The organism is Convivina praedatoris, from assembly GCF_933208495.1.
Classification (GTDB): Bacteria; Bacillota; Bacilli; order Lactobacillales; family Lactobacillaceae; genus Convivina; species Convivina praedatoris.
Window position 1 is genome coordinate 57,672 of the sequence record NZ_CAKOET010000003.1, and the last position, 57,671, is coordinate 115,342.

Below are 57,671 nucleotides of genomic sequence, written 5' to 3' on the forward strand. Positions count from 1 at the left end.
AGTTGCTAAGCAATTGGGTAAGTAATTCCTTTCTAAGTGCACCGTTACTGGTGCGCTTTTTTAATGCAATTCAACGCGGTTCTTTGTTATAATATTAGCAGCAATGAAAGAGGTTATGATGACTGACAGAAAGTATAAGCGTGTGTTAATGAAGCTGTCTGGCGAAGCCTTGGCCGGTGATCAGGGTCAAGGAATTGATCTGAAGACAGTTAATGAAATTGCCGCTGAATTAAAAGAAGTCCACGATTTAGGTACACAAATTGCCATCGTTGTTGGTGGTGGAAACCTGTGGCGCGGGGAACCGGCTGCTAAGGTTGGAATGGAACGTTCACGAGCTGATTACACAGGAATGTTGGGCACAACTATGAACGCTCTTGTACTTCAAGATGCTTTGGAGCGGATGGGGGTTGATACTCGGGTTCAAACAGCAATCACCATGCAACAGGTTGCCGAACCTTATATTCGTGGTCGAGCTATCCGTCATTTGGAAAAGGGTCGCATTGTGATTTTTGCGGCCGGCGTTGGTTCACCCTACTTCTCTACGGATACGGCAGCTGCCTTGCGGGCTAACGAAATTAATGCGGATGCGATTTTGATGGCTAAAAATGGTGTTGACGGGGTTTATGATGATGATCCGCGTACCAATCCGGATGCCCACAAGTTTAATACTTTGACTCATTTGGACATTTTGAAGAAGGGTCTTAAGGTCATGGATTCAACGGCAAGTTCACTTTCAATGGAGAACAACATGCCCTTAGTGGTCTTTAATCTTAATCAATCAGGTAATATTAAACGCGTTATCATGGGAGAACCCATTGGTACAACAGTTGTAGGAGGAAAGTAATGGCTTTTGATTTTTCTAAGGCAAAGGAACGTATGCACGGTGCCCAAGAAGCACTTCGTCGTGAATTGGCTGATATTCGTACTGGACGTGCTAATCCTAACATTTTAAACCGAGTTCAAGTTGAATATTATGGTTCAATGGTACCCTTGAACCAAGTGGCTTCAATTTCTGTTCCAGAAGCTCGTTTGTTATTGATCACTCCTTTTGATAAGAGTGCATTGGAAGCAATTGTTACTGCGATTAACATGTCTGACTTGGGCTTAAATCCAGCCAGCGATGGGACGATTGTTCGTTTAGCGATTCCACAAATGACTGAAGAACGTCGTAAGGAATTAGTTAAAGAAGTTAAGGCCGAAGCTGAAAAGGCTAAGGTTGCCATTCGTAATGTGCGTCGTGACGTAATGGATGACATCAAAAAAGATAAAGAACTTACTGAAGACCAAGTTCACGATGCTGAAGATCAGGCTCAAAAGTTGACTGATGACAACACGAAAGCCGTTGACACTATCGCTAGTGATAAGGAAAAAGAATTGATGACTATTTAATCTTTTCTTGATTTTTAGCAAGAAACTATTCATAATATAAGTAATTTAGTTCTTAGCATTGATTGGGCTTGGCAACCTAGGAGTTGAGAATAATTCGAGTGCTGAATCTTTGATTCAGAAATCAGGTGGAACCGCGCGTAAGCGTCCTGATGTCAGTTTTGACATTGGGATGGCTTAGGCGCTTTTTTGATGAATTGAAAGGAAAACCATGGCTAAGATAAAGTATCATTTACGTTCGGCAACCGAATTAGTTTTGGATGAAGCGGCTCAGGCTGGCGATTTAATTGATCTAAAAGATGAACAGAAAATTGACACGGCTGGTTTGTCCGATGAATTGAATCGTGATTTTGAACAACGCTTAGCCCAGCAAAAAAAGATTTGGCAGGAAGAACAAGCACCAATTATTGAAGCCCAAAAAGGTCAGGCTCAAAAAGATGAGCATCTAAAAGCGTTAGAAAAGCAAAGTAAGCAACAAGAAAAAATTGCCCTCTTAGAAGCTCAAATTAAAACGCTGCAAGAAAATACCGAGACCAAGGTTAAAGAAGCAATATCTCAAAATGAATTGACCCATAATCAGCTGTTAGTGAAAAAGGATCAAGCGCAAAAGGATGAACATCTAAAAGCATTAGAAAAGCAAAGTCAACAACAAGAAAAGATTGCGCTTTTAGAAGCCCAGATTAAAAATATCCAAGAAAATACTGAGACGAAGATTAAAGAAGCAATATCTCAAAATGAATTAGCCCATAACCAAGCGTTAACGACAAAAGATCAACAAATTACGGCTCTTGAGAAAGATATGATTCAAATCAAGAGTGAGCTGGCTAATCAAGCTAAAACTCAGGAGCTAGAAGTTGTTACAGTCAAAAGCGATTATGAGGCTAAGTTAAAAGCAGCCAATGAACAGGTTGAATTTTATAAGGATTTCAAAGCACGCCAGTCTACCAAGGAAATTGGGGAGAGTTTGGAAGAATACGCTCATCAGGAATTTAATAAAATTCGTCCATATGCTTTTCCTAGTGCTTATTTTGAAAAAGATAATGAAGTATCCAGTCAAAGTGGCTCTAAAGGGGACTTTATTTTCCGTGATTATCAAAATGGCTTGGAATTTATTTCAATCATGTTTGATATGAAAAATGAAGCTGATACTACCGCTGCCAAGCATAAAAATGCTGATTTTTTCAAAGAACTAGATAAAGACCGCCGTGAAAAAAAGACTGAATATGCTGTATTGGTTTCTATGCTAGAAGCTGATAATGACTACTATAATACGGGGATTGTGCAGGTGAGTGATTACGAAAAAATGTATGTTATTCGGCCCCAGTTCTTTATTCAATTTATTGGGATTTTGCGTAATGCAGCCTTAAATTCGGTTTCTTATCAGCAGGAACTAGCGGCGATGCGCGAGCAAAATTTAGACATCACTCATTTTGAAGACAATATTGAAAAATTTAAGCTTGGTTTTTCTAAAAATTACATTTCGTATTCCAAAAATGTACAAGAGGCTTTGAAGAGTATTGATAAGTCCATTGCTCGAATGGAAGATGTTAAAAAACAATTGACGACTTCCGAAAATCAATTACGCTTAGCTAATAATAAGTTAGATGACGTCAGTGTTAAAAAATTAACCCGAGGTAATCCAACCATGCAGGCCAAGTTTGCCAATCTTAAGTCGCAAGACGAACGTCGATGACTTATTAGGAAAAGTTAAAGGAAAAATTATGACTGAAAAAAAGCATTCATTACAAGATATTATTTTGATTTTGCAGGAGTTTTGGGCTAGCCGAGGAGCTAATCTAATGCAAGCCTATGATAATGAAGTCGGGGCTGGTACTCAAAGCCCGTATACTTTCTTACGGGCCAATGGACCGGAACCATGGCATGCCGCCTATGTACAGCCATCACGTCGACCAGCCGATGGTCGCTATGGCGATAATCCAAACCGTTTGTTCCAGCATCACCAATTTCAAGTTGTCATGAAGCCTTCGCCTGATGATATTCAAGAACTTTACCTGGCTTCTTTAGAAGCGTTGGGAATTAATCCGTTAGAACATGATATCCGTTTTGTTGAGGATAACTGGGAAAACCCTTCAATGGGGGCGGCTGGGATTGGATGGGAAGTATGGTTGGATGGTATGGAAGTCACCCAATTTACCTACTTCCAACAGGTCGGTGGAATCGAAGTGGATTCTGTTACCGCTGAAATCACCTATGGATTAGAACGTTTGGCCTCTTACATCCAAGATGTACCCACGGTTTACGACTTAGAGTGGGGTCATGGGGTCTTGTACGGTGATATTTTCAAAGAGCCAGAATATGAGCATTCTAAGTATGCTTTTGAAGAATCTAATCAAGATATGCTTTTACGTCATTTTGATGATTATGAAGGCGAAGCAACTCGTTTGTTAAATCTAGGGCTAGTGCACCCAGCTTATGACTATATTTTGAAGTCATCGCATACTTTTAACTTATTGGATGCCCGCGGAACGGTTTCAGTTACTGAGCGCGCTGGTTACTTACATCGAATTCGGACTATGGCTCGTAAGGTTTCTAAAGTTTTTATTGAAGAACGAGCAAAATTGGGCTTTCCATTGTTAAAGGACCAAGATTTACGTGAAAAGTACTTGGGCAGTCATGGAAAGTACACCCGTCAGGAGAATAACTAATGGCAACATTTATATTAGAAATTGGCTTAGAAGAAGTACCGGCACATTTGGTAACTAGTTCAGAAGAACAATTATTGCAACGAGTTCGTGACTTTATGGCTGACCATCGTTTGTCATACGGTCAATTAAAGGGCTTGTCCACACCGCGACGTTTGGCGGTGCAAATTACTGACCTAGCTGCTGAATCAGAAAGTATCAGTGAAGAAAAACGTGGGCCAGCAATTGAACGGGCCAAAGATGCTGATGGTAACTGGTCTAAAGCGGCACAAGGTTTTGCTCGTGGGCAGGGCACAACTCCAGAAAACTTAATGCAACGTGATGGCTATGTTTGGTTTAATAAAGTTTTAACCGGTGAACCAGCAGCTGATATTTTGGCTAAGTTGGGTGATGAAGTGGTCATGCAAATGAAATTTACTACCTACATGAAGTGGGGGAACCATGATTTCTTGTATGTTCGACCAATTCGCTGGTTAGTAGCAATGTTGGACCAACAAGTGATTGATTTTTCTGTTTTGGACGTTAAGACAGGTAATACTACCCGTGGACATCGGTTCTTGTCCAGTGGTGACGTAGTCATTCCAACTGCTAGCGACTATGAACAAAGTTTGGAACAAGTCTTTGTTTTGGCGGATGCCCAGACGCGTAAGCAAAAGATTATGGCTCAATTAATGGCCATTGCTCAAGAAAATAATTGGCAGCTTGATTTGGATTCTGAAGCCGCTCAAGATTTGTTAGAGGAAGTTAATAATATTGTGGAATGGCCAACTGCCTTTGCCGGTAACTTTGCGGATAAGTATTTGGCCCTACCAAAGGAAGTTTTGATTACTTCCATGCGGGAACACCAACGTTTCTTCTTCGTGACTGACCAAGCAGGGGACTTGCTGCCCCACTTCCTTTCTGTTCGTAATGGAAACGGCCAGCATCTTGCTAATGTGATTGCTGGAAATGAAAAGGTGCTAGTAGCTCGTTTGGAAGATGCTGAGTTCTTCTACCAAGAGGATCAACAAAAGACGATTGCTGATTACATGGAACGGGTTAAGAAATTGGTCTTCCATGAAAAGATTGGTACGGTCTATGAACATATGCAACGAGTTGGCCAATTAGCTGCTATGTTAGCTCAATATTTGCAATTATCTGCCGATGAAACGAAAGCCTTGCAGCGTGCTGCTCAAATTTATAAGTTTGATTTGATGACTGGTATGGTCGGTGAATTTGATGAATTACAAGGTGTCATGGGTGAACACTATGCTAAACTCTTTGGCGAAGAAGCAGCCGTTGGCCAGGCAATTCGTGAACACTACCTACCTATTTCAGCTGATGGCACTGTGGCTCAAAGTAATGTTGGGGCAGTATTGGCGTTGGCTGATAAGTTGGATACCATTGTGACCTTCTTTGCAGCTGACATGGTACCAACTGGATCAAATGATCCTTACGGTTTGCGTCGTGCAGCCAGCGGAATTGTCCGGACTCTAGAAAGTAAGGGTTGGCAGTTGGATCTATTGGCAATTTTGAGTAAATATAAGCAAAATAATTTGCCAGTAGCTGACACTAATTTGGAAAAAGTGATTGACTTTATGACTGATCGTTTGCGTAAACAGGCTTTGGATCAGGGCATTCGGGCTGATATTGTTTCGGCCGGAACGGCTAATGTGGTTACGGGCAACTTTGTTTATGTTGCTGATCGTACTCAGGTGTTAAGCCAACATGCTGATGATGCTAACTTCAGAGCCGTCATTGAAGCTTTGACTCGGGTTAGCCGTTTAGCAGCTAAACAGCCTAGCGATGCGGCAGTTGAACCAGACCTATTAGTTAATGGTGCTGAAAAGCAGTTGTACTCAGTAACCCAAGGGCTCAATCTTCAAGATTTGATTCAGACTGGTGCGCAGAATTTGTTTGAAGCTTTGGCTGGTTTGAAGGCCCCAATTGCCGCCTATTTTGAAGCAACAATGGTTAACGATGATGATCAGGCTATTCGGGCTAACCGCTATGCTCAGTTAAACCAAATTAGTCGCTTGATTAACGGTATGGGTGACTTAGAAGAAATCGTAATTAAGTAGACTTTAACCGTACTATTTACTGGCACAAGTATCACCTTGTGCCTTTTTCATGTAAAATAGAAGCAGGATTAAACTTTAAACAGACGGAGCAAGTATGGCAGAAATTAAGATTGACCAACTCAAAGAGCGACAAAAGCGGATCCGGAATTTCTCGATTGTGGCCCACATTGATCATGGGAAATCAACTATCGCTGACCGGATTTTAGAGCAAACACATACGGTGGCTGAACGCGATATGCAACAGCAATTGCTCGATACCATGGATTTGGAACGTGAACGCGGGATTACCATTAAGCTAAATGCCGTTGAAGTTCATTACGATGCCAACGATGGGCAAACCTATATTTTTCATTTAATTGACACGCCTGGACACGTTGATTTTTCATATGAAGTTTCGCGTTCATTGGCTGCTGCGGAAGGGGCAATTTTAGTCGTTGATGCTTCTCAAGGAGTGGAAGCGCAGACATTAGCCAATGTTTACTTGGCCCTTGATAATGAACTAGAAATTTTACCAGTCATTAATAAGATTGATTTGCCGGCAGCTGATCCACAAAAAGTCCAAAAAGAAATTGAGGATGTAATTGGTATTGATGCCTCTGAAGCGGTCATGGTTTCGGCTAAGCAAGGCATCGGTATTCCTGAATTATTGGAACGTATCGTAAGTGATTTTCCTGCGCCAGAGGGTGATTTGGAAGCGCCATTGCGGGCTTTAATATTTGATTCCCAATACGATTCTTACCGTGGCGTGGTAGTAAATATCCGAGTTCGAGAAGGCGTGGTTAAACCCGGGGACCGGATTAAAATGATGAACACTGGGGCTGAATATGAGGTTACCGAAGTTGGGGTGATGTCACCGAATGCCCAAAAACGTGATTATCTAATGGCTGGCGATGTTGGCTACCTGACGGCTTCGATTAAAGATATTCATACTACCCATTCTGGTGACACAATCACTTCGGTTCAAAATCCGGCCCAAGAAGCATTACCTGGTTATCAGCCGATGACCCCGATGGTTTATTCTGGTCTTTACCCATCTGATAATGCCCGCTATGGCGATTTGCGAGAGGCTTTGGAGAAGCTACAGTTAAACGATGCGGCTTTGACCTTTGAACCGGAAACTTCCCAAGCCCTAGGATTTGGTTACCGTGTTGGTTTCTTAGGCCTCTTGCATATGGATGTCATTCAGGAGCGATTAGAACGAGAATTTGATTTAGACCTTGTTACAACCGCGCCTTCGGTTACCTATCGAGTGAAGACAGTTGATGGGGAAGTATTATCGATTGAGAATCCATCAGAATTACCAGAGTCACAACAAATTAAAGAGATTGAAGAGCCTTACATTCACGCTCAAATCATGGTACCCAACGAATATGTCGGGTCAGTCATGGAGCTTGCTCAGCGTAAACGTGGTGAATTTGATACCTTAGAATATCTTGATGAAAACCGGGTTAACGTTAAATACTACATGCCGTTATCTGAAATTATTTTTAACTTTTTTGACAAGTTGAAGTCAAATACGCGTGGATATGCTTCCCTAGATTACGATTTAGCTGGTTATCGAGCCTCTGATTTGGTTAAGATTGATATCCTTCTAAATGGTAGTAAGGTTGATGCCTTGAGTTTTATCGTTCATCGTGACTTTGCCGTTGAACGAGGACGTATCATTACGGCCAAGTTAAAGGAAATTATTCCCCGGCAAAACTTTGAAATCCCAGTTCAAGCCGCAATTGGAAACAAAATATTGGCTCGGACAAACATCAAGGCTTACCGTAAGGATGTTACCGCTAAAATTCACACTGGAGATCCAGATCGACGAGCTAAATTGTTGGATAAACAAAAGCGTGGTAAAGCTCGTATGAAAGATGTTGGTACCGTAAGTGTGCCACAGGAAGCTTTCATGGCAGTTTTGAAAACCGATGATGATGAAAAATTTGCTCGTGGAAATTAATTACTGAATTTAAAATAGTTAGAGGAGAAATAGCATGTCAATTTTGACACCATTTAAAAATTTAATGCAGCGTTTCCAACCCAAAATGATGGCGGTTGGAATCAATCACAACGCTAAGTTGTCTGAAAAAGATGCCTTTATTAGCCGTCAAATTCCCAAGCCTAAGCCAGCTGAGGGGGAACTGTTGGTTAAAATTAGTGCTAGTTCGGTTAATCCGATTGATATTAAAACGCGGGTAAATTATCACTTAGATGGTATTTTTAAAGTGTTAGGTTTGGATGCCGTCGGTGAAGTTGAAGCCATTGGTAAAAACGTTGATGATTTCGTGGTTGGTGACCAGGTCTTTTATACTGGGACGCAACCTCAGATTGGAACTAATGCTGAATATCAAGTGATTAAAGCCGCCTTGGTAGCCCATGCACCACGTGAATTATCAGCCAGTCAAGCAGCTGCCATGCCACTGACATCAATTACGGCCTATGATATTTTGCACCAAGCTTTTGGTTTGACTGTTGAACGAGACAGTGTCCAAGATAAGACATTATTGATTATTAATGGTGCGGGTGGTGTTGGATCAATTTTAATTCAATTGGCTAAATATATCGGTTTAACAGTAATCGCTACGGCTGGTAATAAAGAATCAAAGGCTTGGGAAGAAGGTTTAGGTGCCGACCATGTTTTGGATTACCATGAAGACCTGGCTGGGCAGTTAAGCAAATTGGGCTATCCTAAAGTTGATTATATTGCTAATTTACAAGATACGGATGCCTATTGGGATTTGATGGTGAATACCATTAAACCCTTTGGTCGCATTGCTGGTATCGTAACCAACACAAAGCCAGTTGATATTGGCGTTTTGAAAGAAATTGGTGCTCAATTTAGTTGGGTATTTATCTTAGCTCGAGGTAACTTTAACCATAATCTACAGGAGCAGGGTGATATTTTGACAAAAATTGCTACCTTATTGGATGAAGGTGAGTTGAGGTCAACAGCAACCAAGTTCTACCAAGGACTTAGTGTTGAGTCTTTGCAACAGGCTACTAAAATTGTTGAAGGGCATCATACCTTGGGTAAAGTTGTGATCGATTATCAAGAGGATGAACAATGACCTGGGTTGCGCTAACCTATCATGTACCGGTCGATAGTGCTGAACTAGTGACTGATGCCTTGGTTAGTAATGGTGCGACTGGTGTTGAGGTGACCGATCAAGAACAAACGGTTGATTTAACGGTTTATTTAGAAGAAAATGATGATTTTACGAAAAATTATCAAGCATTTGATCGAGCCTTAAAGCACTTACAAGCAACCGGAGTATCCTTGCCAGAAATTCTGCCTAGTCAACGACAACTAGAGCCAAGTGATTGGGAAAACAACTGGAAAGAATACTATCATGCTAGTCGGATAACCCGGCAGCTAACGGTGGTGCCGGCTTGGGAAGATTATCAACGACAACAAAGCGATGAAAAATTAATTATCATGGATCCAGAGACCGCTTTTGGTACGGGGACACACCCGACAACGTCTTTAATGTTACAAGTGATAGAAACGGTTGTCCGCGGTGGTGAAAAAGTGCTAGATGTCGGTACTGGGTCAGGGGTATTGGCAATTGCTGCTAAATTATTGGGGGTTGATTATGTCCTAGGGACTGATATTGACCAAGCGGCCGTAGGAACGGCGCAACAGAATTTAAGCCTTAATCCAGTGGCGCAAGATATTGACTTAGTAGTATCTGATTTATTAAAACAAGTACCCGATCATGATTTTGACATCATTATGGCCAATATTTTAGCTGATGTAATTGAACCACTGATTCCCCAAGCTAAGGATCATCTGGTTACTGGGGGTTATTTCTTAGTTTCTGGTATTTATGAAAACCAGGCGGCAATGATTGAAAAAAATCTCCTAAATCAGGGATTTAAGATAATTGAACGCTTAAGTCGGGGTCCATGGTACGCTTACATTACCCAAAAGGAAGGTTAGTCGTGCAACGTTATTTCTTAAATCAAACGCTAGATACTAATCAATTTGAGTTGGTAAAGGACTCTGATACCTATCAGCACTTTGGTCGAGTGTTGCGCGCTAAAGTTGGTAGTCAAGCTGAGTTTGTGGATCAACAACAGCGTTTAGTGATTGCTAAAGTTGATTCAATTGATTCTGAAAAGATGACTCTGACCATTGTTAAAGAGTTGAATCAGCAGGTTGAACTATCGGTGGCAGTAACTCTGGTGGTTTCTCCTTTAAAAAACGATCGTTCGGATTGGCTTGTACAAAAAGCGACAGAGCTAGGCGTTAGCCGAATTGTTTTTACTAGCATGGCTCGTTCAGTTGTGAATTGGGAAAAACAAGCCGCAAAAAAACAAGCCCGACTAGAAAAAATTGCGCTGGCTGCTGCCCAACAGTCTCATCGTTTAGTAGTTCCTAAAATTGACTTATTAAAACTGGAGCAGACTTTTCAAATTAAATCAGATATTGCTCTAGTTGCCTGGGAAGAATCGGCGAAAGAGGGCGAAGCTAGTCGCTTTGTGCAAGAAGTTAGTACTTTAAAATCCGGTCAGTCGCTGTGCCTGTGGTTTGGCCCCGAAGGGGGATTAAGCTCAGATGAAATTAAACAGTTGTCACAGGCGGATTATAAGCCAGTCGGTTTAGGTCCTCGGATTTTACGAGCTGAAACTGCCCCAATTTATGCCTTGTCAGGTATCAGTGTTTTGACGGAATTACAATAAGCCGGCAATTAATTTGGCATTTTAAGGAAGTAGATCTTCATGAAAAAAATTTTACGCCGTTTTGAAATACAGCAGTTATTCTTAATAATTATTTTGGCCTATGGATTACCGCAATTAGGGGATTGGCTGGGTTGGTATGGGGTAACGCCAATAGTATGGATTTTCTTTATCCTAAACGGTGGTTATGCCCTATACTTTGGATGGCAAATTCGCAAACAGGGGCTGTCTCTTTTGTGGCTACTAGTCCAACCTTTAACTTTTGCCTTACTAACTACACTGTTACTGAATTTGGTTTCAAATCAGTATGGTTATTATTTTAGTTTATTTTACTTAATTTTAAGTCTGTTTACTTTCTTGCGTGATACACGCGATGATCCCGACGAAAATTTTGTATCGGTCGAAAATGGTTTTCACGATTTAGGCAATTGATTTTATGGCGCGAGTTGACGCGCCTTTTCTGTTACACTAAAAAGAGTATTAATACGCAAGCATTCCAAGGAGGAAACACATTGATTACAGTAGCTGACATGTCCTTTAGTTTTTCAGGCCATAAGTTGTATCAAGACGTTAATTTAAAACTAACCCCAGGGCATACATATGGGATTATTGGAGCTAATGGTGCCGGTAAATCTACCTTTTTGAAATTGCTACAGGGCCAGTTAGAGCCAACATCAGGAACCATTAATATTGGCGAAGGGGAGCGAATGTCCTCCTTGCAACAGGATCACTTCGCCTTTGATGAATTCACGGTCATGGATACGGTTTTGCAAGGACATAAACGTCTTTATGAAGTGAAGAGTTCCATGGATGCCATCTACTCTAAACCTGATTTTAGTGATGAAGATGGTGTTCAAGTGGCTCACCTAAGTGCTGAATTTGAAGAATTAGATGGTTGGAACGCTGAAGCCGAAGCAGCTCAAATGTTGACCAAGTTAGGCATCAATGACCAGCAGCAACAATCACTGATGGGTGAATTGACTGAAAACGATAAGGTTAAGGTACTCTTAGCCCAAGCCTTGTTCGGTAATCCCGATATTTTGATTTTAGATGAGCCAACCAATGGATTGGATGTACAAACGATTACCTGGTTGGAGGATTTCTTAGCTGATTTCCCTAACTTGGTCATTGTGGTTTCCCACGATCGTCACTTCTTAAATGTCGTATCAACCAACATCTTGGATGTTGATTTTGGTAAAATTACGCCCTTTGTTGGTAACTATGATTTCTGGCGAGAATCATCTGAACTGGCTCAACGCTTGGCCGGTCAACAAAATGCGAAAAAAGAAGAACAAATTAAGCAATTGCAGGAATTCGTGGCCCGTTTTTCAGCTAACGCCTCTAAGTCTAAACAAGCGACCGCTCGTAAAAAGCAGTTAGATAAAATTACTCTTGATGATATTAAGCCCTCATCGCGAAAGTACCCTTACATTAATTTTGAAATTAATCGGGAATTGGGGAATGACTTAATTCGTTTGGAAGGTGTTTCCAAGACTATTGATGGTCAAAAGATTTTAGATAACATTAATTTCATTGGTCGTCCCGGGGATAAAATTGCAATTTTATCTCGTTCAGACTTAGCTAGTACCACTTTGATGAAAATCATTGCCGGTGAAATGGCACCCGATGAGGGAACTGTGACTTGGGGTGTTACGACTAGTCGATCTTACATTGCCAAGGATTTGAATGATAACTTTGACAAGCAAGACCTGGTTGTCTTGGATTGGCTGCGTGACTTTGCCGAAGAAGAGCAAAAGGACAATACATCACTGCGCGGAATGTTGGGCCAGATGTTGTTTAAGGGTGATGATGCCCTCAAAGAAATCAGTGTTCTATCTGGTGGTGAAAAGGTTCGAATTGTTTTGGCTAAAATGATGCTGCTTAAGGCTAACGTTTTGCTAATGGATGATCCAACTAACCACTTGGATTTGGAATCAATTCAATCCCTAAACGATGCTGTTAAGTCCTTTAAGGGTTCAATTATTATGACTTCTCACGATCATGAATTCCTTGAAACAACAGTCAATCATGTGGTTGAAGTTTCAGCTAAGGGCTGTGTTGATCGACTTGATACAACTTATGATGAATTTATTAACAATGAAAGTATTCAAGAAAAAGTCGCTCAACTTTATTAAGCACAAAGGAGTCTGAGATGCAGGTAGGTATTGATCAAATCGCTTTTTATACACCTGATTATGTCTTAAATTTAACTGACTTAGCTCAGGCTCGGGAAATTGATCCCGATAAATTTAAGATTGGCATTGGGCAAGACTGGCAGGCCGTGGTTCCTAACTATGAAGATGTTGTGACCATGGCGGTTAATGCCAGCCGGAAAATTATTGATGCAGATAATAGTCATCAGATTGATGAAGTGATATTTGCCACGGAATCGGGCATTGATAATTCCAAATCAGCAGCAATTTACCTAAAAAAATTGTTGGAACTACCGGATTATTTACGGACGATAGAAGTTAAACAGGCATGTTACGGTGGGACTTATGCTTTAATGAGTGCTCGAGACTATGTGATGTTGCATCCTGACCGTAAGGTGTTGGTGGTCGCTGCTGATATTGCTCGTTATGGTTTAAATACAGCCGGGGAAGTCACCCAGGGCGCCGGTGCCATTGCCATGTTGGTTAGTGCTGATCCGCAATTGGCCGTGATTAATAATGATTCGGTCTTTATGAGCCGCGAAGTGACCGATTTTTGGCGTCCCTTAGACTCGGATACGGCCTTGGTGGATGGCCATTTATCAACGGAAATTTATCTCACGATGTTTGTTGAACTATGGCAAAAGTATTGTCAAAAAAACAAGCAAACCATTGCCGATGTGTCCGCTTTTGCCTTTCATCTGCCCTATACTAAAATGGGTAAAAAGGCCTTGAATCAAATTATCGACCAAGCGTCAGTTGATCAGCAAGAATCTTTAACTAAGCGTTTGTTGGCCAGTCAACAATATAGTCGCCAGGTTGGTAATTTATACACTGGTTCGGTGTATTTGAGTCTATTATCACTTTTAGCACATGATGATAGCTTACAGGCCGGCGACCAAGTTAATTTATTTAGTTTTGGATCAGGAGCCGAAGCAGAACTATTTAGTTTGACCCTTCAGCCTGATTATCAAGATCTGATTAATGCCACCGTTCTTGATTATCAATTAGCCCAACGGCAACGTTTGAGTGTAGTTGAATATGAAAAAATGTTTAAATCGCAATTATATGATTCTCATCAAGATCAAGAAACAACGGCCCTAGATGACCGTACAATTTGCCAATTCTATGGTTGGCGAGCAGGTCAACGACTTTATCGCTAGGATGATTTTTTAGGTAGTTTGGATTTAATAAGGGAGTATGGTTATGACTAAAAACATTTATTTAGCAGGTCCTTTTTTTGACGAAGAGCAGATTAATCGGGTTAGCCGATTAGAAACGCTGTTAGCTTCACATCCACAAATTGGGGAAGTTTTTTCACCTCGTAAACATCAGCATGAAGAATATGAGATGTTTAGTCCAGCTTGGCAGACTGCAACCTACCAAGGAGATGTTCAGGCAATTGATGACGCGGATGTTGTTGTGGCAATCGTTGATTATGTGGATGACCAGGTTGATTCCGGAACGGCTTGGGAAATCGGTTATGCCCATGCAACTGGGCATCCAATTGTTTTATTTAAGGAAAAGCCTGGATCGGTGAACTTAATGTTAGGCAAATCCTTAACCGCCTTTTTGACGCAAGAAAGTCAGTTGGCAGAATATGATTTTGATCAATTACCAAGCATCCCTTATGACGGGGAAATGTTTTAAAGAACAGAGGAGTAGTGAGAATGATTAAAGCAGTAGTGACTGTAGTTGGTAAAGATAAGGCGGGGATTGTTGCTGGCGTAGCTCAGACTTTGGCCCAAGAAGGGGCTAATATTTTAGACATGGCCCAAACGATCATGGACACAACTTTTACCATGTCAATGTTAGTTGCGTTACCTCAAGCTAATGATTTTAACGCTATGCAACAGGCTTTAGAAACTACCGGTCAACAATTGGGTGTGACTATCCATGTTCAGCGGGAAGAAATTTTTGATGCAATGGCACGAGTTTAGGCGGTAACCCATGGATACAAAGCAAATACGTGAAACAATTCAAATGGTCGCCGAAGATCATTTGGATATTCGAACAGTAACAATGGGAATTTCCCTGTTAGATACTGTGGGAGCTGATGTCAACGACACGGCCGAACGGGTCTATCAAAAGATTACCAAGTATGCTCAAAACTTAGTCGCCGTTGCTCAACAAATTGAACGGGAATATGGAATCCCCATCACCAACAAGCGAATTAGTGTTACGCCGATTTCTTTGATTGCTGGTTCAGCTAATGAAGATGAAATTTTGGTTTTAGCGCACGCTTTAGATCGGGCTGCCAAAGAAGTTGGCGTAGATTTCATTGGGGGCTATTCAGCCTTAGTTCAAAAAGGTTTTTCTCATGGTGATTTGGCCTTGATTAAGTCGCTACCCCGTGCTTTAACTGAGACTGACTTGGTTATGTCTAGCGTCAACATTGGTTCATCTAAGGCCGGTATCAATTTAGATGCCGTTAAATTAATGGGTGAAACAATCAAAAACATTACTGATAAGTCCGATACAGCTAATGCCAAGATGGTGGTCTTTGCTAATGCTGTGGAAGATAATCCTTTCATGGCAGGTGCCTTCCACGGGGTCAGTGAGCCTGATGTGGTGATTAATGTCGGGGTTTCTGGACCCGGAGTGGTTAAACGAGCCTTAACCCAGGTTAAGGGTCAACCAATTGATGTGGTTACCGAGACAATCAAGCAAACCGCCTTTAAGATTACCCGTGTTGGTCAGTTTGTGGGAAGTTTAGCAGCGCAACGTTTACAGGTACCCTTTGGAATTGTTGATTTGAGTTTGGCACCAACCCCAGCCCGTGGTGATTCTGTGGCTGAAATTTTGGAAGAAATCGGGTTAGAACAAGTCGGCACCCATGGAACAACCGCCACTTTGATGCTGTTAAATGATGCGGTTAAGAAGGGCGGTGTCATGGCTTCTCAACAAGTTGGTGGACTTTCCGGTGCCTTTATCCCAGTCTCTGAAGATGCGGGGATGATTGATGCTGCCGTAGCAGGAACGCTTTCTCTGGCCAAATTAGAAGCAATGACGTCAGTTTGTTCGGTTGGATTAGATATGATTGCCGTACCTGGTGATACGCCCGCTACGACGATTAGTGCCATTATTGCTGATGAAGCGGCGATTGGGGTGCAAAACAATAAAACAACTGCTGTCCGCTTGCTACCAACTAATGGCACTAAGGTAGGTGACATGGTTGATTACGGTGGTTTATTAGGAATAGCGCCGGTTATGCCAGTGATTGAAAAGTCGAGTGCCGATTTTATCAATCGTGGTGGTCATATTCCAGCACCAATTCATTCATTCAAAAATTAAATACAAAAAAACGGCTAACTTTAGCCGTTTTTTTGTGAATCATTTTGTTGATTTATTTTTTGTGGAATAAGCGTAGCGATCATTGCGAACGTAAACACGCTTATTTTTGTCCAATTGTAGAGGATAGTGTTTTGGCACAAAGGCTTCGCCACGCTTGGCAGCGACACGAGCATCACGAGTGTTTAAGACGTTATCACGAAAATGATTTAAAGATCCAGCAAACTTACTTTGAATGTCAAGAATAAAATGACGTAAAGTATCGGCTGTTGATGAAACTGGTAAGTTCATAATTGACCTCCTTGGGTTACTTCTTCCATTAACTATAGCGGTTTAAAGCACAGAAAGGCGGTTCTTTTACAAATCATAAGGAACTTTACTAGTTCTTAACATTTACGGTGCCAAAAAGTTATAATAAAAGACATGTCACGAGATTTAGAAAAATTATATGTAGAATATTTAACCGCTGAACGGCAATATTCACCTCAAACAGTCAAGGCCTATCTGACTGATATTGGTCATTTTAAGGATTATTTGAATCAGAATGGTGGTTTTACTAGTTTTGAATCGATTCAAAATCTAGACGTACGGATTTATTTAGCTAGCCTATATGAAGCCCAGCAGGCTCGAACTACAATTGCCCGAAAGGTCAGTAGTCTAAGAACTTTTTATCAGTTTTTATTAAATCGCCAATACGTGACCGATAATCCCTTTAGTCAGGTGGCCTTAAAAAAACACCAAGATCACTTACCGGAATTTTTCTATGAAAGTGAATTAGATGAACTCTTTGCAGTAGCCTATAATCCTGAGCAACATCCCCTTTGGCAACGTGATGCTGCTTTATTAGAATTTTTTTATGCGACTGGAGCCCGAGTAGCAGAAGTTGCTCAGCTAGAAATTAATCAAATTGATTTTAGTCAGCGTCTAGTCTTACTTCATGGAAAGGGGCAACGTGATCGTTATGTACCATTTGGTCATTTTGCCCAACAGGCCCTGCAACAATATTTAAATCAGTTACGACCAAAATTATTACAGGGGCAAGAACATAATTATGTCTTTGTTAATCAACGAGGCAAACCTTTAACTACCGCCGGAATTAGTTATATTTTGCAACAGTTAATGAACAGAACCAGTTTGACTGGAAAAATTCACCCCCACATGCTCCGTCATAGTTTTGCCACGCATTTACTCAATAATGGAGCTGATATGCGGACTGTACAAGAATTACTAGGACATGTCAATTTATCGACAACGCAGATTTATACCCACGTTTCCCGTGCTAGTTTGCAAGATAATTACCGCAATTTCTTTCCTAGGGCAAAACGATAAATTTTTGCAATTGTTTTCAAACGGTAACAATAGTAAAATTAAAACATGATTATTTTAGAGAATAATAACTTACAAGTAAAAATAAACGAAGAGGGAGCCGAATTAACGAGTGTCTGGAATAAAGTGGCTCAATTAGAATATATTTGGGTTGGGGATCCTAAATATTGGGGCCGGCATGCACCAAACTTATTTCCAATTGTGGGTCGTTTACGAGGTGACCAGTTTGTAGTTGACGGCGAAACTTATTACATGAACCAACATGGTTTTGCCCGTAACATGCATTTTGATGTCGTTGAACAAAGTGAGCAAGAAGTTGTTTTGCGTTTAAGTGATAATGAATCGACTTTGCGGATTTATCCCTTTAAATTTCGATTTGACGTGCGGTTTATTTTGACGAATCAGGATGAAGTAAAAATTGATTACATTGTTCATAATCCTGATGAAAAAGAAACGCTTTTCTTTAGCGTTGGGGGGCATCCAGCCTTTAATTTACCGCTTGATGGTGGCAAATTTTCAGATTACTATTTGTCAATTGAACCCGAAATTGTCTACGACCGGGTTCGGTTGGTAGGACCATATTCCAATCCTAATTTGCCAACGCCATTTAATGCTAACATTCCTTTGCGTTTACGCCAGGAAGATTATCATGATGATGCTATTGTTTTAAAACTTGATCGTCAGCGAACCAGTTTCTTGTTAGCTCGTTTGGCTAACCAGCACGGCATGAAGATGACTGTTGAAAATGCTCAATTCCTAGGAATTTGGACACCAGCTGGTAAGGAGGCGCCTTTCATTGCCATTGAGCCATGGTGGGGTATTGCTGATACGGTTGATGCGACTGGAAATTTCAAAGAGAAATTTGGTGTCAATGTTTTAGCCGCCGGTGATACCTTCGAAGGTTCTTACAGCATGACTTTCTTCTAAGAGAACTTAAAAAGGACTTGAATTTATATTCAAGTCCTTTTTTGTATGCTTATTGTTGCTGGGCCTTAATGGCTGCAATTTTATCAGCAATCCGTTGACCATAATCGGCATCAACTTGCGTAAACAAATTAATTTGGCGCTCTTGGGTTGCAAGGTCATCAATGTAACCTAAGGAATCAGCAATTCCTTGCGTTAGAATCTCTTTTTGATCCTCAGTCATCAAATTGTACAAGGCTGCTGGTTGGGAGAAGTAATCTTGGTCGTAAGCTGGATAATTGCCAGTTTTACCAGATATTTCATCCCCAGCAATGTCGCCACGATGATCTTCGACAGGACCCCCTTTGGTGTTTGGCTCATAAACAACAGAGTCGGCACCATTGTCATTGGTAGTCATGTAGCCATCACGCTCGTAAGTGTCAACTTTGACACCTGCTTTAGGGCGGTTAACCGGAATGTCTTGATAGTTGGCTCCGAGACGATAGCGCTGAGTATCATTATAAGAGAATAAACGACCTTGGAGTAACTTATCTAATGAAGGTTCGATACCAGGCACTAGATTAGCAGGGGACATGGCTGCTTGTTCAACATTTCGGAAAAAGTTACCAGGATTGTGATCAAGAATAAACTGTCCAATTTCAATCAAAGGATAATCGTGTTGAGATACAACCTTGGTTACATCAAAGATGTCATATTTATAATTCAAACCTTCTTCATAAGGGATGATTTGAACTTTAACAGTCCAAGATGGATAGTCCCCATTTTCAATGGCATCAAACATTTGGTGACGGTGCCAGTCAGTATCTTTGGACATCATGGCTGTGGCATCTTCAGGGGATAGGTTTTTAATGCCATGGTTAGATTTGAAGTGGTATTTAACCCAGAACTGTTCCCCTTGTGCGTTAACCCATTTGAAGGTGTGGGAACCGTAACCGTGCATGTAACCATAACCGTAAGGGAAACCACGGTCGGAGAAAAGAGTTGTTAATTGGTGCAAACTTTCAGGTGAGTTAGACCAAAAATCCCATTGCATGTTGTCGTCACGTAAACCAGTTTGTGGTTCACGCTTTTGGGAATGAATAAAGTCCGGGAACTTGAGTGGGTCATTAATAAAGAAGACCGGCGTATTGTTACCAACAATGTCGTAGTTTCCTTCGTCAGTATAGAAACGAACGGCAAAACCGTGAACATCACGGGCCGTATCGGGATAACCTTTTTCACCAGCTACTGAGGAAAAACGGGCAAAGGTGTCAGTAACCTTACCTTCTCCATTTAAGAAGTCAGCCTTGGTGTATGCTGACATATCTTTAGTTAGGGTAAAATGCCCCATGGCACCTGAACCCTTAGCATGGACAACTCGTTCTGGAATACGCTCACGATCAAAGTGGGCTAATTTTTCAATTAATTGGTAGTCCTGTAAAAGCAGTGGGCCACGTTCACCAGCTGATAAGCTGTGCTGGTTGTTAGCAAAGGGCTGACCACTGCGAGTTGTTATTTTTCTATCGGGCATATAAAACTCCTTTTGGTATAGTTGTGAATGTCTATAATTTATCACTTGATAAATTAATTAGCAAGTCTTTTCTAAAATATTTACTAATTAATTCTAAGGATATCCTTGACAATTCATGAAATTTAAATTAATGTATACTCATAAATAAATTTAAGGAAACTTTTATGACCACTATGACCTCACAACACAATAGTTATTTTTACTTCTGGTTTATGTAGCGCCGTCGCTCAATGCGTCGGTAACACGATGCACTGAGCGACCAGAAGTTTTGAGGTTTGGTCACTGGGTGTTAGCAAACAATGCTTAGTGACTTTTTATTTTTTCCGCCAGACCGGCGGGGGTGAGAATCGTGCTAGGGATTGTGCTAGCATGGTTCTTTTTTCGTTAGGAGGTAGTTAGCGTGACAATTAGAGATGAAGGGGGGCTTGGCGGATGTTGTATGGTTTATTAGCCCATCCAGCGGGACATTCTAAATCCCCTAAAATGCAAAATGCCATGATGCAAGTTAGCGGATTACATGCTCACTATGAAGCTTTTGATGTAGATCCTAATCAGTTGGGGGTTGTAATAGCTGGTTTAAAAGCTTTGGGAGCTGGTGGTTTTAATGTTTCAACACCCTTTAAAGCCGCTGTGATTCCTTATTTGGACCAAGTATCTCCACTGGCTCAGCGCTTACAGGCAGTCAATACGGTAAAAATTGAAGCGGGGCGTTTGATTGGTACCAGTACAGACGGGGATGGCTTTTGGCAAAGTTTACCCCGAGGACAAGCAAAGCAGCGAGTAGTAATTTTAGGAACTGGTGGAGCTGCTCGTGCAGTAATTGCCAGTGCTAGGGATTATGGGGTTAATAACTTAACTGTTTTTAACCGTCGGCACGCGGATTGGCTGCAACGACAAAAGGCCTTGATCAAATTAAATCAGCAGGCCCAATTAATCGATATTGCTGATGAAAACTTATTGCAAGAGGCCCTGTCTCAAGCTGACTTGTTGATTAATGCTACCACGGTTGGCATGGATGGTAATGACTGTTTATTAACTGATACCATGCTAAATTATTTACCAGACTCAGCCTATGTTGTTGATATGATTTATCGTAATGCTCATACTAAGTTGTTACAACTAGCCCAAGCGCGCGGATTAAAGACACAAAATGGTTTGCCGATGTTGGTGGGTCAGGGGGCTTTGAGTTTTGAATATTGGTTTAATTGTCCGGCTGACCGGAAATTGATGAAAAAAGAAATTGAGGAATAAATTATGATTATTGTTGCAAAAAATGAAGCTGCTGCTCAAGTGATTGTCCAAAAGTTGGATCAGCATGATCCAATTCACCCAGTGTTTATTCACCAAAACCGAGTAGCTTTAGCAGGGATTAAAAACATTAGTGAAGCTGATCAGCAAGTCATTGCCGATCAAGTCGAAGAAATTATTGAGAACCATCATTCCGCCATTAAGTCTTCACGGGCCTTTCATCCAGAAGATACCATTATTAAAACTAAGCATAGCGTTATCGGTGGTAAGAATTTCGTCTTGATGGCTGGACCAGACTCAATTGAATCACCCGAACACGTTTTGGAAATGGGGCAAGATGTAAAGGCTGCGGGGGCAACTATTTTACGTGGTGGGGCTTTTAAGCCACGGACATCTCCTTACTCCTACCAAGGGAACGGCGAAGAGGGACTTAAAGCTCACCGGGCTGCTGCTGATGCTTTAGAAATGGACATGGTTACCGAAATTTTGGATACTCGGGATGTCGATTTGGTTGATCAGTATACTGACATTTTCCAAGTTGGTACTCGAAACATGCAAAACTTCGCCTTGCTTAAGGCTTTGGGACAAAAGCGGAAGCCAGTGCTTCTAAAGCGCGGTATGTCAGCCACTATTGATGATTTATTAAACGCAGCTGAATATATTGCTGCCGGTGGCAATGATCAAATTATGTTGATGGAACGTGGTATTCGTACTTTTGACAGTAAATATACACGTAATACCTTTGATGTTGGCGCTATTCCAGTTTTGCAAAAGTTGACTCACTACCCAATTATTGCTGATACTTCGCATGCCGCTGGACACAGCGAATTTGTAACGCCATTGGCTCAGGCAGCTGTTGCGGCTGGTGCTCAAGGTTTGATGACTGAAATTCACAATGACCCTAGCCATGCTTTTGTTGATGGCGCCCAAGCGCTAACACCGGCTCAGTATCAGGTATTGGCGACAACCGTACGAAAGATTCACGAGGTGATTGCATGACCACGGTCAAAGTAAAATTGACTCACAAAAATTATGATGTAAAGATTGAAAAGGGGTTACACCAAGCAATTGGTGAGCATATTCGCTCGGTTTGGCAACCACGTAAGGTGGTGCTTATTACTGATAGTAATGTTGGACCACTTTATTTAAGCAGTGCTCAAGAACAGTTAGAAAAAGCCGGCTTTGAAGTTTTACCGATTGAAGTACCAGCTGGTGAATCTTCAAAATCATTAACTAAAGTTGGTGAAATTATTAGTCAGATGGCCCAAGCTGGTTTTACTCGCCAAGATGGGGTTATCTCTCTTGGAGGTGGTATGGTCGGCGACCTATCCGGTGTGGTGGCTTCTTTGTACATGCGCGGGATTGCCTTTATCCAAGTTGCAACTTCCCTGACGGCTCAGGTTGATTCTTCTGTAGGTGGTAAAACAGCCGTAAACCTAGGCGAAACCAAAAATATTGCTGGTACTTTTTATCAGCCAGATTTAGTTTTGGTCGATAGTGACTATTTAGATACTTTGACTGACCGGGATTTGGTTGAAGGGTATGGGGAAGTGGTTAAAACTTCAGCATTAGAGGGACAAGATTTCTTTGATTTCACTGGTAAGATTCGCTCCGTGCAGGATATTCGTGATCACGCACCTGAACTTTCCAAACGGTCAATTGCCTATAAGGCTAAAGTAGTGATGGGCGATGAAAAAGAGGCCGGTCAACGTCGATTTTTAAACTTTGGACATACCTTTGGTCATGCCATCGAATTGCTATCACATGGTAGTTTACGGCATGGGGAGGCAGTTGCAATTGGCATGGTGACTATTACTCGTATTTTTGAAGCCGAAGGCATCAGTCCCCAGGGACTAACGCAAGCCTTGATTGATCGTTTGCAGGCTGTTGGGTTACCAATTAGTTCGGACTTGGTTGGAACGCCCTTATTTTTCCAGCACATGATTAATGATAAAAAGAATCGAGGCGGGGTGATTAATATGGTTGCCTTAGCCCAAGTTGGCCAACCAGTCATTGTACCCAAGCCTTTAGATGAAATCCGTTCGATGATTTAAGAATTAGAAAGAGGACTTATGCGATATATTACAGCTGGTGAAAGCCATGGACCTGAAGAAATTGCCGTTATCGAAGGTATTCCGGCCGGTTTACATCTGAGTCAAGCTGATGTGGATGCTCAATTGGCTCGCCGTCAACACGGTTATGGTCGAGGTGAACGTCAAAAGATAGAAACTGACCGAGTAACCTTTTTAACTGGTGTTCGGCATCAATATACGTTAGGATCACCAATTACTTTAAATGTTCATAATGACGACCATAATAATTGGTCAAAAATTATGGCGCCAGATGATCCTGCCGATGCTGAAAATACACTTCGTAAGGTACTGCGGCCCCGTCCTGGGCATGCTGACTTAGTTGGTGGTATGAAATATCGTCATCAAGCAGATTTACGGAACGTTTTGGAGCGGTCTTCAGCCCGTGAAACCACCATGCGGGTGGCCGTCGGAGCGGTAGCGAAAAAATTGTTGGCTGAAATTGGTGTAGATGTTCATGGTTTTGTGGTCAATGTTGGTCCGGCATATTCAGATTTGAGTACGTTGACTCAGTATAAAGACCTAGAGGGATTGCGCCAGGTGACAGAAGGATTTGCGACTCGGGCTTTAGATGCTAAAGCTGATCAGGCTATCCAGCAGGTAATTGATCAAGCCAAAGCTGATGCTAATACCGTGGGTGGACAGGTGCAAGTGATGGCCACTGGCGTACCAGTGGGCTTGGGTTCCTATGTTTCCGCTGATGAAAAGTTAGACGCTAAAATTGCCCGAGCGATTGTTGGCATTAATGCCTTTAAGGGCGTTCAGTTTGGGGATGCCTTTAATAATGCCGATAAATTTGGTGATCAAATTATGGACGAAATTTATTGGAGTCAAGAACGTGGCTTTTACCGTGGTTCCGATAATTTAGGTGGCTTTGAAGGTGGAATGACGACCGGCGAACCAATTATTGTTCGTGGTGTGGTGAAACCAATTCCGACTTTGTATCGACCTATGCAGTCAGTTGATATTGACAGCCATGAAAATCATAAGGCCTCAATCGAACGTTCTGATACCACTGCAGTGACTGCTGCAGCAGTGATTGCCGAAGCCATGGTGGCCATTGAATTAGCTAAAGCAGTTTTGGATAAATTTGATGCCGATAATATTGAGCGAATGAAAGAACAAGTTCAACAGTATCGTCAAGAGATTCAAGAATTTTAAATCCATGTAGCTTCGGCTACGTACATACAATTTGGTAAAGGAAAATACTCATGATTAAATTAAATGAAGCTCCAGCAAGTGGTTTACATGGGGAACTGATGGTTCCCGGAGATAAGTCGATTTCACATCGAGCCCTAATGTTTGGTGCAATCGCCCAGGGAAAAACAGTGGTAGAACGTTTTTTGGCTTCAGCTGATGTTTATCATACGATGGGAGTTTTACAAAACTTAGGGGTGCAAATTGAAGAACAAGGCGACCAATTAATTATTGAAGGACGTGGATTACAGCATTTCCATGCTCCCACAACAGCGTTAGACATGGGTAACTCGGGTACTTCTACGCGCCTATTAATGGGATTACTAGCCAAGCAACCCTTTGATATGCCTTTTTTTGGCGACGAGTCACTATCTAAAAGGCCTTTAAAACGAGTTAGCCAACCGTTACAGGCTATGGGTGCTCATTTTGAGTTAACCGATGGTGATTATTTACCTGGAGTTATTCAAGCTAATAATCAGTTACGAGGAATCCGGTATGAAATGCCAGTTGCTTCGGCCCAGGTTAAAAGTGCTTTAATTTTTGCTGGTATGCAGGCTGAGGGTACTACCACGATTGTGTCGCCGCTGGCTTCACGAGACCATACGGAACGAATGCTTCAAAAGTTTGGTGGTCGTATTGATTTTGATGGGGATACGATTCGAATTGAAAAGCAGCCATTATTGCAGGGACAGCATGTGGTTGTGCCGGCTGATATTTCTAGTGCGGCCTTCTTTATTGTGGCGGCTTTGATTACGCCAAATTCAAATATTACCTTAAAAGGTGTTGGTATTAATCCTACTCGGGATGGTATTTTGCGATTATTGAAAAGGATGGGCGCAAATATTGAAATGGTTAACCGGCATGATGACGAGGAGTCAGTAGCCGATTTGATTATTAAATATCAGCCACTACATGGGATTGAAATAACGGCTGCTGACATTCCGGCAACGGTCGATGAACTACCGATTTTAGCCTTGGCGGCTAGCCAAGCTCAAGGGACAACGACCATCAGCGGTGCCCAAGAATTACGCGTCAAAGAGACCGATCGAATTGACGCAGTGGTGCGCGTTTTGTCGCAATTAGGCGTATCAATTTCTGAAAGGCCGGATGGGATGGTCATTGAAGGTGGTAAGTCGTTGGTTGCCCATAATCAAAAAGTAGCTTTGTCATCAAGTGGGGATCATCGAATTGCCATGATGATTGCTGTGGCGGCGTTGATTACTAAAGGATCAGTGAGCCTGATTGACGAGGAGGCGATGGCAATTTCTTATCCAACTTTCATGGCAGATTTAGCGCAATTAATGCCTAACGAGGAGATCAAATGAACGTTGTGATTGTGGGATTAGGTGAAATGGGAGCCTCCTTGGCCTGTGATTTACGTAAAAATCCGCAGATAAAATTAATAGGCGTTGATCGAGATGTGGCTAGCTTAGCCTATGCTCGTAAAACTAGTTTGGTAGACCAAACTAGTCAGGATTTGGCCGAAGTTGCTACCCAGGCTGATTTGATTATTTTAGCGACGCCAGTTGAAAGCATTGAACAAATGATTGAACAATTAGGGCAGCTGGACTTAAAAACAACGGTAATTATCACTGATGCCGGCTCAACTAAACGCGCTATTATGGCTCAGGCCCAGCAATTTTTGTTACCAAAAGGCATTACCTTTATCGGTGGGCACGCCATGGCTGGGAGTCATTTAGCTGGCGTTCAGGCTGCTCAAATGGGGATGTATCGCCATGCACCATATTTTTTAATGCCAGCAGATGAGCAGGCAGCTAGCCGAGTGGACAATTTAAAGGTTATCTTAGCGCCCACTGGTGCCAATTTTATTACTATGTCAGTTGACGAGCACGATGATTTAATGGCGGTTGTTTCAGATAATCCCCACGTAATTGCCTTTGCTTTGATGAATAGTTCCGTTAATGATTTGGGAAAGAGTCAAGACTTTGGTCAATATGTGGCAGGCGGTTTTAAGGATATGACTCGGATTGCGGCGAGTGATCCGCAACTGTGGTCTGATATTTTATTGAGTAATCAAGGGGCAATTTTAAATAATTTAACTAGTTTTCGACAAGCTCTAGATCAATTTCAAAGAGCGATTGAAGATAGTGATGAAGAAACATTACTGCAATTAATTAGTAGAGCCCAAATAAGTCGACAAAATTTATTAATAAAGCGAGAAAATAATGATTAAAGAACCGGATACCTTAATGTTAATTGGTTTCATGGGAGCTGGCAAAACAACCGTTGGCCGTGAGATTGCCCGTCAACATCATTCTAAGTTTTTAGATTTAGATCGGGAAATTGAGCGGGCAGCGGGGATGTCAATTGCCCAAATTTTTAAAGAACATGATGAAGATTATTTTCGTCGCATAGAAACCCAGGTGTTAAGTCAAGCTCAAACATTTAATGGTGTGGTAGCAACCGGTGGTGGTGTGGTGGAAAGAGCTCAAAATCGGGAAATCTTAAAAAATTCACCAGCAACCCTAGTGTATTTGCATGGAAATTTGGAAAGTACCATTAGTCGTTTGCTGGCAGAAGGACAACGACCACTTTTGCAGGAAAAGTCAACAGCTGATTTCTTTCAACTTTGGGAAGCGCGGGATCCAAAATATCAAGAGGTGGCTAATTTTACAGTAGAAACGGTTGGTAAAACGCCGCAAAGAATCGCAGCTGAAATCGTGGCGCTTTTTAGTGCCAATGAGGATGAGCTGGCTTTTTTAGCTCTGCGTTCGCAAATTGATGCCTTCGACCGACAGTTATTTGATATTATTTCCAAACGAATGGAAGTTGTGTTAGCTGTTGCAAATTACAAAAAAAAGGTTGGCATGTCCGTTTCTCAACCAACTCGTATGTCTAACATGCGGGCCGCTTTGAAGGTTGATTACGCCCAAAATCCAAACATTTCCGACGAGTTTATTGATGAATTGATGACTATTTTGTTAGAAACCGCCATGAAACGTGAAGACGAAGAGATGCAACGGGGGTGAATCCATGCGACTACATACTTTGGGACCGATTGGCACGGATTCACAGCGGGCAGCCCAATACTATCAAAGTGACCAAGAAATTGTTTTACATAATAGCTTTGAAGAAATTTTGACCAATTTAGCTGACTATCAGGGGGAAGAAGTTTTACTACCGGTGGCTTTTAAATCGCAGCAGGTTCCCGGTTTAAATTTTGCGGACTTCAACTACTTGGAGTGGCAACGTGCTAAAATTAAAACGGCTTTTGTGTTACCACTATTGCCCTTAATTGTTTTGGAAAATCTTAATCATCAAAAGCAGATTGCTATCATTCATGCAGCGACCGAAGGTTTAATGAAACGCTATTTGCAATCAGTTAATTTAGATAATGTTTGGGGGCCTTCGGTTGTTTTTGCCCCTAGTAAACCAGTGGCCTTTGAACATTTTGTGGCCGATCAAGATTGGTTTTCAATTGTATCGTTAAACCAGTATGAAAATAGTGATTTAGTTGATGATGATCATTACCAAGTTCGGCAAACCCTCCGTCCTGAGATGGTCTGGGTCGTCTATGAGATAAAGTAGGATAAAATGAATTTACGTGAGTTATTGAAGCTACCCCCCGCTAACCGGCCAGTCATTGCGGTACCAATGATCTTAGGCCCCCAAGATAAATTTTCGCCTTTTGCTCGGGAATTAGCGACGCAAAATCCAGATGTAGTTGAATGGCGGGCAGACTACATTGTTGATGAATTTAGTCAGGAAGTAATTTGGCAGCAAGTTAAAGCTGGGGCTCAGCAAGAGTTGGCTCAGAAAAATATTTCTAAATTAACCGAAGCCAAAATGCTGTCGGAATTAGAAGCGGCGCGGCAAGAATTTCTAACGAATTGGCCAGCCATGCAACGTAAAATTATTAAAGAAATTGTTAGTAATGTTTTTGATACAGTTGGCCAATATCCGGTTATTTTAACCTATCGGACTAAGAGTCAGGGCGGCCAAGGAGAGTTTAATGATTTAGAGTATGTGACCTTCATCATGGCTGCCTTACAAACTGGTTTTCCTTTTGCAGCGATAGACTTGGAAGATACTTTGGAAAGTGGACTGAAGGAGAAGATTATTCAGGCCGCCAAAGCACTTGAAATTCCAGTGCTACTTTCTTATCATGATTGGCAGACCACACCAGTTAATCTAGAAAAGGTCATTCAATATTTGGCGGATCAACCGGTTCAAATTGTTAAACTAGCCGTAATGCCCCAAGTGGCAACTGATGTTGATCGCTTGCTGGATGCAACAGCCGCCATGGCTCCCGTGATTAGTCAGCCTTTAGTGACAATGGCGATGGGACCACTGGGTGAAAAAAGCCGTATTGAAGGATATAAGTACGGTTCGCAGATGACTTTTGCGAGTTTATCGAGCCAGTATAGTTCTGCACCTGGTCAATTGACCGTGGCGCAACTATTGCAGGCTTGGCAGTAAGCATGTTATAATACTTTTCGACCAACTGGGTAGTATCTATCTACCTACCCGTCACTCTTCGGAGTGGCGTTTTTTTATGGCTGAATTTCAATAATATTTAGTTTATATAAATATTATTGGAATTTATGTTTAATTATATTAAAATAAAATAAATAATATTAAAAAGGAGATTAAATTTGTGGTTTTGGGATTTAGCAGAAGAGGATCAAGAGTTTATTAAACAGCTAACTTTGGCTTCAGGATCGTTAAAGGAATTAGCTAAGATTTATGGCGTTAGTTATCCGACCGTGCGGTTAAGATTAAATCGAATTATTGATAAGATAAAATTAACTGAAAAAAATACGAATAACTTTGAAACTAAGATAATGCAACTAGTTATTGATGAGAAAATTTCTTTAGATATTGCTAAAGAAATTATTGAAAAGTATCGAGAGGAAGAAAATGTCTGATATTAAAAATGTTATTATTACAGCGATAGCCGTTGGAATTTTAAGCTTATTGGAACGTTACCTACCGCGTTTGTTTGGGGGATTTCCTTGTCTTGCTTTCCTTATTTACATGATTTATATCATGGTAAGCAGGGGACCATCTTGGACAGCATTACTAGTATTAGTTCTGGGAGAAGGTCTGCTGATTTCGATTTGGGCTGAGGCGTTAGCTACTCGTAAAAAGAAAGAGAATCTGGCAATCGAAAAAATGAAAGCTAAAGATTTACAGAGATAAATAAAAGAGACCCAAAGGGTCTCTTTTATTTATTACGAATGCTATCAATGTATTGAATCATAGCCACCTTAATATCGTCAGCAATCTTTTCTTGGTAACTTTCTTTTTGAATGTATGAAAAGTCTTTTTTACTATTCATAAAACCAAGTTCTAATAATACTGCTGGTCGGCTGATATCTTTAATCACCAGATACGGCATGGTTTCATAACCACGATTTTCAAGCGGTAGGTTATTTAGATGCTGATTGAGCACTTGAACTAGGGGAAGAGAATTTTCATTGTAATAATATTGTGAAACTCCGCTAGCGGAATTGTTGCTGTCGGAAGAATCAAAGTGGAATGAAATTTGGGCATCTGCTTTTTCACTTTCAGCCATTCGAGGGATATGTAGTAGAGGAACTACGACATCACTGGAACGTACCATTAGCACCCGCGCGCCCGTCGATTCTAAAGCCTTTTTGGTAACTTTAGCAGTAGCTAAGGTATAGTTTTTTTCATAATGCTTGCCATCAATGGATAAAGCCCCAGTATCCGAACCCCCATGACCAGGATCTAAGACAATGGTAGCCTCACTCATGGGCTGTACGGTTTTGAGGTGGGTATTGTTGGCTACCCAACTAGCAACCCATCCACTTTGATTCTTATCACCACGCTTGACCTTCCACCAGCCATGATTTTTTTCTAAAACGACTAATTTAGTACCACTTTTTAAACTGGTTGTTTGCGTGTAGGTAATACCGGGACCAGTTCGCAAAGGAACTTGATCAGGCCGAGTAGTTAGCTGGTTTTGATTAAGTAAAGAAGTAATTAAAACACAGACCAATAATAAAAAACTACCAGTAACAGTCAGACCAATTCGATTGTTTGTGAACCATCTCAGCATTGTAAAAAGTTCCTAACTTGCTTAATGTTCAATGTGGGTTGGAGTTAAGAGATTATTTGGAGTTTACCACGAATTTCGGCAAGACTTTGATAATCCTTTTTATCTAATTCGTTGGCTAACTCGCCCTCTAGTCGTTCAAAAACAGGGGTGTCTTCAACCATCAATTGTGTACCAACTTCGACTAAATCAGCACCACACAAAACTAAATCATATACGTCACGACCAGATGTTACGCCACCAGTACCGATAATTTTGATACTTTCATTAAGACGCTCACGTAAGGCCCGAACGTTAGCTAAAGCGGTAGCCTTAACTAAGCTACCACCAAGTCCACCAAATCCTCCCTTAGGTTTAATGACCACTGTATCAGTGTGTGGATCTATGGCTAAACCATTACCAATTGAGTTGATGGTATTAACGAAGGCAAGGGGAAAGTCATTTAAAACAGCGGCAATCATATCAAAATGAACCATATCAAAATAAGGTGGTAATTTAACACCTAGTGGCTTAGTAAAGAAAGAAAAAACTTCAGTTAAAATGGCCCGTGTGGCTTCAAAATCATAGGCAGTTTGTGGCTTCCCCGGTACATTAGGGCAAGAAAGATTTAGTTCAACCAGACCATTAAAATTAGATTGTTCCAATTCCATTAGCATCGCTAAATTATCGTCTTTAGTTAGGCCAGCAACTGAAAAGAAGACGGGTTTGTCGGTTTTTTTATTAAGAACATAGTCCAAGTAGTAGGCAAATCCTTCATTGGGTAGGCCCATTGAATTAATCGATCCTAGTTCCTCAGGGAGTTGATAGTAGCGGGGACTGGGATTGCCAGGACGTGTCATGGGCGTAGCCGATTTGGTGACAACGCTACCACTGTATGGGCTAGCTAGGACTTGATCTAATTCGGCAGTTGTTTGACATTTAACCCCTGCGGCATTTAATAAAATATGATTAAAGTGAAAATTGGCAATCTGCCCCGTTAAATCCATTGAAAACTCTCCTTATAAATTTTATAAACACATGCTACTAAACATTATAGCAGGCCAGTAATTATCTGGAGGAGAAATTGGTAGTTTAATTTCCCTAGTCGCTATCAGAAAATATCGTTATAATAAAGATTATGAAACAATTTCGAGTTGAAAATTTAACGAGTACTTACGGTGAAAAGACATTATTTGATCATATTTCTTTTTTAATCAGTGAAGGTGATCGGATCGGCTTAGTTGGTGTTAACGGAAGTGGGAAAACCTCTCTTTTAAATGCCTTAGCGGGTAACCAACCGGCTGATCAGGGTCAAATAGTCGTTCAAAATGATTATAATATCGGCTATCTGCGCCAGGATCCGTCTCTAGATGGTGAACAGTTGGTGATGGATGCAGTTTTTGCGGGAAATCAACCGGTTTTTAAGACGATTCGGTACTACCAACAGGCCTTAGAAGAATTTAGTCAAAACCCAGAAGACCAGCAACTTGGACAAAAATTTGAACGGGCTCAGAGTGCCATGGACCGTGATGATGCTTGGACTGCAGAGTCTCAAATTAAGACTATTTTAACGCAGTTACATATGCCAGATTTAAACCGAAAAATTAAAGAATTATCGGGTGGTCAAAGAAAACGAGTTGGTTTGGCTCAAATTTTAATTGAAGAGCCGGATTTGTTAATCTTAGATGAGCCAACCAACCATTTGGATTTTGATTCAATTGCTTGGTTGGAAAAATACTTAGCTAACTACCGAGGGGCAGTTTTAACCGTTACTCATGATCGCTACTTCTTAGATGCGGTTGCTAATCGTATTTTTGAACTTTCTTTTGGAAAATTGTATGAATACCAAGGAAACTACCAAGATTATGTCACTGGCAAAGCAGAGCGGGTTCAGGCTGGACAGGTTAGCCAGCATAAAAAAGAACAGTTATATCAGCGTGAACTAGCTTGGATGAAAAAATCAGCTCGGGCCCGAACAACTAAGCAAAAAGGTCGTGAAAAAGCTTTTGCAAAGTTAGAAGCGGGGATGGACGGCCTCCAGGTTGATGAGGATGTTACGCTGTCGCTTGGACAGCAACGCCTGGGTAAAAAAGTTTTAATCATGGAAAATGCTAACTTGGCCTTTGGTGATCATCAAATTTTAAAAGATTTTAACCTTCGTTTGGGGGCTGGTGAGCGAATCGGTATTACTGGGGCTAATGGTGCTGGTAAATCCACCTTTTTAAATGTCATTGCTGGCCGAATACCGTTGACTTCTGGGATAATTGAGTTGGGCGAAACGGTTAAAATGGCCTATTACACTCAGACTACTGAGCCTATTTCAGAAGATAAACGAGTGATTGAGTATTTAACAGATGTCGCTAGTTCAGTTACTGATAAAGCTGGTAATCAAATTTCAGTTTCAGAATTGTTAGAACAATTTTTGTTTCCTCCTTTTATGCACGGCACTCTAATTCGCAAGCTCTCCGGTGGTGAAAAGCGTCGTTTGTATTTATTGAAATTACTTTTAGAACAGCCGAATGTCTTACTTCTTGATGAGCCGACTAATGACTTAGATATTGGTACTTTGACGATTTTAGAAGATTTTTTGGCTGATTTTTCTGGGACAGTTATTACTGTTTCCCATGACCGCTATTTCCTAGATAAAGTAGTACGGCAGTTATATATATTTACTGGAAATGGCATAATTGAACGCTATGATGGCTTATTTAGCCAATACCTAGAGAAAAATGGTAGTACAATTAATCAACCAACTGCTCAAAATAATCAGTCGGGTTCCATTAAAGGTAAAAAAACTAAAAAGCAAGTGGTTCAAAAATTAACTTATAAAGAAAAGAAAGAATGGGCCACAATTGAGAATGACATTGCTCAATTGGAAGAAAACGTCGCAACTTTGACGGAACAAATGGCCCAAGAGGGTAGTAATTATACTAAAGTGATTGAAATTGAAAGCCAACTAAATCAAGTTAATCAGACTTTAGAAGAAAAAATGGATCGCTGGGCCTATTTAAGTGAAATTGTTGAAAAACACTCTTAACGATTTATCTGAATTAAAGGGAGCCTGCTCGTATGATACTGCGAGGAGGTTTTTTTATGATTTTAAAACAATTTTTATTGGCATTATGGCTAACCCCAGGAATTGGTAAAGAGCGGGCAAATAGAGCAATTCATGCCATTGAAAAGTGCTACGCGCCGACCCAATATCCGTGGGAATTCGAAGATTTATGTCACATTATTGAACTGACTAAGCAGACCAGTGTAACTAAACTGGCTGGTTTTAAGAATGGTTATTTAACAGCTTTGAATCAAGCCCAGCAGTTTAAAGATCCTTACCTAAGTTATTTTGATGACGCTTATCCCGAGCGGTTACGACAAATTTACCAACCACCGCTAATTTTGTTTTATCAAGGACATCTAGATGCCTTGAAGCTCCCCAGTTTGTCAGTGGTTGGAACGCGGAGCGCTAGTCCGTACAGTTTAAACGTTTTGCGAACTTTCTTACCGAAAGTAGTTAATACTGGGGTGGCAATTGTTTCAGGGCTAGCCAAGGGAGTGGATGTGATGGCTCATCAGATTACTTTTAGTCAGCAAGGCGTCCCAATTGCCGTAATAGGAACTGGCATCAATGTGGCCTATCCGGCCAATCATCATTCTTTACAAAAACAAATTGGTCAGCAGGGCCTATTGCTAAGTGAATATCCGCCCAATACCAGCCCGCGACGAGCGCATTTTCCCGACCGAAATCGAATTATTGCGGGACTGTCATCAGCCACCTTGGTAATTGAAGCCAAACGTCACTCTGGTTCTTTAATTACGGCTAATTCAGCTCTTCAAAATAATCGCCAGGTGTTAGCAATACCGGGTTCAATTTTTTCCACCGAGTCCCAGGGAACAAATGAACTAATTAAGGCTGGTGCTTTGCCCGTAACGAAACTCAGTGATATTATGGAGGTGGTTACACCACTGATTTGAGAAGGATGGCTTATGTATTTAAAACGTTTTGTGCAGTTATTTGTCGTTTTTTTTGTAACAATTATTTTATCGGAATGGTTAGCAACTGTCCTCAAATTTAACAATTTAGGGATTAGGATTATTTTTGTTACCATTATTGGTTACTTATTATTAACGATTCCACTGACTATTTTAACTATTTTAAAGAATCAACGTAAATTTGGTAAAAATAATTCAGCGTCAACTCAAATGACCCATTTTCGTCAATTATTACAAGATGGGTCTAATTTAATTGCTTTAGCAACTGTTAATCAGGCTGGAAAGTTAGCCACTAGCGTGATTACCTTCAAAGAATCTCATAATAATGACAATGTTTTATACCTAGTGTCTGATTGGCAAAGCACTCGAGTAAAAAATTTGCAGGTCAATTCCACAGCGGCTTTTACAACTTGGTATGATGATAAAACTGGGCAGCGGATTAGTTCTAATGAGCTGACTATCGAAGTTTTAACTGAACAAGAAGCTGAGATTGAAATTAAGCATCATCCTGAAATTTTGGACTTAACTGAAAATGCACGTAAACAGGCTGTTATTAAAATTACGCTAGAATCTGTTTTGATTGAATCTTTTCAGGGTCAGCCAGAAATTATTAAATGGTAGTAAAATTGATTTTTGGAAAATCTATCAGTTTAGTAAAGAGTTTGATAAAATAATTAAGCGTTTTACAGTCGTGTGCTATAATGCCCCTATTATTTAAAATTGTGAGGATTAGACCTTGGTAGAAGCAAAAGCTACTAAAAAAACTTCAAAGCGTAAGAGTACCAAAAAACGCAATCAGAAAAAATTAGTCATTGTTGAGAGTCCGTCCAAGGCTAAAACGATTGAAAAATACTTAGGTAGCGGTTATAAAGTTGTAGCCAGTATTGGACACGTGCGTGACTTGCCCAAATCTACTTTAGGTGTTGACGTTGATAACGATTATGAGCCTCGTTACATTAATATTCGTGGGAAGGGCCCAGTGATTAAGGATTTGCGTAAAGCTGCTAAGGGTGCTAAAGCTGTCTATCTGGCATCCGATCCGGATCGTGAAGGAGAAGCCATTGCTTGGCACTTGCAACATATACTCGATTTGGACCCTGCCAATGCGAACCGGGTTGTTTTTAATGAAATTACCAAAGATACGGTTAAAAATGCCTTTAAAGCACCTCGAACAATTAATCAAGATTTGGTTGATGCCCAACAAGCACGACGAATTATCGATCGATTAGTGGGTTATTCAATTTCGCCAATCCTTTGGAAAACAGTTAAACGTGGTTTATCGGCTGGACGAGTTCAGTCAGTGGCTTTGGGATTGATTCTAGCTCGTGAGCGTGAAATCCAGGCTTTTGAGCCAGAAGAATATTGGACGCTTGATTCAGAATTTAAAAAGGGTCGTTCGAAATTTAAGTCTACTTTTTATGGTTTTGATGGTAAGAAACAATCTTTGCCAGACAATGCTAGTATTCAAGCAGTACTAAAGCGGTTAGATAAAGACGCTGACTTTAACATTACCAAGGTAACTAGTAAGGAACGCAAGCGGCAACCTCAGCCACCATTTACGACCTCGACGATGCAGCAAACGGCTAACAATCAGTTGAAGTTTAGAACACGAAAAACAATGATGACCGCCCAACAGCTTTATGAGGGTGTTAACTTAGGACGCGGTTTAGGGCAAGTTGGCTTAATTACCTACATGCGTACTGATTCAACTCGTTTATCTTCTCAAGCTAAAAATGCTGCTGCTCAATATATTCATGATGAGTGGGGGGAGGAATATTCTCGCCACAAGCCTGTTGAGGCTGCTTTGCAAGAAGGGGCTCAAGATGCCCACGAAGCAATTCGACCAACTGATGTTAATCGTACGCCAGCTAGCATCAAGGATAAGTTGACCCCCGATCAATTTAAGTTGTATTCTTTGATTTGGTCACGGTTTGTTGCTAGTTTAATGACTCCTGAAATTTTAGATACAATGGCCGTTACCATTGAACAAAATGGTGTACTTTTTCATGCCAACGGGTCCAAAACTAAGTTTCCTGGATTCACCAAGGCTTATCCTGCTGCTAAAGAAAAGGATAATGCGTTACCAGCTTTGGCAGTTGGAGATTTAGTTGGATTGGCTAAAAGTGACCCGCAACAACACTTTACAATGCCACCGGCTCGTTATACCGAAGCGGCTTTGATTAAGGCATTAGAAGAAAATGGGGTTGGTCGGCCCTCAACTTATGCGCCAACTTTGGATACTATTCAACGTCGTAACTATGTACGTATTGACGCTCGTAAGTTTGTACCCACTGAGTTGGGAGAAATTGTTCAAAATATTGTTGAAGATAAATTCCCAGATATTACCAATACTAAATTCACTGCTCAAGTTGAACATGAGCTAGATGAAATTGAAGTCGGGGATGAGCAATGGGTACCGGTTGTTGACACATTTTACCGACCTTTTAGTAAGGAAGTTCAAAGCGCTGAAGAGACTTTGGAAAAAATTACCATGCACGATGAATTGGTCGAGCAAGACTGTGAAGTTTGTGGCGCACCAATGCTAGTGAAAATGGGCCGCTATGGTAAGTTTTATGCTTGTTCTCGTTTCCCGGATTGCCGGAACACCAAGGCCATCGTACAAGAAATTGGCCTGGCTTGTCCTAAATGTAAAAAAGGGCAAGTGGTTGAGCGAAAGACCAAGCGTGGTCGTCGTTTTTATGGCTGTTCGCGGTATCCTGATTGTGATTTTGTGTCTTGGGATAAACCTACTGAAGCGACCTTGCCGGATGGGACAACTCCTAAAAAAGAAGGAGACGACCAACATGAGGCAGCTGGTGGAGTTAAGTAATTGAGAGATTTTTTATGACTAAAAATCAGACACCTAAAATATTAACTATTGCTGGATCTGATAGTTTAGCTGGTGGTGGTTTGCAGGCTGATCTAGCAACTTTTAACGAATATGGTTTATTTGGCTTAACGGCAATTACTAGTATTGCCACAATTACCACAACTGATTTTAAGGTTTTCCCAGTTGATACTGATGTTTTAGCGACACAATTAGATTCAATTCGATTGGTTGATCAGTTGGCGGCGGTAAAAGTGGGCTTGTTAGTTAATTTAGACCAGGTAAAGTTAGTGTCCGATTTTTTAAAGCAACTGGATTTGCCAATTGTTATTGACCCAGTCCTAGCGGTTAAAGAAGGCGACTATCAGCAACAAGAAGCATTTATTGATTTTTATCGAATTAATTTATTGCCGTTGGCAGACATTATTACCCCTAATCTTAGTGAGGCTCAGTTGTTAACGGATGTAAAAAACATTAACAGTAGGGAAGACCTAATAGCAGTTAATCAACAGCTACAGGCTTTAGGCATAGCTAATGTTTTCACTAAAGGGGGGCAACGGTTGGCTGGAGAGATGGCCTTAGACTTGTGGTCTAGCCCTCAGGGTAATCATTTTTTTGAAAAACCAAAGTTAGATTTATTAACTGATATTAATGGGTCTGGTTGTACTTTATCTGCAGCCGTTGCGGCTGGTTTAGCCCAAGGCTTATCCATGGAAGAGGCACTTAGAAGTGCTAAAGACTTTGTTTGGGCGGCTATTAACCATAGTGTTAACTTGGGTGATCAATTAGATGGCAATAGTGTTTGGCCGGCAGGTCAACGTTTGGTAAACAAGACACAGTAGTGTATTAAAGCAACGGGGGATCCTGTTGTTTTTTATTAGGATGGAAAAGATGAAAAGTTTCACAACTAATGCTCAGTTCGACACGATTAATCAATTAGTGCAACATCTGGATCAAGATGAGAGTAGCTTTTTTTTCGCTAGTCCCAATAATCAAGTTAGGATATTTGCCTTTGGTTGCCAAAAATCCTGGTCCAACTGGCAAGACATTGATAGTTCTAAATATTCCTTGATTGTTGGTGGACAAGATTTTGATACCGCTAGGTCGATTACACCACATCAAATGTCGAGTTATTGGTTCGCACCGAAAATTAGTGTTACTTGGAAAAAGAATCAGTTAAAAGTGGAGATCATTGATAGTATTGATTGGTCTAGCTGGTTAAAGTCAGTACACACCAATACGGAAATTGATAATCAGATTTTAAGTGTTAACGATGAATTTGACTGGCTTGAGCGAGTTACACAATTGATTGATACTTTGAAAAATGATCAAGAGTTAAAAAAAGTTGTGTTTGGCCGTCAGCGATTGATAACATTATCTGAACCAATGACGATTACGAAGCTGTGGTCCCAATTAATTGAGCAAGCACAGTCTTATCGAATCGTGTTAAAACAAAAACATCATTATTTTGTTTCTCTGACTCCCGAGCGGTTGTTATCAGTTGAAAATAGCCAGGTGCAGACTGCGGCTTTGGCTGGTACAGCAGCACGTAAAGACGATTATCAAGATGAGTCAAAGATAGCGAATACGTTGTTAAAGAGTAATAAAGATCGTCAGGAACATGATTATGTAACGCAAAATATTGTCAACAAATTGGCACCATTTGTAAAGAAATTTCGTTATTCAACTACTCCTGGAATTTTATTCACACCACAACTACTTCATTTGTATACGCCAATTCAAGCTACCATACTACCGGGGGTTAATTTTTTAACCTTAGCTCGAGCACTACATCCAACCCCGGCTTTAGCGGGACTACCACAGCAAAGCGCCTTGGCCTATTTACGGGTACATGAACAAGAACCTCGGGGACTTTTCGGAGGAGCCTTAGGCTATTTTACAAATGAAAATCAAGGGGAGCTAGCGGTAGGAATTCGTTCTATGGTAATTTCAGGGCGTCAGATTCAACTGTTCGCCGGGGCTGGTATTTTAGCTCAATCCCAAACCCAAAGTGAATGGCAAGAGACCCAGGCAAAATTTTCGACGATGGAAAGTATTATTCAAGAGGTGATTTCTAAATGAAAGTTGATCGGTTAACATTTAATACGAAACATCTAATTTCAGCACTTGTAGTGGCTGGTGTTAAAAATTTTGTTATTTCGCCGGGATCTCGGAGTACACCGATTGCGTTGTTAATTGCTGAATATGCTCAGTACGATCCTGCAATTTGTTATTGGATTGATGTAGATGAGCGGTCGGCAGCTTTTTTTGCTCTAGGATTAGCCAAAGGATTGCAACAACCCGTTGTTTTATTAGCCACTTCGGGTACTGCTGTTTTGGAATATCTCCCGGCAGTGGCTGAAGCACAGGTTTCGGAAATACCGTTAATTTTGTTGACGGCTAATCGACCTCAAGAGTTACAGGATTTGGGTGCTGCTCAAACTATTCCGCAAATTGAACCTTTCACGGTTTATGCCAAAAAGCAACTGAGTTTAGTCTTACAAGATGACGAACCAGACGTCACTGAGTATATTGATTTTAAGGTGCAAGCGTTAGTACACGAAGCGGGGCGCGCGCCAGCTGGGCCGGTTCAAATTGATTTACCTTTGCGAAAGCCACTCTTACCAGCTATGGGAGAGGAACCAATTGATCCCGTTCAGCCTTTGGCGTATGCAGCTATGGGTAAAAGAACGCTAGATAAGTCTCAATCACTAACAGGTTACCAACGAATTATGATTCTGGCTGGACCCAATGTGACGGCAGATTATCAAGATCAGTTGTGGCGCTTTGCCCAAGAATATAGCATTCCGGTTTGGACTGATATCTTAAGTCGAGTCCGAACACCTAAAAGTTTGTACGGGTTGAATGACTGGTTAACCGATGATAAGTTAGGCTCGCAATATTTCCCGGATTTGGTTCTGCGCTTTGGGAAAACGCCGATTTCACCTAGTTTATTAGCATGGTTGAAGCAAAAAGCAATCCCAATTTGGCAAATTGGGACGCCAGCTGATTTAGATTACACTCGCCAGAGCCAACGTTGTTTTGAAATGGTACCATCTGAGTTTTTAAATAGCGTTGCCTGTGTTCAAAGTGATGAACAACAAGATTTTAATGCTCGTTGGCAAGCGCTTAGTCCAAATAAGGGAACATCACGTGCCAGCGATTTAATTTCTTGTTTGGATCAAATTGTTAATCCTGAACAGGCTATTTTTGTTGCTAATAGTCTGTCCATTCGACAGATGGATACTTATTTTTCTGGTAAAAATAGTCATAAAATTTATGCTAATCGTGGTGTGAATGGTATTGATGGGGTAATTTCATCAGCTCTTGGTTTATCAGCTAGTCAAAAGCAGCACCGAAGTATTTTATTGACGGGGGATTTGTCATTCTTTCATGATATGAATGGCTTGATGATGGCTAAAAAATATCAGTTGCCATTAGATATTATTGTAATGAATAACAATGGGGGCGGGATTTTTGCCGGTCTACCACAGGCGCAGTGCAATCAATATTTTACAGAACTTTTTGCAACTCCTTTAAATTTAGACTTCCAATCCATCGCTCAGGTGTATGATTTACCATATACTGCTTTACAGAATTTAGCGCAGTTGCCACAATTATTAAATCGGTCTGTTACGGCAGGACCACAATTAATTTTGTATGAAAGTGATGCCTATTAAGGGGAAAACAGTTGGATGGCTGAAATTATTTTGAATGTTAGAGAGTATCCTTATCATTTCTATTACCAGCACAATAGTTCTGCCAAGGTTAATTGGCTGTTTTTACATGGATTTATGGGTAGTCATCGTGACTTTGATCAAGTATTAGACTATTTACCAGGAACCGTTTGGACGGTTGATTTACTGGGATTTGGCAATCAAGCACCGTTGGTACCCCGAACGCGGTTAAGTATGGAAAGTCAAATCATTGATTTTGAAATTATTTTTCAGCACTTTAACTGGCAAAACTTGAACTTAGTTGGTTACTCAATGGGTGGACGGTTAGCCCTTGGTTTAGCACAATCACATTTAGCTGATTTTATTAATTATTTAGTTTTAGAAAGTAGCACGGCGGGGCTTGATTCAGCCCAAAAGCAACAAGAACGCCAATTCCACGATGAACAACGGGCCAATGCCTTACTGGCAGATTACCGCCAGTTTGTTCAAAATTGGCGTGACTTACCGCTTTTTGCCAGTCAAAAATTATTACCAGTACGGCAGCAGGTGAAAATTCAGCATGAACGTCTAAATCAAAAACCTGATAATATGGCTAATTCTTTACGAATGATGGGTACCGGTAGTCAACCTAATTTTTGGCCTAAGTTAAAACAATTAAAGCTTGCTACGGGCTTGATTGTCGGGGAAAATGATTTTAAATTTATTAAAATTGCTCAAAAATTATCAGCAAGTATACCTGATGCTAAACTATTAGTTATTAAAAATGCCGGTCATAATGTTCACCTAGAACAACCAGATGTTTATCAGGAGATCTTACAACGCTTATGTATCAAATCCAAAGTATCCGATTAATACCGGTGGCCTTACCGTTGGTTAATCAGTTCGTAACCGCTCAAGCGCAGCTAGTAAAACGACCACTAACGCTAGTAGAAATGACCGTTTGGGATACAGTTACTAATACAATGGTCACTGGTTACGGTGAGGTTCAATCTTTTAGTACGCCCAATTACGCCTCAGAAATTCAAAATAATAGTCTTTGGGCGATTGAAAAATGGTTAGGACCACAGTTATTAGGCAAATCAATTGCTAATCCACAAGAGTTTGAAATTCAGTTAAATCAAGTGATTCCTTCTTATTCTTTTGCCAAAGCTGGGCTAGCATTGGCTTTTTGGGACTGCGTTGGTAAATTAAAGGGACAATCGCTAGCACAAATGTTGGGCGGACAGATATCAACGGTGGCCGTTGGGATAGCAATTGGACAACAAGAAACTTGGGCAAAGACCACTGAGGCAGTTATCGGCGCGATTGAACAAGGATATGGCAGAATTAAATTAAAAATCGCTGGCCAAAACTGGCAATTCAATGAGTTAATTGAGTTAATTAATCACTTTCCAAATCAAGATTTTTCATTAGATGCCAATGCTTCCTTATCTTGGGAACAAGGAATAGCTTTACAAAAGTTACCCGAAAATGTGAAGTTTGTGGAGCAACCTTTTGCTAATGGAGATTTCATTGAGCATGCTCATTTACAAAAGAAACTTAGAATAGCGCTGAGTCTAGATGAAAGTGTTAACCATCTTACGGATGTTAAAACGATGATTGCTTGTCGTTCTGCTCGACTCTTAACGCTAAAAATAGGGAAAATTGGGGGATTATTAGCCGCTCAAGAAGCCATTGATCTTCTTAAAAAAGGTCAATTGCAAGCCTGGGTGGGCGGAATGTTTACCAGTGGGCTGGGGCGCAGTGCTGATTTAGCTTTAGCCAGTTGTCTTCCTAATGCGTACCCAGCTGATATTTCAGATACGAAACGTTACTTCCAATATGATTTAATTCAAGAAAAGCTTACAGTTCAGCAAGGAAACATCGCAGTTCCTCAACAGGCTGGTCTTGGAGTTAGTATTAATTGGCATAATGTTAGTAAAGCCCAATATAGTGCTGAAATTAAGATTGCCAGTAAATAAAAAGCCTTTGACATAATTGTCAAAGACTCTTTTAAACTAAAATTTAATTAAACTGCTTACGGTACTGTACTGCGGTTAGACCAGCTTGTTGTTTAAAGACTGTATTAAAATATGAAAGATTGGGTATACCAACTTTCAGCCCAATTGCAGCTATAGATAGATTGGTATTTTTTAAAAATTCAGTCGCGTGAAACATTCTGACATGCAGCAGATAGTTTTGAGGTGTTTCATCTGTTTCCAATAGGAAACTACGATGTAAGACGCCAGTACTAGTGTGAAAAGTTTGGCTGAGTTCCTCCAATGTAATCCGCTTGGCGTAGTTTTTAACTAAGTAGGATTTTACATTGAGTACAAAACTAGCTCGTTCATCTAGCTTCCCAAATGGATGACAATCTGGGCAGGGAATGAATCCATGAATTAGTGATTCATCCGGTGTTTTGAAAATTTCAATATCTTTTCGAGTGAATTGTTTTGGCCGTAGGCAGCCTGGACAACATACACGATGATCGGTGGTTACACCGTATAAAAATTGATTGTTGTAGCTGGCATCATGTTCATTAATCGCTTGCCAACGCTTTTTGGTTAGAGAATACATGTTCAGCTTTACCTTCATTTCGTTAGACAAATATATGTCAGAAAATTATATCACAAATCACAATCTGACACCATTATACTTCTTTTATATTTTAAATAGTGCTTTGTGTTCAGAATTTTATTCAGGTAAAATAAGAATACTTTAGCATCTCAATACCCAGTGCACTAGAAGGGATTCTATTACATGACATCCGAAAATATTAGTCAAGCCGAGCAAGGTTTGGCATCATTAAGTTTAGGACAATTTGATCAAGCACAATTGTTTTTTGATCAGGCCTTGCAAGTTGATGACGATGATATGGTTTATAGTTTGGCCGAAGAATTAGCTGGTCGTGGATTTTTGGATCAAGCGCAACAAATATACCAACATCTGTTAACAAAATATCCAGAAGAAGATCAATTGAAAACAGCTTTGGCTGAAATTGCAATTGAAGATAATCAAACGGAACTAGCTCAGGAATATTTAGCTAATATTAGTCCGGATTCGTCCAGTTATATACCAGCCTTGATGATTAAAGCTGATTTGTATCAGGCTGAAGGATTGGTTGAATCAGCTCAGCATTGCTTACAACAGGCTGAACAGCTTGCACCAAAAGAAACGGTGGTTCAATTTGCTTTGGCTGAATTTTACTATACGACTGCTCAATATCGCTTAGCGATTAATTATTATCGTAGTTTGTTATTGGCAGGAGAACGATACCTAAATGGGATTGATTTAGTGAGTCGAATCGCCTTGGCCTATGCGGCCATTGGCAATTATGACAATGCGATTGGTTATTTAGAACAAATTAAGCCGGAGCTAATGTCTTTGGATACTAAGTTCCAATTGGCGTTGCTGTACTACCAAAGTCATCGCGATGACGAAGCTATTACACTCTTTGAAGAAGTTCTTGCCGAAGATAGTCAGTATAGTTCTGTTTATCCATATTTAGGACAAGCCTATGAACAGGCAGGCGAAATTGAAAAGGCGTATCAAAATTATCAACTAGGTTTAGCGGCTGATCAAACTAATGATCAACTTTATCGTCAAGCTGGAAAAGCCGCCCAACAATTAGGAGATTCAGAAGCTGCCGAAGCTGATTTTCAAGCTGCTCTAGCCATTGATGATCAAGAAATTGCCAATTACCTTTTATTAGCTAATTTTAAAATGGCTCAAGGAGAATATCAAACTGTTATTGATACTATTGAGCAAGCCCAGAAAAAAGAGTTGGTTGATCCAAGTTTCTATTGGATGCTCGCCTTAGCTTATCAAAAATTAGATAATTATAAGCAGGCGCAGTTCTATTGGAATCAAGCTGTAGAGGCTAAATTAGATCGTCCTGAATTTTTGTTGGATTTAGCAAGTTGGTATCATGAACAAGGAAAGCTGAATCAAGAGCGATTGACCTTAGAGCATTATCTAGAACAAGTGCCAGATGATTATGAAGTCCAAGATCGTTTGAGTGGGTTACTTTTAGATGACTAACAATCTAAAAATTGCTAAGATAGGTTGTGATGATAGATGTCCTAGGAGTGCTAAAAATAAATGAAGATTGATCAATTTCCCAGTCAAATGGCTGAGGCTCGGCCAATATTAAAAAAGATAGAAAACGCTGGTTACGAAGCTTTTTTTGTGGGTGGCGCAGTGCGAGACATGATTCTGGGAGATCCAATTCATGACGTGGATATTGCTAGTTCAGCATTTCCACAAGAAATTAAGATGATTTTTGAAAATACCGTAGATACTGGTATCCAACATGGGACAGTGATGGTGTTAGATCATCATATTGGCTACGAAGTTACGACTTTTCGAACAGAATCAACCTATACTGATTATCGAAGACCTGATAAAGTGACTTTTGTTCGTAGTCTTAATGAAGACTTAAAACGTCGCGATTTCACGATCAATGCCTTGGCCTTAAAAGCTAATGGCGAAGTGGTGGATTTATTTGATGGATTAACCGATTTAAAAAAAGGGTTAATTCGTGCGGTTGGGGACCCAGAGGAACGTTTTAATGAAGATGCTTTGCGGATTATGCGGGCAATTCGCTTTAGTGCCCAGTTAGACTTTGCGATTGAAGACCAAACCAAAACAGCCTTAACTGATTTGGCGCCCAATTTGACTAAAATAGCAGTAGAGAGAATCCAAGTTGAATTTGAAAAAATGCTCTTAGGTCCAGCTGCTAGCCGGGGCTTGCAACAAGCTTTGGATAGCCATTTGTTAGCATATTTACCAGGAGGAGTCGGTCGCTGGCCATTGACGACTTGGCAAGAGATTTTGACGAATTTAAATCGTTTACAAATTAGTCAAGTGGCAATTGCTTGGATAAATCTTTTAGTACTTTCGCCAGTGGCAGAACAAGAGATTGCTAGTTTTTTGCGAGAATGGAAATTAAGTCGTGCAGTGATTAAAACGGCGCAGGCGTTAGTCCCTATTTTGAGAGGACAGGTTTCCTTGGATACGTGGCATCTTTATCAAGTTGAAGCGTATCAAGAGCAATTAATCGAATGTATGTACTTTTTAGGCTTTAATAAGGCCGAAATCGTTTTAGCGCAACAAATTTTTGAACACTTGCCCATTCGAAATGCCCGACAAATGGCGCTTAGTGGTCAAGAATTGATGCAAAGTGGCTTAGTTAAACCGGGACCTGAGATGGGAGAATTACTACAACGCTTGGAAAAGGCAGTTGTTACTGGCAAAGTTCCTAATCAACAGGCAGCGCTATTAGCCTATGTCAGACAGGAGAAATGAGATGACTGAAATTAAGATGGTTTGGGCTGAAGATGAGCAACATGCGATTGGCAAAAATGGTCAAGTCCCCTGGGATTTGCCTGCCGATCGGGCGCTGTTTAAAAAAGAAACTTTGGATTCAATCATGATTATGGGGCGTAAAACTTGGGATAGTATTGGACGTCCATTACCACAACGACAGAGTGTTGTTGTAACCCAACAGCCTAATTTTTCAACAAATTTTAGTGATGTGATCGTATGCCACGATTTAGCGGATGTATTAAAGTACATCAAAGCAACCAGTGGTTTGGTGACCGTGATTGGTGGCGCACAAATTTATAAAATGATGATGCCTTATGCTACCCAACTAGTGGTAACAAGGGTTATCGGCGATTTTGCTGGTGATACTTGGGTTGAACCAGTTGATCTAGATGTATTTGATTTGACTAAAAGTCAGTCGGAAGAACAAAATGGCATTGAATTTAAGATAATGTATTATCAACGTAAGGGTAAATGAGGATTATAAAATATGGCAAAAGTAGTAATTGTAACTGATTCAGCGGCTCGATTAACGGCAGAAGAAATAAAAGAATATGATGTCCATATTGTGCCATTAACGGTTCAAATTGATGGCACCGTCTATGAAGATGGCGTTACGATTCATCCAGAAGAATTTTTGGAGAAAATGGCTCAAAGCAGTACTTTACCACAAACCTCGCAGCCTTCAATTGGCGCTTTTAAAGAGACGTATGACAAAATTTATCAGGATCAGCCTGAAGCTAAAATTTTGAGTTTACATCTATCATCGGGACTTTCTGGGACGGTTGGCGCTGCTCAACAAGCTGGTTCACTTACTAAGGCTGATGTAACTACTTTTGATACACTATTAGCCGATCGCAGTGAAGGTTTTGTTGTTTTGGCAGCTGCTAAGGCTGCCAAAGCTGGGGAAGATATGGACACAGTAATAGCTACTGCGTCCACTGCCAGAAGTGAATCAAAGATCTACTTGAGTTTTCGATCATTGACCAATATGGTTGCTGGTGGGCGACTAAGTAAGACTCAGGGATTAATTGGTAATCTATTAAATATTAAAGTCGGTGCTTTTGTTGATGCTCAAGGAAAAGTAGATGTTATGCTCAAGGGCCGTGGCATGAAGACGATTACTAAGTTTAATGACGAAGTAATTGAGAAAATGAAGGGCTACACTGAAATGCTAGAAATTGGTATTTCACATGCTGGGGTAGCGGAAGAAGCTCAAGCCTTGGCTAATCGCTTGAATCAAATTTGGCCGGATATCAACATTTTGATTTCAACTACGACCCCAATTGTTTCAACCCACACAGGCTTAGGCGCTTTGGCTATTTTGTATCGTGCCCGCTAACTTGTCCAATACTAAGTTGAGCTAAAAAAGGAAGTAAATTATGAAAAGAAGATCAGTACTTTGGTTTTGGCTATTTTGGTTATTAATTGTAAGTTTGGTTGCTGGTGGTTGTTATTCAGCTTATTTGGCGTTTTCACCGTCCAAAGTTAGTTTGAGTCAACCTAGTAAAAATACTGCGGCAACGTTTGATATTAATTTAGATCGGGATCAAGTTAATGCGTTAGCTAGCAGTTATCTCCAGGATTCTGGTAATGGTGATTTTACTTTTGTTGCTAATCAAAGCAATGTTGTTTTGTCCGGTAAATTAAACATTTTGGGACAAAGTATTGATGCCAAAATGGCGATGATGCCTGAAGCAACTAGCGATGGTAATATTGTTTTAAAAGCCCAATCTATTTCTTTGGGACAGATTTCCCTACCAGTTAATGTAGCAATGGGCTATATCAAACAAATGTATAATGGACCCAGTTATGTCCAATTCCAGCCTAATCAAGAAAAGATTATTATTGATTTGAATAAGGCAACCCAGAACCAAAATATGCGATTTAAAGCAACTAAAATTGATTTGAATCAAGGACAGTTCCAATTTGTGGGTGAAGTAGTAAATGGCAAAAAGTAATCGTAGTTTTTATGATTGGTTGATGACTAACCGTAATCCTGTCGCTGCTGATGAAATTCAACAATTTGCTAATAACGCTTTTTTGGATTCGACTTTCCCTAAGCAAAGTGTTGATTTTGAAGAAATATCACATTATTTAGAGGAGGATAGTTCATATTTAATGAGTATGACCACCTTTGATGAAGCTTGGCAGCATTTTCAAGCTGCCCGCTAGGAAGGAATAATATGGCTCAAATTATTCAATGGTTCCCTGGGCATATGGCCAAAGCCATGCGATTAATGCGTGAAAACTTATCTTTAGTTGATATTGTTTTTGAATTAATTGATGCTCGCTTACCAGCTAGTTCACGTAATCCAGAACTGGAGAAATTAATCGGCCAAAAACCGCGATTATTAATTATGACTAAGGCCGATTTAGCTGATCCTATCCAGACTAAATTATGGGCGCAGCATTTTCGTCAAGCCGGACACCAAGTGCTTGTTTTAGACAGTCGTGATCCTAAAACCCCCCAAACAGTTACTAAGGCTGCTCGCCAGGCACTTAGTCAGCAGCGGGAAGATCAACTTGCTAAGGGGATTTATGATCAACCAATTCGAGCGATGCTTTCTGGTATCCCTAATGTCGGTAAATCAACTTTATTGAACCATTTAGTGATGAAAAATGTGGCGCCAACGGCCAATAAACCGGGTGTCACTAAAAAAATCGCCTGGTTAAAAACGCCGACTAAATTGGAATTATTGGATTCTCCAGGGGTGCTCTGGCCTAAATTTGAGGATCAAACAGTGGGAATGAAGCTAGCAGTGTCTGGGGCTGTCAAAGACACCTTGTTTTCTAAGGATGATGCAGCTTTGTATTTAATCCAGTTTTATCGACAGTACCATTTGGAAGAATTAGTGCAACGCTACCATTTGAATTCAGATTTAGAGGGTCTTAGTGATGTAGAAGTCTTGCTGACCATTACCGAAAAACTAGGCTTTAAAGATGATTATGATAAAGCCAGTGAGCGCTTGTTAAATGACTTGCGTAAGGGGAAGTTGGGTCGCTACACTTTGGATATGTACCATGACTGAAACAATTGCCGATATTAAAACTGCTCTAACTGATATTCAGGCTAATGATGCTCGACTTGAATTATGGGCGCAAGACCCTCGTAAAGGGGTGCGCCAATTAATTGAGCGCTATCAACGACAGCAAATTAAATTACAAGCAAAGATTGAGCATTTCCGTCATCGTTTTGATATTGAACAAGGTTATTGGGAAAATGGCTATACCAATATTGCTGGCATAGATGAGGTCGGCCGGGGTCCTTTAGCCGGTCCGGTTATGGCGGCAGCTGTCATTTTAAAACCGGATTTTAATCTAATTGATGTGATTGACTCTAAACAATTATCGGCTCATCAGCGACTTGAATTAGATCAAAAAATTCGTCAGCAGGCTTTAGCCGTTGGTATTGCTAAAATTGACGCAGATGTTATTGATCAAGTGAATATTTATCAGGCTAGTCGTCAGGCGATGTTACTAGCAGTGCAGCAACTTAATCCCCAGCCTCAAGCATTATTAATTGATGCCATGCAGATTGATAGTCCGTTGGTACAAGAATCATTAATTAAAGGAGATGCTCGCAGTAACTCAATTGCAGCAGCTAGTATCATTGCTAAGGTTAGCCGTGATAGGTTAATGGCTGATTATGCCAAGAAATATCCCGGTTATGGCTTTGAGCATAATGCTGGTTACGGAACGGCAGAACATTTGGCAGCAATTAAGCAACAGGGGATTTGTCCCATTCATCGACGCACCTTTGCACCGATTAAAGACTGGATTACTGTACCATGAAATCATTCAGCATAAATTTCACGATAGGAAGGACTATTCTATGAATCCTGTTCATCTTTCACCGCGTTTAGAAGCAGTGGCGAACTATGTCCCTGAGGGGGCTTATCTAGCCGATATTGGCTCTGATCATGCTTATTTACCAGCCCACCTATTGGTTAGTCGTCAGATTAAATATGCTTTAGCTGGCGAAGTAGCTGTGGGCCCTTTGGCTAATGTTCAAAGTGAAATTATCCAACAAAATTTACAGGGACAATTGATTGCCCGTTTGGCCAATGGATTAGATGCAGTACAAACTAGTGATCAAATCAATGCCGTGGTTATTGCTGGTATGGGTGGTCTGTTGATTCGGGATATTTTAGATCGTGATTGGCAAAAGAATAATCAAAGACAATTCCCAACTTTGGTTTTACAACCCAATACTGAAGAGGCTGCTGTACGCAGTTGGCTTATCGCCCACCAGTATCAAGTGAAAGCTGAAAAAATAATCCAAGAGGGGAAGCATTTTTATGAAATTATTGTGGCCCAGCCTGGTTTTCAGGAATTGGGTATCTTTGATTTACAATTTGGCCCTTTTTTACGACGACAAGCAGGCCCAGTCTTTTCGGCTAAGTGGTCGGCGGAACTACAGCGTATTAATCTCATTTTAGACCGCTTAGTGGTTGCTCAAAAGGGAGATAGCGTCACTTATAAAGAATGGCAGGCTCAGAAAAAGAAGATCCAAGAGGTGCTTAGATAATGGTTAAGGCACAAACATTAATTCAACAAATTGAGGCTTTTGCCCCTAAAGATCTAGCAGAAAAGGGTGACCCAGTCGGTTTGCAAATTGGTGATCCTCAACAAGAAATTCATAAGGTGATGACCACTTTGGATGTGCGACCAGAAACTGTTCAAGAGGCAGTTGAACAAAAGGTTGACTTTATTTGGGCTCATCATGAAGCGATGTTTTTCCCAGCCCGTAACTTGGATTTAAGTAATCCCCAAAATAAAATGTATGCGGATTTACTACGTCATAACATTGTTGTTTATGCCAGTCATACTAATTTAGATGCTACTGCTGGAGGGATGAATGATTGGTTGGGGAATATTTTTGGTTTAGAAAACTTACAACCATTATTGCCTAATCCAGACGGGAAAAGTGGTCTAGGACGAATTGGTACTTTAAAAGAAAATCTTACGGTTAGCCAATTAGCTCAAAAGGTTAAACAAGCTTGTCAAGTAGCTGAAGTACGTGTGATTACAAATGATTTAGATCGTCGATTACATACAGTTGCCATCTTAGCGGGTGATGGTGGCCGTTATTGGTCCAATGCCCAAGCATTAGGAGCTGATGCTTATATTACAGCTGATCTTTATTACCATGTTGGACATGATATTTTGGCTAATGACTTTGTGGTAATTGATCCAGATCACCATATGGAGGCTTTGGCTAAGGAACCAATGGCAACTTTGATACGTGAGTGGCAGCCTGATTTAGGAGTTTATGCTAGTCAGGTTAATACTGACCCATATCGTTATATTTAGTGATTTTTAAGTGAGGGGAATAATATGACTAACAAATATTCAGCATTATCTGAGCGATTTTTAAATTATGTACGAGTTGATACACGCTCTGATGAAGATGCTTTAAAGCGACCCTCATCTGACAAAGAAGTGGCCTTTTTAAAGAATTTATCCCAAGAATTGGCAACGATTGGTTTATCAAATATTCAAACCATGTCAGACGGTTATGTTTTTGCTAAGTTGCCAGCTAGTCCAGGATTAGAAAAGGTACCTAATATTGGTTTCATTGCCCATGTTGATACAGCTGACTTTAACAGTGAAAATATTCAACCGCAAATTATTGAAAATTATGATGGGCAGAGTAGTATTCCATTAGGAGAGACAGCTTATCAATTATATCCTGCCGTTTTTCCCTCTCTAAATAAGTATCAAGGGCACACCCTAATCACTACGGATGGGACAACGCTCTTAGGCGCTGATGATAAAGCTGGTGTGGCTGAAATTATTACCGCGATTGAGTATTTAATTAACCATCCTGATATTCAGCATGGACCAGTGGCATTAGCTTTTGGACCAGACGAAGAGATTGGTACTGGGGCTGATCATTTTGATACAAAGGCCTTTGGGGCTGATTTTGCCTACACCGTTGACGGTGGTCCGTTGGGAGAATTAGAGTGGGAAACTTTTAATGCTGCCTCTGCCAAACTACACATTCAAGGACAAAATGTTCATCCAGGAACTGCTAAGGGCGCCATGATTAATGCTAATCAAGTGGCCATGGATTTTCATGCACAGTTACCAGTTCATGACCGGCCCGAAGAAACTAGTGGTCGTGAAGGTTTTTGGCATTTGATTGAAATGAGTGGTACACCTGATGAAGCTAACCTAACTTATATTATTCGGGATCATGATCGTCAAAAATTTGAGGCTCGTAAAGATCAACTGATAACTATCGCTGACGACTTTAATGCGAAATTTGGTCAAGACCGATTAACCTTAACAATTCAAGATCAGTATTACAACATGGGTGACATTCTTAAAGAAAATATGGCACCAGTTGAGCTAGCGGAAAAAGCCATGCAAGCCTTAGCGATTAAGCCAATCATCGAACCAATCCGTGGGGGAACAGATGGTTCAAAGATTTCTTTCTTAGGATTACCAACGCCAAACTTATTTGCCGGTGGGGAAAACATGCACGGACGTTTTGAATATGTTTCCTTAGAGGTGATGGAAGCGGCTACGGATGTGATTTTAAAAATTATTGAGTTAGCCCGCTAATTAAAAAAGACATGCCACTGGAAGTGACATGCCTTTTTAATTTAATTCTTTGCTTTACTTTTCTTAGGTATTGCTGAACCAGAAACCGCTGGAATAGCGATAATGGCTAGCTCGCCAACAACAACAGCAATCACTGCCACTACGACAGGATCATAGTTAGCTGATGTCATTTGTGACACGATGTAACCAACAATTTCACCAAAAATTGCGGCCCAAAAAGCGACTGTTAAATATTTCATCATCATTCACCCCTTTGCTATCAATCATGATACGCTTTTTTTATAATTCCGCAATGGTGATACAAATATTGGGGGCGATTACGGTATAATGAAGCCAAATAGGGCACAGTAGGAGGGACAATGTACGCACCCTTACAAATATTTTCAAGTTATAGTTTGTTAAAAAATCCAAATACGATTGACCAAATCCTAATCCAAGCTCATCAACAAGGATATCAGGCGGTTACTTTAGCTGATTGGAATGTTTTATATGGCGCGGTTGAACTTTATCAAAAGGCTCAGAAAATAGGCATTAAACCAATTTTTGGTTTAACCTTACAGGTTAATGGCCTAATTAATACGGCAACATTATTTCCAATTTTATTGACTGCTGTGACTGATAAAGGCTATCAGAACTTGATGTGGCTTTCTTCGGCTAAAATGACAGCAACTGATCAACAATTACCCCTTAGTAAAATTGCTCAACACCTTGAAGGAATCGCTATAACTTTGCCACCCAATAGTGAGTTAGTCCAGTTAATTTTAGCAGGTGATAGCCATTTAGATCAGTATTGGCAGAAGTTAGTAGAATTGGTAAATCCAAATCAATTATATCTGGGGCTAAATCCACGTATGGCTGCTCATACGCAAGAGCAACTGGCTGACTTTGCCCATGAATATGCGATATCGGTAATTGCTTTAGATCAGATTGATTATTTACAAGCCCAGGATGCTTTTAGCCAAGAGGTTTTACGAGCCATCGCTAGTAACAGTAAACTGGATAATTTATCTTTTTTGGCTCGACAAGGTGGCCAAAATATTTTGTTACCCCTAAAGGAGGTTGAGCAGTCCTATCAGGCGAGTGCAATTTTGCAAACTGCTTATGCGAATAATGAACGTTTAATTGATCAGGCCCAAGTGAACTTGAATTTTCAAGCAACTAGTTTACCGAAGTTCCAAAGTCCAGCTGGATTGGATAGTGGTAGTTATTTACGTCAATTAGCACAGCAGGGTTTGGCTGAGAAGTTAGCAAATTCTAATCAAGATATTAGCCCAGACTTGTATCAAAAACGGCTGGATCATGAGTTAGCGGTTATTGAACAATTAGGTTTTAGTGATTATTTTTTAATTGTTTGGGATATTTTAAATTTTGCGCACACGCATAGTATTCAAACCGGACCAGGTCGAGGATCGGCTGCCGGGTCCTTGGTGGCCTACTGCCTGGCAATTACCGATGTTGATCCGCTGGCCTTTGATTTACTATTTGAACGATTTTTAAACCCAGAACGAGCTCAAATGCCAGATATTGATATCGATTGGCCGGATAATCGTCGTGAAGAAGTTTTAATTTATTTGCACGAGAAATACGGTCAACGCAATTTTGCGCAAATTATTACTTTTGGCACTCTAGCTGCTAAACAAGCTTTACGTGATACCGGTCGGGTTTTTGATTTAAATACTCGTCAATTAAGCCAATTGTCAGGCGCCATTCCGCCGGGTAAAAATGGTCGGAAAGTTTCGCTCTTGGAAGCTTGGCAAAGTGAGCCGCAGTTAAAAGCTCGAATTGAGGAAATTGATAATGGAGCCCTACTGTTCAAGACCGCTCAGCAATTAGAGGGGCTGCCTCGTAATTATTCAACCCATGCGGCCGGAGTTGTGTTAAGTGATCGACCGCTGGTGGAAACCCTTCCGGTCCAGTTGGGTAGTGATAGTCGACTTTTAACCCAGTTTGAAAAAGGGCCAGTTGAACAACTTGGTCTATTAAAAATTGATATTTTAGGATTAACTAATTTAACTATTTTAAGTCAGGCCTTAGATTTGGCTAGGCCTAATCTACCCGATAATTTTGATATTAAAAAAATTCCTTTAAATGATCCGCAAACTTTGGCCTTATTCGTTGCCGGTGATACAAGCGGTATTTTTCAATTTGAATCACGGGGGATTCGAAATGTCTTACGCCAGCTAGCACCTAAAAATTTTGAACAGGTAGTAGCCGTCAATGCCCTTTATCGCCCTGGTCCTAGTCAAAATATTCAATCCTTTATTGAACGGCGACATGGTCGCGAAAAAATTCAAATTTTAGATGATAATTTGACCGATATTTTAGCACCAACTTTTGGCATTATTATTTATCAAGAGCAGGTAATGCGTGTTGCTGAAGCATATGCAGGTTTTACTTTGGGGCAAGCCGATGTTTTACGTAGTGCTATGTCGAAGAAGAAGTTAGCACAAATGGAGAGCATGAAGGCGCTCTTTATTAAAGGGGCTGTGCAAAAAGGACATCCTCAAACTGAAGCCGAAAAAATATTTTCCTACATTGACGAATTTGCTAACTATGGTTTTAACCGTTCTCATGCTGTAGCCTATACGAAGTTAGCTTTTGAACTAGCCTATTTAAAGGCTCACTATCCCTTAACTTTCTACACGGCCTTATTGAACGCTAATTTAAATAATACCGAAAAAATTAGGCAATATATTTTAGAGGCTAAAAGGGCTGGAGTTCAAGTTCAGGGACCAAATGTTAATTCGTCACAGCGTTTTTGGACTTGTTCGGCTTCGGGTCTACGCATGGGCTTGCACGCTGTTCGTGGATTGCGTTCGGATTTCATTGTCAGTCTGTTAGCTGAACGGGAGGAGCACGGTAGCTTTCAAACGGTGCAGTCCTTTATCCGCCGTTTACCAGAAAAATTACGTAAATTAGAAACTTTTAATCAATTAGTTTATGCTGGCGCCTTAGATAATTTTGGGTATAATCGTGCCGAATTATTGGCCAATTTACCGGATTTGGTGGCTGGGGCGGATTTTGGCGATTTAATCTTACAAGAAACTAAAATTCGGCGGATGCCAGATTTACCCTTGTTAGAGAAGTTAAATCAAGAAAAGGCCGTAATTGGTCTTAATCTATCAGGACATCCACTTGATGCCTATCAGGGGGTGATTACGGATCAAAAAATACCTAGTATTAATCAAATTACCCAACCCAATCAAACCGTACAAGTGATTGGCTTAATTGATCAAATCAAAACAATTCGTACTAAAAAAGGGCAGAATATGGCCTTTTTAACGCTAAGTGATCAAACCGGTAATATCAGTGTAACCTTATTTCCACAGCTGTACGGACGGTTAGCTGATCGGCTTAAAGTTGCGCAAGTGGTGCAGGTTACGGGTAAAAGTCAAGAACGTCAAGATATTGTTTTGGTCGCCAATCAATTGACCTATCCAGCTAAACAGGCTAAGCCGACAGTGTTAGAACAGGGCACCTGGTTTTTGCGCATTGATGCAGCTCATGAAGAGTCAAAAATTCAGGGACAATTATCTCAATTGCTCAAAAAGTATCACGGCGATTGTCCGGTTGTACTCTATTGGGCCCAATCTAATCAGAAACAAGCATTAAATCAAACTTATTGGTTAACTAGCCAAGCGGCAGTAAAGCGTAATCTAATCGGGCTTTTAGGAAAAGATAACGTTGTTTTTCAAAAAAAAGACTAAATTCTATCTTGTAGATTCTTCGTGAAATGTTTACAATGGAACAAGGAAGTGCTTGCAAGAGCAAGTAACCTAGATATCAAAGGAGCTATTTACCCATGAAAAAGACGAAAATCGTCTCAACGCTTGGTCCTTCATCAACTGATGTGGATACAATTGTTAAGTTAATTGAAGCCGGTGCCAATGTGTTCCGTTTCAATTTCTCCCATGGTGATCACGAAGAACACTTGGGTCGTATGAACGCAGTTGCCGAAGCTGAAAAGATTACCGGTAAGACTGTTGGTCGTTTGTTAGATACTAAGGGAGCCGAGATTCGTACTACTGTCCAAGCTGATGGTAAGATTGAGTTTAATACTGGAGATGTTCTCCGTATCTCAATGGACGACAGCTTGCAGGGAACTAAGGAAAAGATTGCGGTTACTTATCCAGGTCTTTACGATGATGTTAAGGTTGGCGGCCAAGTATTGTTTGATGATGGTTTGCTAGCTACAACTGTTACTGAAAAAGATGACGCAAACAAGGAATTAGTTGTTCGTGTTGAAAACCATGGTATTTTGGGTTCACGTAAGGGTGTTAATGCCCCAGGTGTTTCAATCAACTTGCCTGGTATTACTGACAAGGATGCTGATGATATCCGTTTTGGTTTGGATCATGAAATCAACTATATTGCGGCTTCATTTGTTCGTAAGCCGGAAGATATTTTGGACATCCGTGCTTTGCTAAAAGAAAAGCACATGGAACATGTACAAATCATTCCTAAGATTGAGTCACAAGAAGGTATCGATAATCTTGATGCTATCTTAGATGTTTCTGATGGTTTGATGGTTCCTCGTGGTGACATGGGTGTTGAAATTCCTGCTCAAAACGTTCCTTTGATTCAAAAGGAAATGATTCGTAAGATGAACGAGCGTGGTTTGCCAGTTATCACTGCTACTCAAATGTTGGACTCAATGGAAGAAAACCCACGTCCTACACGTGCCGAAGTTTCCGACGTTGCCAACGCTGTCTTTGATGGTACTGATGCAACAATGTTGTCAGGGGAATCAGCTAATGGTGATTAC

Annotated in this window: 57 protein-coding genes (2 of these 57 cut by a window edge); 51 read left to right on the top strand and 6 right to left on the bottom strand. The window is 40.7% G+C overall.

All coding sequences use genetic code 11. The features are described 5' to 3' along the window. The 16 genes from tsf to M4974_RS03600 all read left to right on the top strand — a co-directional run. A protein-coding gene (gene tsf / locus M4974_RS03525; RefSeq protein WP_248706249.1) for a translation elongation factor Ts crosses the window boundary here: on the top strand, positions 1 to 25 show its final stretch. 857 nt of this gene lie to the left of the window's left edge; the window shows 25 of its 882 coding nt (coding positions 858-882); its start codon lies off the left edge, out of view; its stop codon occupies positions 23 to 25. Positions 26 to 118: 93 nt separating this feature from the next. Further along, positions 119 to 844 (top strand): UMP kinase, encoded by a 726-nt coding sequence (gene pyrH / locus M4974_RS03530; protein WP_248706248.1) that lies wholly within the window; start codon positions 119 to 121, stop codon positions 842 to 844. Continuing rightward, the gene (frr, locus tag M4974_RS03535) at positions 844 to 1,389 is read left to right on the top strand and encodes a ribosome recycling factor (RefSeq protein WP_248706247.1); all 546 of its coding nucleotides are present in this window, start codon (positions 844 to 846) and stop codon (positions 1,387 to 1,389) included. Before pyrH ends, frr begins: the two co-directional genes overlap by 1 nt. A gap of 208 nt (positions 1,390 to 1,597) precedes the next feature. Beyond that, positions 1,598 to 3,079 (top strand): DUF2130 domain-containing protein, encoded by a 1,482-nt coding sequence (locus tag M4974_RS03540; protein ID WP_248706246.1) that lies wholly within the window; start codon positions 1,598 to 1,600, stop codon positions 3,077 to 3,079. 28 nt (positions 3,080 to 3,107) lie between these two features. Continuing rightward, complete coding sequence (gene glyQ, locus M4974_RS03545; protein WP_248706245.1) at positions 3,108 to 4,052, top strand: glycine--tRNA ligase subunit alpha; 945 nt, start codon at positions 3,108 to 3,110, stop codon at positions 4,050 to 4,052. Continuing rightward, entirely contained in the window at positions 4,052 to 6,109 is a 2,058-nt protein-coding gene (gene glyS, locus M4974_RS03550) for a glycine--tRNA ligase subunit beta (RefSeq protein ID WP_248706244.1), read from the top strand. Before glyQ ends, glyS begins: the two co-directional genes overlap by 1 nt. Positions 6,110 to 6,203: 94 nt before the next feature. Next, complete coding sequence (gene lepA / locus M4974_RS03555; protein ID WP_248715756.1) at positions 6,204 to 8,057, top strand: translation elongation factor 4; 1,854 nt, start codon at positions 6,204 to 6,206, stop codon at positions 8,055 to 8,057. A 34-nt stretch (positions 8,058 to 8,091) separates the two neighbouring features. Then, positions 8,092 to 9,165 (top strand): zinc-binding alcohol dehydrogenase family protein, encoded by a 1,074-nt coding sequence (locus tag M4974_RS03560; protein ID WP_248706242.1) that lies wholly within the window; start codon positions 8,092 to 8,094, stop codon positions 9,163 to 9,165. Continuing rightward, positions 9,162 to 10,037 (top strand): 50S ribosomal protein L11 methyltransferase, encoded by an 876-nt coding sequence (prmA, locus tag M4974_RS03565; RefSeq protein ID WP_248706241.1) that lies wholly within the window; start codon positions 9,162 to 9,164, stop codon positions 10,035 to 10,037. The genes M4974_RS03560 and prmA overlap by 4 nt, the downstream gene beginning before the upstream one ends. A 2-nt stretch (positions 10,038 to 10,039) precedes the next feature. After that, entirely contained in the window at positions 10,040 to 10,780 is a 741-nt protein-coding gene (locus M4974_RS03570; RefSeq protein WP_248706240.1) for an RsmE family RNA methyltransferase, read from the top strand. Positions 10,781 to 10,819: 39 nt separating this feature from the next. Beyond that, positions 10,820 to 11,209, top strand: coding sequence for a hypothetical protein (locus M4974_RS03575; protein ID WP_248706239.1), 390 nt, complete (start codon positions 10,820 to 10,822; stop codon positions 11,207 to 11,209). Positions 11,210 to 11,289: 80 nt separating this feature from the next. Next, positions 11,290 to 12,912 carry an ABC-F family ATP-binding cassette domain-containing protein gene (locus M4974_RS03580; protein ID WP_248706238.1) on the top strand — a complete coding sequence of 541 codons (1,623 nt, stop codon included), beginning with the start codon at positions 11,290 to 11,292 and terminating at the stop codon, positions 12,910 to 12,912. 17 nt (positions 12,913 to 12,929) lie between these two features. After that, positions 12,930 to 14,090, top strand: a complete 1,161-nt coding sequence (locus M4974_RS03585; RefSeq protein WP_248706237.1) for a hydroxymethylglutaryl-CoA synthase — start codon at positions 12,930 to 12,932, stop codon at positions 14,088 to 14,090. Positions 14,091 to 14,133: 43 nt separating this feature from the next. Further along, a complete protein-coding gene (locus tag M4974_RS03590) occupies positions 14,134 to 14,577 on the top strand; it encodes a nucleoside 2-deoxyribosyltransferase (protein ID WP_248706236.1) in 444 nt (147 codons plus the stop codon). Positions 14,578 to 14,597: 20 nt separating this feature from the next. Further along, the gene (locus tag M4974_RS03595; RefSeq protein WP_089937322.1) at positions 14,598 to 14,867 is read left to right on the top strand and encodes an ACT domain-containing protein; all 270 of its coding nucleotides are present in this window, start codon (positions 14,598 to 14,600) and stop codon (positions 14,865 to 14,867) included. 10 nt (positions 14,868 to 14,877) lie between these two features. Further along, positions 14,878 to 16,221 (top strand): PFL family protein, encoded by a 1,344-nt coding sequence (locus tag M4974_RS03600; protein WP_248706235.1) that lies wholly within the window; start codon positions 14,878 to 14,880, stop codon positions 16,219 to 16,221. A 39-nt stretch (positions 16,222 to 16,260) separates the two neighbouring features. Here M4974_RS03600 and M4974_RS03605 read toward each other — a convergent pair whose 3' ends face one another. Beyond that, positions 16,261 to 16,509 carry a hypothetical protein gene (locus tag M4974_RS03605; RefSeq protein ID WP_248706234.1) on the bottom strand — a complete coding sequence of 83 codons (249 nt, stop codon included), beginning with the start codon at positions 16,507 to 16,509 and terminating at the stop codon, positions 16,261 to 16,263. 132 nt (positions 16,510 to 16,641) lie between these two features. Here M4974_RS03605 and xerC point away from each other — a divergent pair, with 132 nt between their 5' ends. Then, positions 16,642 to 17,547 (top strand): tyrosine recombinase XerC, encoded by a 906-nt coding sequence (gene xerC, locus M4974_RS03610; protein WP_248715757.1) that lies wholly within the window; start codon positions 16,642 to 16,644, stop codon positions 17,545 to 17,547. A gap of 45 nt (positions 17,548 to 17,592) precedes the next feature. After that, the gene (locus M4974_RS03615) at positions 17,593 to 18,471 is read left to right on the top strand and encodes an aldose 1-epimerase family protein (RefSeq protein WP_248715758.1); all 879 of its coding nucleotides are present in this window, start codon (positions 17,593 to 17,595) and stop codon (positions 18,469 to 18,471) included. 49 nt (positions 18,472 to 18,520) lie between these two features. Here M4974_RS03615 and M4974_RS03620 read toward each other — a convergent pair whose 3' ends face one another. Further along, entirely contained in the window at positions 18,521 to 19,978 is a 1,458-nt protein-coding gene (locus M4974_RS03620; protein ID WP_248715759.1) for a catalase, read from the bottom strand. A gap of 432 nt (positions 19,979 to 20,410) precedes the next feature. Between M4974_RS03620 and aroE the strand changes: the two genes are divergently transcribed. The 11 genes from aroE to M4974_RS03675 all read left to right on the top strand — a co-directional run bounded on the left by aroE (position 20,411) and on the right by M4974_RS03675 (position 29,676). Beyond that, complete coding sequence (gene aroE / locus M4974_RS03625; RefSeq protein WP_248706230.1) at positions 20,411 to 21,229, top strand: shikimate dehydrogenase; 819 nt, start codon at positions 20,411 to 20,413, stop codon at positions 21,227 to 21,229. Between the two features lie 3 nt (positions 21,230 to 21,232). Next, the gene (aroF, locus tag M4974_RS03630) at positions 21,233 to 22,225 is read left to right on the top strand and encodes a 3-deoxy-7-phosphoheptulonate synthase (RefSeq protein WP_248706229.1); all 993 of its coding nucleotides are present in this window, start codon (positions 21,233 to 21,235) and stop codon (positions 22,223 to 22,225) included. Continuing rightward, positions 22,222 to 23,280 carry a 3-dehydroquinate synthase gene (aroB, locus tag M4974_RS03635; RefSeq protein WP_248706228.1) on the top strand — a complete coding sequence of 353 codons (1,059 nt, stop codon included), beginning with the start codon at positions 22,222 to 22,224 and terminating at the stop codon, positions 23,278 to 23,280. Before aroF ends, aroB begins: the two co-directional genes overlap by 4 nt. Positions 23,281 to 23,298: 18 nt before the next feature. After that, the gene (gene aroC, locus M4974_RS03640) at positions 23,299 to 24,477 is read left to right on the top strand and encodes a chorismate synthase (protein ID WP_248706227.1); all 1,179 of its coding nucleotides are present in this window, start codon (positions 23,299 to 23,301) and stop codon (positions 24,475 to 24,477) included. 50 nt (positions 24,478 to 24,527) lie between these two features. After that, positions 24,528 to 25,838 carry a 3-phosphoshikimate 1-carboxyvinyltransferase gene (gene aroA, locus M4974_RS03645; RefSeq protein WP_248706226.1) on the top strand — a complete coding sequence of 437 codons (1,311 nt, stop codon included), beginning with the start codon at positions 24,528 to 24,530 and terminating at the stop codon, positions 25,836 to 25,838. Continuing rightward, a complete protein-coding gene (locus M4974_RS03650) occupies positions 25,835 to 26,707 on the top strand; it encodes a prephenate dehydrogenase (protein ID WP_248706225.1) in 873 nt (290 codons plus the stop codon). The genes aroA and M4974_RS03650 overlap by 4 nt, the downstream gene beginning before the upstream one ends. Then, entirely contained in the window at positions 26,700 to 27,503 is an 804-nt protein-coding gene (locus M4974_RS03655; RefSeq protein ID WP_248706224.1) for a shikimate kinase, read from the top strand. Before M4974_RS03650 ends, M4974_RS03655 begins: the two co-directional genes overlap by 8 nt. Before the next feature lie 4 nt (positions 27,504 to 27,507). After that, positions 27,508 to 28,062, top strand: a complete 555-nt coding sequence (locus M4974_RS03660) for a type 2 periplasmic-binding domain-containing protein (protein ID WP_248706223.1) — start codon at positions 27,508 to 27,510, stop codon at positions 28,060 to 28,062. A 6-nt stretch (positions 28,063 to 28,068) separates the two neighbouring features. Next, positions 28,069 to 28,953 carry a type I 3-dehydroquinate dehydratase gene (locus tag M4974_RS03665; protein WP_248706222.1) on the top strand — a complete coding sequence of 295 codons (885 nt, stop codon included), beginning with the start codon at positions 28,069 to 28,071 and terminating at the stop codon, positions 28,951 to 28,953. A gap of 176 nt (positions 28,954 to 29,129) precedes the next feature. After that, positions 29,130 to 29,402: a DUF2089 family protein gene (locus M4974_RS03670; protein ID WP_248706221.1), complete on the top strand. Its 273-nt coding sequence runs from the start codon at positions 29,130 to 29,132 to the stop codon at positions 29,400 to 29,402. After that, a complete protein-coding gene (locus tag M4974_RS03675; RefSeq protein ID WP_248706220.1) occupies positions 29,395 to 29,676 on the top strand; it encodes a hypothetical protein in 282 nt (93 codons plus the stop codon). Before M4974_RS03670 ends, M4974_RS03675 begins: the two co-directional genes overlap by 8 nt. 25 nt (positions 29,677 to 29,701) lie before the next feature. Here M4974_RS03675 and M4974_RS03680 read toward each other — a convergent pair whose 3' ends face one another. Together M4974_RS03680 and M4974_RS03685 are read right to left on the bottom strand one after the other, a co-directional pair. Beyond that, complete coding sequence (locus M4974_RS03680) at positions 29,702 to 30,559, bottom strand: N-acetylmuramoyl-L-alanine amidase (RefSeq protein ID WP_248706219.1); 858 nt, start codon at positions 30,557 to 30,559, stop codon at positions 29,702 to 29,704. A 44-nt stretch (positions 30,560 to 30,603) separates the two neighbouring features. After that, a complete protein-coding gene (locus tag M4974_RS03685) occupies positions 30,604 to 31,542 on the bottom strand; it encodes a dihydroorotate oxidase (RefSeq protein ID WP_248715760.1) in 939 nt (312 codons plus the stop codon). 131 nt (positions 31,543 to 31,673) lie between these two features. Here M4974_RS03685 and M4974_RS03690 point away from each other — a divergent pair, with 131 nt between their 5' ends. The 9 genes from M4974_RS03690 (at position 31,674) to menC (ending at position 42,990) form a co-directional block, all read left to right on the top strand. Further along, positions 31,674 to 33,572: an ABC-F family ATP-binding cassette domain-containing protein gene (locus M4974_RS03690; protein ID WP_248715761.1), complete on the top strand. Its 1,899-nt coding sequence runs from the start codon at positions 31,674 to 31,676 to the stop codon at positions 33,570 to 33,572. Positions 33,573 to 33,628: 56 nt separating this feature from the next. Beyond that, positions 33,629 to 34,507 carry a DNA-processing protein DprA gene (gene dprA / locus M4974_RS03695; protein ID WP_248715762.1) on the top strand — a complete coding sequence of 293 codons (879 nt, stop codon included), beginning with the start codon at positions 33,629 to 33,631 and terminating at the stop codon, positions 34,505 to 34,507. Between the two features lie 12 nt (positions 34,508 to 34,519). Continuing rightward, entirely contained in the window at positions 34,520 to 35,146 is a 627-nt protein-coding gene (locus tag M4974_RS03700; protein ID WP_248706215.1) for a pyridoxamine 5'-phosphate oxidase family protein, read from the top strand. Positions 35,147 to 35,261: 115 nt separating this feature from the next. Beyond that, on the top strand, positions 35,262 to 37,355 hold the full coding sequence (topA, locus tag M4974_RS03705) for a type I DNA topoisomerase (protein WP_248715763.1): 2,094 nt from the start codon (positions 35,262 to 35,264) through the stop codon (positions 37,353 to 37,355). 14 nt (positions 37,356 to 37,369) lie between these two features. Beyond that, positions 37,370 to 38,194 carry a hydroxymethylpyrimidine/phosphomethylpyrimidine kinase gene (locus tag M4974_RS03710; protein ID WP_248706213.1) on the top strand — a complete coding sequence of 275 codons (825 nt, stop codon included), beginning with the start codon at positions 37,370 to 37,372 and terminating at the stop codon, positions 38,192 to 38,194. 49 nt (positions 38,195 to 38,243) lie between these two features. Further along, positions 38,244 to 39,434 (top strand): isochorismate synthase, encoded by a 1,191-nt coding sequence (locus M4974_RS03715; RefSeq protein WP_248715764.1) that lies wholly within the window; start codon positions 38,244 to 38,246, stop codon positions 39,432 to 39,434. Further along, positions 39,431 to 41,032 carry a 2-succinyl-5-enolpyruvyl-6-hydroxy-3-cyclohexene-1-carboxylic-acid synthase gene (gene menD, locus M4974_RS03720; RefSeq protein WP_248706211.1) on the top strand — a complete coding sequence of 534 codons (1,602 nt, stop codon included), beginning with the start codon at positions 39,431 to 39,433 and terminating at the stop codon, positions 41,030 to 41,032. The genes M4974_RS03715 and menD overlap by 4 nt, the downstream gene beginning before the upstream one ends. Before the next feature lie 15 nt (positions 41,033 to 41,047). Then, on the top strand, positions 41,048 to 41,881 hold the full coding sequence (gene menH / locus M4974_RS03725) for a 2-succinyl-6-hydroxy-2,4-cyclohexadiene-1-carboxylate synthase (protein ID WP_248706210.1): 834 nt from the start codon (positions 41,048 to 41,050) through the stop codon (positions 41,879 to 41,881). Continuing rightward, the gene (gene menC, locus M4974_RS03730; RefSeq protein WP_248706209.1) at positions 41,854 to 42,990 is read left to right on the top strand and encodes an o-succinylbenzoate synthase; all 1,137 of its coding nucleotides are present in this window, start codon (positions 41,854 to 41,856) and stop codon (positions 42,988 to 42,990) included. The genes menH and menC overlap by 28 nt, the downstream gene beginning before the upstream one ends. 43 nt (positions 42,991 to 43,033) lie before the next feature. Here the strand turns inward: menC and M4974_RS03735 are convergent, their stop codons facing one another. Continuing rightward, positions 43,034 to 43,603 carry a helix-turn-helix domain-containing protein gene (locus M4974_RS03735; RefSeq protein ID WP_248715765.1) on the bottom strand — a complete coding sequence of 190 codons (570 nt, stop codon included), beginning with the start codon at positions 43,601 to 43,603 and terminating at the stop codon, positions 43,034 to 43,036. Positions 43,604 to 43,768: 165 nt separating this feature from the next. Between M4974_RS03735 and M4974_RS03740 the strand changes: the two genes are divergently transcribed. From M4974_RS03740 to pepT, 11 genes are read left to right on the top strand one after another with little or no spacing between them, the layout of a single operon-like run. Next, entirely contained in the window at positions 43,769 to 45,049 is a 1,281-nt protein-coding gene (locus M4974_RS03740; RefSeq protein WP_248706207.1) for a tetratricopeptide repeat protein, read from the top strand. Positions 45,050 to 45,109: 60 nt separating this feature from the next. Next, positions 45,110 to 46,315 (top strand): CCA tRNA nucleotidyltransferase, encoded by a 1,206-nt coding sequence (locus M4974_RS03745; protein ID WP_248706206.1) that lies wholly within the window; start codon positions 45,110 to 45,112, stop codon positions 46,313 to 46,315. A gap of 1 nt (position 46,316) precedes the next feature. Beyond that, the gene (locus M4974_RS03750; protein ID WP_248706205.1) at positions 46,317 to 46,811 is read left to right on the top strand and encodes a dihydrofolate reductase; all 495 of its coding nucleotides are present in this window, start codon (positions 46,317 to 46,319) and stop codon (positions 46,809 to 46,811) included. Between the two features lie 12 nt (positions 46,812 to 46,823). Further along, positions 46,824 to 47,675: a DegV family protein gene (locus M4974_RS03755; protein ID WP_248706204.1), complete on the top strand. Its 852-nt coding sequence runs from the start codon at positions 46,824 to 46,826 to the stop codon at positions 47,673 to 47,675. A 40-nt stretch (positions 47,676 to 47,715) separates the two neighbouring features. Next, positions 47,716 to 48,294: a YpmS family protein gene (locus tag M4974_RS03760; RefSeq protein ID WP_248706203.1), complete on the top strand. Its 579-nt coding sequence runs from the start codon at positions 47,716 to 47,718 to the stop codon at positions 48,292 to 48,294. Beyond that, positions 48,281 to 48,508, top strand: a complete 228-nt coding sequence (locus M4974_RS03765; RefSeq protein ID WP_089937392.1) for a YozE family protein — start codon at positions 48,281 to 48,283, stop codon at positions 48,506 to 48,508. The genes M4974_RS03760 and M4974_RS03765 overlap by 14 nt, the downstream gene beginning before the upstream one ends. Positions 48,509 to 48,519: 11 nt before the next feature. After that, positions 48,520 to 49,365, top strand: coding sequence for a ribosome biogenesis GTPase YlqF (gene ylqF, locus M4974_RS03770; RefSeq protein WP_248706202.1), 846 nt, complete (start codon positions 48,520 to 48,522; stop codon positions 49,363 to 49,365). Next, the gene (locus tag M4974_RS03775) at positions 49,358 to 50,128 is read left to right on the top strand and encodes a ribonuclease HII (RefSeq protein ID WP_248706201.1); all 771 of its coding nucleotides are present in this window, start codon (positions 49,358 to 49,360) and stop codon (positions 50,126 to 50,128) included. Before ylqF ends, M4974_RS03775 begins: the two co-directional genes overlap by 8 nt. A 40-nt stretch (positions 50,129 to 50,168) precedes the next feature. Next, positions 50,169 to 50,864: a tRNA (adenine(22)-N(1))-methyltransferase gene (locus M4974_RS03780; RefSeq protein ID WP_248706200.1), complete on the top strand. Its 696-nt coding sequence runs from the start codon at positions 50,169 to 50,171 to the stop codon at positions 50,862 to 50,864. After that, positions 50,864 to 51,649 (top strand): Nif3-like dinuclear metal center hexameric protein, encoded by a 786-nt coding sequence (locus tag M4974_RS03785; protein WP_248706199.1) that lies wholly within the window; start codon positions 50,864 to 50,866, stop codon positions 51,647 to 51,649. Before M4974_RS03780 ends, M4974_RS03785 begins: the two co-directional genes overlap by 1 nt. A 24-nt stretch (positions 51,650 to 51,673) precedes the next feature. Beyond that, on the top strand, positions 51,674 to 52,906 hold the full coding sequence (gene pepT / locus M4974_RS03790; RefSeq protein ID WP_248706198.1) for a peptidase T: 1,233 nt from the start codon (positions 51,674 to 51,676) through the stop codon (positions 52,904 to 52,906). A gap of 41 nt (positions 52,907 to 52,947) precedes the next feature. Here pepT and M4974_RS03795 read toward each other — a convergent pair whose 3' ends face one another. After that, on the bottom strand, positions 52,948 to 53,145 hold the full coding sequence (locus M4974_RS03795) for a YjzD family protein (RefSeq protein ID WP_248706197.1): 198 nt from the start codon (positions 53,143 to 53,145) through the stop codon (positions 52,948 to 52,950). Positions 53,146 to 53,265: 120 nt separating this feature from the next. On the opposite strand from M4974_RS03795, the gene M4974_RS03800 reads away from it, so the two are divergent. Together M4974_RS03800 and pyk are read left to right on the top strand one after the other, a co-directional pair. After that, positions 53,266 to 56,613, top strand: a complete 3,348-nt coding sequence (locus tag M4974_RS03800) for a DNA polymerase III subunit alpha (RefSeq protein ID WP_248706196.1) — start codon at positions 53,266 to 53,268, stop codon at positions 56,611 to 56,613. A gap of 95 nt (positions 56,614 to 56,708) precedes the next feature. Further along, on the top strand, positions 56,709 to 57,671 hold the 5' portion of the coding sequence (gene pyk, locus M4974_RS03805; RefSeq protein ID WP_248706195.1) for a pyruvate kinase. It continues 459 nt past the right edge of the window; only the first 963 of its 1,422 coding nucleotides appear in the window; its start codon is at positions 56,709 to 56,711; the stop codon falls past the right edge of the window.

Coding starts and splice junctions, on each gene's coding strand:
- M4974_RS03765 (WP_089937392.1), top strand. CDS start 48,281: ATGGCAAAAAGTAATCGTAGTTTTTATGATTGGTTGATGACTAACCGT.
- M4974_RS03540 (WP_248706246.1), top strand. CDS start 1,598: ATGGCTAAGATAAAGTATCATTTACGTTCGGCAACCGAATTAGTTTTG.
- lepA (WP_248715756.1), top strand. CDS start 6,204: ATGGCAGAAATTAAGATTGACCAACTCAAAGAGCGACAAAAGCGGATC.
- M4974_RS03785 (WP_248706199.1), top strand. CDS start 50,864: ATGGTTAAGGCACAAACATTAATTCAACAAATTGAGGCTTTTGCCCCT.
- aroE (WP_248706230.1), top strand. CDS start 20,411: ATGTTGTATGGTTTATTAGCCCATCCAGCGGGACATTCTAAATCCCCT.
- M4974_RS03560 (WP_248706242.1), top strand. CDS start 8,092: ATGTCAATTTTGACACCATTTAAAAATTTAATGCAGCGTTTCCAACCC.
- glyS (WP_248706244.1), top strand. CDS start 4,052: ATGGCAACATTTATATTAGAAATTGGCTTAGAAGAAGTACCGGCACAT.
- M4974_RS03735 (WP_248715765.1), bottom strand. CDS start 43,603: ATGAAGGTAAAGCTGAACATGTATTCTCTAACCAAAAAGCGTTGGCAA.
- pyrH (WP_248706248.1), top strand. CDS start 119: ATGACTGACAGAAAGTATAAGCGTGTGTTAATGAAGCTGTCTGGCGAA.
- M4974_RS03775 (WP_248706201.1), top strand. CDS start 49,358: ATGACTGAAACAATTGCCGATATTAAAACTGCTCTAACTGATATTCAG.
- aroF (WP_248706229.1), top strand. CDS start 21,233: ATGATTATTGTTGCAAAAAATGAAGCTGCTGCTCAAGTGATTGTCCAA.
- M4974_RS03575 (WP_248706239.1), top strand. CDS start 10,820: ATGAAAAAAATTTTACGCCGTTTTGAAATACAGCAGTTATTCTTAATA.
- M4974_RS03675 (WP_248706220.1), top strand. CDS start 29,395: ATGTCTGATATTAAAAATGTTATTATTACAGCGATAGCCGTTGGAATT.
- glyQ (WP_248706245.1), top strand. CDS start 3,108: ATGACTGAAAAAAAGCATTCATTACAAGATATTATTTTGATTTTGCAG.
- menH (WP_248706210.1), top strand. CDS start 41,048: ATGGCTGAAATTATTTTGAATGTTAGAGAGTATCCTTATCATTTCTAT.
- M4974_RS03795 (WP_248706197.1), bottom strand. CDS start 53,145: ATGAAATATTTAACAGTCGCTTTTTGGGCCGCAATTTTTGGTGAAATT.
- M4974_RS03755 (WP_248706204.1), top strand. CDS start 46,824: ATGGCAAAAGTAGTAATTGTAACTGATTCAGCGGCTCGATTAACGGCA.
- pepT (WP_248706198.1), top strand. CDS start 51,674: ATGACTAACAAATATTCAGCATTATCTGAGCGATTTTTAAATTATGTA.
- aroB (WP_248706228.1), top strand. CDS start 22,222: ATGACCACGGTCAAAGTAAAATTGACTCACAAAAATTATGATGTAAAG.
- M4974_RS03710 (WP_248706213.1), top strand. CDS start 37,370: ATGACTAAAAATCAGACACCTAAAATATTAACTATTGCTGGATCTGAT.
- M4974_RS03595 (WP_089937322.1), top strand. CDS start 14,598: ATGATTAAAGCAGTAGTGACTGTAGTTGGTAAAGATAAGGCGGGGATT.
- M4974_RS03605 (WP_248706234.1), bottom strand. CDS start 16,509: ATGAACTTACCAGTTTCATCAACAGCCGATACTTTACGTCATTTTATT.
- M4974_RS03700 (WP_248706215.1), top strand. CDS start 34,520: ATGTATTTAAAACGTTTTGTGCAGTTATTTGTCGTTTTTTTTGTAACA.
- M4974_RS03660 (WP_248706223.1), top strand. CDS start 27,508: ATGCGACTACATACTTTGGGACCGATTGGCACGGATTCACAGCGGGCA.
- M4974_RS03800 (WP_248706196.1), top strand. CDS start 53,266: ATGTACGCACCCTTACAAATATTTTCAAGTTATAGTTTGTTAAAAAAT.
- xerC (WP_248715757.1), top strand. CDS start 16,642: ATGTCACGAGATTTAGAAAAATTATATGTAGAATATTTAACCGCTGAA.
- M4974_RS03685 (WP_248715760.1), bottom strand. CDS start 31,542: ATGGATTTAACGGGGCAGATTGCCAATTTTCACTTTAATCATATTTTA.
- menC (WP_248706209.1), top strand. CDS start 41,854: ATGTATCAAATCCAAAGTATCCGATTAATACCGGTGGCCTTACCGTTG.
- ylqF (WP_248706202.1), top strand. CDS start 48,520: ATGGCTCAAATTATTCAATGGTTCCCTGGGCATATGGCCAAAGCCATG.
- M4974_RS03585 (WP_248706237.1), top strand. CDS start 12,930: ATGCAGGTAGGTATTGATCAAATCGCTTTTTATACACCTGATTATGTC.
- M4974_RS03750 (WP_248706205.1), top strand. CDS start 46,317: ATGACTGAAATTAAGATGGTTTGGGCTGAAGATGAGCAACATGCGATT.
- M4974_RS03780 (WP_248706200.1), top strand. CDS start 50,169: ATGAATCCTGTTCATCTTTCACCGCGTTTAGAAGCAGTGGCGAACTAT.
- M4974_RS03620 (WP_248715759.1), bottom strand. CDS start 19,978: ATGCCCGATAGAAAAATAACAACTCGCAGTGGTCAGCCCTTTGCTAAC.
- M4974_RS03715 (WP_248715764.1), top strand. CDS start 38,244: ATGAAAAGTTTCACAACTAATGCTCAGTTCGACACGATTAATCAATTA.
- M4974_RS03600 (WP_248706235.1), top strand. CDS start 14,878: ATGGATACAAAGCAAATACGTGAAACAATTCAAATGGTCGCCGAAGAT.
- M4974_RS03745 (WP_248706206.1), top strand. CDS start 45,110: ATGAAGATTGATCAATTTCCCAGTCAAATGGCTGAGGCTCGGCCAATA.
- M4974_RS03655 (WP_248706224.1), top strand. CDS start 26,700: ATGATTAAAGAACCGGATACCTTAATGTTAATTGGTTTCATGGGAGCT.
- M4974_RS03590 (WP_248706236.1), top strand. CDS start 14,134: ATGACTAAAAACATTTATTTAGCAGGTCCTTTTTTTGACGAAGAGCAG.
- M4974_RS03690 (WP_248715761.1), top strand. CDS start 31,674: ATGAAACAATTTCGAGTTGAAAATTTAACGAGTACTTACGGTGAAAAG.
- M4974_RS03650 (WP_248706225.1), top strand. CDS start 25,835: ATGAACGTTGTGATTGTGGGATTAGGTGAAATGGGAGCCTCCTTGGCC.
- M4974_RS03760 (WP_248706203.1), top strand. CDS start 47,716: ATGAAAAGAAGATCAGTACTTTGGTTTTGGCTATTTTGGTTATTAATT.
- prmA (WP_248706241.1), top strand. CDS start 9,162: ATGACCTGGGTTGCGCTAACCTATCATGTACCGGTCGATAGTGCTGAA.
- M4974_RS03665 (WP_248706222.1), top strand. CDS start 28,069: ATGAATTTACGTGAGTTATTGAAGCTACCCCCCGCTAACCGGCCAGTC.
- M4974_RS03615 (WP_248715758.1), top strand. CDS start 17,593: ATGATTATTTTAGAGAATAATAACTTACAAGTAAAAATAAACGAAGAG.
- M4974_RS03740 (WP_248706207.1), top strand. CDS start 43,769: ATGACATCCGAAAATATTAGTCAAGCCGAGCAAGGTTTGGCATCATTA.
- aroA (WP_248706226.1), top strand. CDS start 24,528: ATGATTAAATTAAATGAAGCTCCAGCAAGTGGTTTACATGGGGAACTG.
- frr (WP_248706247.1), top strand. CDS start 844: ATGGCTTTTGATTTTTCTAAGGCAAAGGAACGTATGCACGGTGCCCAA.
- M4974_RS03680 (WP_248706219.1), bottom strand. CDS start 30,559: ATGCTGAGATGGTTCACAAACAATCGAATTGGTCTGACTGTTACTGGT.
- dprA (WP_248715762.1), top strand. CDS start 33,629: ATGATTTTAAAACAATTTTTATTGGCATTATGGCTAACCCCAGGAATT.
- menD (WP_248706211.1), top strand. CDS start 39,431: ATGAAAGTTGATCGGTTAACATTTAATACGAAACATCTAATTTCAGCA.
- aroC (WP_248706227.1), top strand. CDS start 23,299: ATGCGATATATTACAGCTGGTGAAAGCCATGGACCTGAAGAAATTGCC.